Raw genomic sequence first — 57,671 nt, 5'->3', positions numbered from 1 at the left:
AGATTACACCTGTATTGACCTAAAAAGGATAGCTCATAATGATAATAAGAGCATTTTTATGCTTATTTTTGGTTTCCAATGCTTACTCCGAGAATATCGTCATTTGTCCATCAGTAGGGGATATTAAGAATAATGCATTTCATAATTGGCTTCCTTTATATATTGACGGAGAAGAGTTAGCGAGTCAGGAAGACGCAGGACAATTTATCCGTGGAGTGAAGACATTTCTTATGGCGAAATGGGATGTGACTTATTTAGAAACTGGCCATTGTTTTTATGGTGGCGATCCCATCACCAATAAAATCATTCTTGCTCATGATGCTTGGCGACCTCAAGATAACTTTTATTGGCATTGGATAAATCGCGATAAATTAGCGGAATGTAATGCTCCATCTCCTGAAAAATGCTCATTTTTAGAATAAACGTGGCAACGGTGTTGAGGCACATCCAGGGCCTGATAGACCAGTAGATTATCTAATAGGGATAGACATGAAAAAATCTAAGTTCATAAAAGATACAATTTTTATTGCTTTATGCTGTTTTTTAAATAGCTTTGTTTATGCCCAAACGACCACTAGCTGTGATAAAACTTTAGTAGATTATGTTTATTTAGGCGAGCTTTCTAAGGACACTGCTCGTCTGGTGTTAAAAAAAACACCTCCCCTTGATACTCTCGAAATTAATTATGACGTGAACTTTTACAAAATAACCTATAAAACCCCTGCTCCTGATGGGCATATGACTGTTGCTTCTGGGGTGGTTGCTGCACCAATTGTTCTTGAGGGGACAGTGGGCATAGTGAGCTATCAACATGGCACGCGCTTTAATCGCGATGATGTTCCTTCCAAAAAAATTGAGAAAAACTACACTAACCCAGCAGTATTTGCCAGTCATGGTGGGTATTTCACCGTCATGCCTGATTATCTTGGTTTAGGTGATAATGAATTATCTCTTCATCCTTATATGCAATATGAAACCCTAGCTAGTAGCAGTATCGATATGCTGATCGCGGCGAAGGAATTGGCAGAAATGCTGCATTATCCCCTTAATGATAGACTGTTTCTAACAGGATATTCTGAAGGAGGATTTTCGACCTTAGTCATGTTCGAATCATTAGCAACAAAATATGCCGATCTTCCAATCACTGCGGTTGCTTTAGGCTCTGCGCCGTATGATTGGGAGGAAACAATGAAGTTTATTATGACTGAACCAGGGCCTAGGGCTTCAGCTTACCTCGCTTATTTTTTCTATTCGTTACAAGCATATAAAAGCTACTGGACTGATTTAAGTCAGATATTTACCAGTCCATATAATATACTGATTCCTGAGTTGTTTGATGGATATCATTCCAATCAGGAAATACTGGATACATTGCCTCAATATCCTATGCTTATTTTTCAAGCGGAATTTTTTAATGCTATTTTAAATCACAGTGAAAGCAATTCAGGCCTCCTTAAAGAATATTTCAATCATTACCATTTTTCTCCTACTGCGCCGTTACTAATAGTGGGCACAAAAGGAGATAGAGACGTTCCTTATCATGGTGCTGAAATAGCGTATGATAATTTTATTCAATTCAGTGATTCTGTTTTTATCAAGTCAGTTAGCGATGTATTGGATCACTCTGGGGCAGCACCTTATATTCTGAAAGAACAATTAATGTTCTTTAAAAAATATGATCACTAGACGTCCTGGATGGCTATGGGGCTTATACTGGCTTATGCAAGAAGTCTAATGAATAACGTCTGTTATGAGAGTAACTTTTTTGCTTGATAATCTCCTAAAATGACACAGATCAATCCTGTAATGAGCATTGCAAGAGATACCAAGACAGCGGGGCTAGGTTTTTCTCCAAGAAATAAGAGTGAGCAAATGATGCCAATAATTGGCACACCTGTTAATGCTAAAGAAGTGGTGACCGCAGGAAAACGTTTACTTATTTCAACGGCTCCCCAATAAGCTAAACCCGTAGCAATTGTGCCAATATAAAGGTTCAATAATACTGAGAACATAGTCCAATGAATCACTGGATGCGGTTCAAAAACAAGAGCACTAAAAGCCAGTATGATTGTCCCCACTAATAAATGCCAAGGCATAAGTTGCAATATTGATGATTGGGAAGGTGCAAAACGAACATGGAGAATGGCTATTGCTCATAAAATCGCTGATAAGAATAGGGCTGCACTACCCATTAAGGCATGGCGATCAGACCAGTTAAATTCAAATGGATTAAAAAGTGCCAAAATTCCTAAAATACCAATGATTAAACCAATAGCTTTGGCTAAATTCAAAGGTTCTTTGAAGAAAATAATGGCTATAGGGGCCACCCAAAGAGGGGTAGAATAGACTAAGATCACGGCATGTCCCACAGCACTATAAAATAAACCAAAATTAACTAATACAGTGAACAGGCCAATTTGCAAGCCACCAACAGAGAGTAGATGAGGAATATCTTTGCGTTTGGGAATAGTAAATTTTTTCTGAATGATAACTAATATAAAAAGAAATAAGCAGCCTATGAACATTCTTGTAAAACCAAACCACAGAGGCGGGCTATAATTCATTGCTATTTTCATCAAGGGCCAGTTCATTCCCCAAACTAATAAAACAAAGGTCAATAATAAGATATTCATAATGATGCTCTACCCCTCAAAAAAATTTTGAAAAATTAACTCTCTTTGATACAAAATGGAATGTTCTGGTGGGTGGATTACAATTTGTATTTTAACGATTTTCTATAATTCTAAAGTCTTTACTGTCGGTTGAGCAACAAATTGCCCAACTTACGTAGGTTAATGAGTATAATTGCAATAAATATAATTTTTTGGAGCGATTTAGATTAAACTATCTATCTTATTAAAACGTATATCAGTATCAGATTAATGAATATTCTTGAGCCAATAGCATTGGGTTTAGTCTTGAGCGCGGATTCTTTTTCCGCTGCGATTGCAATGGGGCTTAAGCCTCATAAATTTAGAGACGCAATTAAGTTTGCATCGTTGTCGGGTGGTGCAGAATTAATTGCTACATTTATAGGAGCTTGGGCCGGTGAAAAAATTATTTCTCAGTTTAGCTCCATTGATCACTGGATTGCGTTTTTCTTATTGTTTGCTGTTGCGATGCATATGCTCTATGAAGGGTTTATCGAATGGAAGAATAGAGGCGAAACCCTTGATGTAGTGAAATTTCATGGGTTCATCAAACTCTTAATCGTAGCCGTTGCAACCAGTCTAGACTCCTTAGCTGTGGGAGTAAGTTTAGGTATTTCTAATAAACCATTATTCCCTTATTTAATTTCTATAGGCGGTTGTGCTTTTGTCACAACGGTAATAGGTATGGGGATAGCGAAGAGAATACCTAAACGATTGTCAGCAATTTTTAACGTCATAGCGGCATCAATTCTCTTTATTCTTGCGGTAGAAATGATGGCCTTATAATTGGTCGTCTGGGCAACAGATTACTCAACGTTTCCGGATGCTCATAAGTACATTCATTATTTTATTTCTCTAACATTTGTTTAATGGATGTAAATAATATAGATAGATCTTTGTCGCCATAATGTTGACCACAGGCAGCAGTTAATGCCTCATTGGTTATTGCTGTATTATGCAGTGGGACTCCTAATTGCCGTCCTTGTTCAAGTGCTAGCAGTAAATCTTTTTGCATCAGTTTAATGCTAAACAAAGAGTGTTCTGGCGGTGCAAGAATATATGGCGCTCGTTGTTGAATATTAGGCGATGCAATGGCGCTCTGTTGTATAATTTCAATGGCCTTATTCATATCAACACCTGCTTTCTGAAGAAGCAACATTCCTTCAGAAAATGCATGCATTTGTACGGCTAAGCTTATATTTATCGCTAATTTTAAAAAAAGAGCTTGTCCATTTGTTCCCACGTAAAAAATTTTAGGACTAATTGATTCTAAAATGGGTTTGACTCGAGTGAATTCCGCGTGATTGCCGCTGACCATAATAGTGACTAACCCTTTTTCTATCATGATCGGATTTCCTGATACGGGAGCGTCTAATAAATGGGCGTGATGTTCAGCAAGTTCATTGGCGATATTGCAGCTAAAATTGGGAGAAACTGTGCTTAGATCAACAAGCAACTTATCCTTTGTTATTGCTGATAATACACCATTGTCACCCTCTATAATTGCTGATATCGCTTTATCGTCGGTTAAGGACATTAGTGTGATATTACATGCTTTAATGACCTCTCTTGGTGATTCAGCCCATTGCATTCCCAACTCGATGAGAGGCAATGCTTTTTGTTGTGTTCTGTTATAGCCAATGACAGTGTGGCCTGCTTTTAATAGCCGATCCACCATCTTACTACCCATATTCCCAAGGCCAATAAATCCTATTGCTTCCATAGTCATTTCCTTTATTTTGCGTGAGTTCGATATAAAGAATAATGTATTTCTTATATCGAACGGCTTTTATTCGGAGCTAGGCGGAGCCATAAATTCAGGTCCTACTGTTGTTTGCAAATGCTCATCAATAATTTGATCAATTTGATGCATTGCATCAGTATCAATCGTCCATCCCATCACATCATTAATATTTTCTAATTGTGAAGGATGTCTTGCTCCCCAAAGGGCAATGGTATGTCCTTTATCTAATACCCATCGTACTGCTAACGCCAAAACATTTTTCTTATAATTTGTTGTTGCAAATATATCCAATGCAGAAACAGCATCGAGATATTGTTGAAAGAGAGGTTTTTGAAATTTGGGATCGCTTTTTCTTAAATCATCCCCATTAAATTGGGTATTGGCATTCATTTTCCCACTCAATAACCCGCGACATAATGAACCGTAGGCTAAGGTGGTAATATGGTTTTTTTCAGTGAACGACAGAATTTCTTTTTCAACTTCTCGTTCAAAAAGATTGAAAGGGGGTTGAGAGGTATTAATTGAAGCGAATTTTAAAAATTCTTGCATTTGTGTTGTTGAAAAATTACTAACACCAATAGCATGAATTTTACCCGCTTCAATAAGTGATAATAATGCTAGAGCCGTTTCTTCAAAAGAAACGGAGGAGTCTGGCCAGTGGATTTGATAGATGTCTATATAGTCTGTTTGTAATCGCTTAAGTGAATCGTCTATCTCTTGCATTATTCTCTTACGGGATGAGTTTCTGGAAACGTTACCCTCATGCCATTGGAGACCCACTTTAGTAGCGAGAATAATGTCTTCGCGATGACCAAATTGTTTTAATGCTTTCCCAACAATTTCTTCTGATTTCCCAAAACCATACACAGGAGCTGTATCAATCATGTTAATGCCAAGTTCTAACGCTTTATGAATCGTATTAATTGATTCCTGCTCTTCCGTGCCCCCCCACATCCAACCACCAATGGCCCATGTTCCAAGACAAATTCGAGAAGCTAGTTTTTTTAGAGGAGTAATTTGTATTGTTTCCATGATAGCTTTCCTTGCAAGTTAGGTGGATGTATTTCATTAAGGTTAGATAAAATTTTGTACATCGTCAAACTGAATTAGGGGTATGGAATTGGCCATATATGTAGGCCTGGCAACCAATTGCTCGACGTTCCTTTCGCCGGAGGGGTTGGAAGTAAGTGTCTTGAAATCAGAGATATGCGAATCGTTTCTCGATAGGAATTATAGCCGTTATGAACGAGAGTATGGATAACATAATTTTGATTTTATATTAATCAGAATGGGTTCTTTTGTAACCGCTGCGATTTGTGTATAATACGAGCAAAATAAGTAATTTGGAGTCACTATGCCCCGCGATAACAATCTATTCCCGTTTAATCCTTACATCCATGGCACTTCTTCTCAAACGTTAAGTTTAATGAAAAATACCGATTTTCAGCTTATGCCTATTGTAGCTATGCTAAATAATTTTAAAGTGGCTCCTATGGTAGGTGAGTTAACACAAGGTGGGTTTGCTATTATAGGCAATGGTTCTAATGATGATACCATCATAGGGGCTACTTCTTTTGGTCGTATGAAACACGAGCACTACGATTTAGATAAAATCATCGAAAGTTATACTAAACTCCCACATAATGTGGCTCTGAATTCAAATAAGGAAAACTTTAATGAGACTTTAAAGGCTGCTCACAAAGCAGCCTTTAGCCAATTGAACTTATTGATGATTTATCTTGTGCGCTTGCGGCAGCTTGGTGTACAAGTATCAGATATTATGTCTCTAGATGATATAAACATTCTAAAAGAGAGCCTGGATGCCACAGTACAATTTTATTATTTTATTTTATGTATTCAAAAACATATTTTCATTGATGCTGCGGCAATGGAACTGTTTAAAGAAGAAAATAATCTTGAGGGTGGGTATGCGGTAGGTGACTATATAATTCATTTCTTTTCTTTCGGGCGCTTTATAGAAAAGCTTAGAAAAAGTCAGTTGAACATAGAAGAAATTTATAATTCCCCGTCATCAGAAAATATAAATAAGTTGTTAGAGTTCATTAAAATTCCCAATGGGACACAGGAAAAAGTTGAAAGATATTCTTTGGGAGAGGCCAATTTTATAGCTAAACGCGATTATCATTTTTTTACTGCTCATAAACCCGAGCTTAACTGCGAATTGTTTAATGAAAAAATTGGCGGATATCTGTTTTGCAATCGCTCAGGTTATTCATTAACTAACTACCTTGAAAAGTATTATGAGGCCTATAATCTTGTTCAAAAGCATAATAAAACTAGTGTTAGTGTACCCGATTTTGAAAAGTTTCATACAGAAGTCTTGCCTTATATAGAGGCACTAAAAGATAGAATTCAATTATGCAACACATTAATAGATGCCGATGATAAGGCGTTTGTACCTTATGAAGCGGATGATGAATTAATCACTAATCCTTTTCCAGTAGTATTTGTCACAGAAGCGAAAACTTTAGAGGTGCATGAAGAGGAATATAGAAGTCGCGCACCTCTTAAGCTAGGTAAGGAGATTGTATTAGTCGCCACTGATACTGTAGAAAACCAGAAAAGATTGCGTGATTATATACAAGACAATAACGTTGGACCTGTTGAGGTGTGTCTTTTTGCTGACTTGTATGCGCTTCGCTCCCAACCATCTAATTATTTTGATGCATTTGCAAGTGATGATTTGCTTAAAGCATTTGAGATAGCTAAAGAACAAAATTGTGAGGTTCAGTTCTCTAAACTTTATCGCGCTCTTTCTGAACTTAATGAAAAACGTTATCGATTTAAAGGAACAAACGACGTTGTTTATGAAGAACTCGATAAGTTTTTTACTGATTTGCAGCAAAATATTTTAACCGCGGATAAAAATAAAATTAATTTCAAAGGGATACAGGAGATTTGTCAGCGTAATAAGCAAGAAAATTACGCATTATACGCAACTCACCGAGGAATATTGGGTGCCATTGATACGATACTAACCATCCTTGCAAGTTTAGTAGTATTTTATCCGATAACTTATTTAGTTCGAAAAAGCATGGGAGCAACACATACCTTTTTTGCAACTGATACAGAGAAGAGGGTTAATAATACTCTTGTTGTTATGGACGAAGTTATGAACGAAATGACAATCGCTGAAAGCCGATTGTCATAATTGGCACCTTAAGGTAGCACCATTGGGCAACCAATTGCCCAATGGTGCTACCTTAATAAAAGGAAGAAAAAATCGTAGCCCGTATTAGTGCAGCATAATACGGGAATACCCTGGCTCAGTGCACTGAAATCCCAGATTACGCTGCGCTCATCCAGGCTACAAAAACTTAAGGTAGCGCCATTGGGCAATATATTGCCCGACGTTTACCATTTAACCATGAACTGGTTTTGTATTATGATTTTCCCAGGGAGGCAACCCGTAATCGATTACCATCGGGATCTTGAGCGACAAAGGTATAGCCATAAGGTACGATGCTTGGTGGAAGGAGAATATCTATTTCTTTGGCTTGCCATTCTGCAAATAGCTCGTCTACTTTTTTATTATTATCCAGCGTAAACGCTAATTCACCATTACCGCTTTTTTCATCCGGAAGGGGTTCAACGCCATGTTTTGTTTTCAGAGCCAAACTCATTCCATTGGATAATTTGAATGAATAAAACGTCGGCGAAGCTTCTTCTGCGGTTATTCCAAGTAAATTCTGATAAAAGTCGCTGCTTATCGCAATATTATTAACATAAAGCACAATAACACTCGGTTCGAGTAACATATGTTCTCCTTTAAATTGGTAATTGATGTTATCGAAGGTAGTTTACTGGCATATCCTGACAGTTTGTGTCAGTAGTGAATGTTTGTTTAATGTTCGTTTAGCGACATAAAAAACATAAGTATGCTTTTTATGTCGCTAAACGAACGTTATCCTGTAAAATGCTCAGCATTTATATGGAATCTAATTCTAAATAGGAACAGTTCGATATAAAAAACGTCATTTCAGGTACAAGATTGTATTTCTGTGATTAGTAAATTTAATCACCTTGCTTTAAGTATTTTGGCCTCGCAGGGTGTACTTTTAATCCCTTTGAACCTCCAACTCGTTAAATTATGCATAAGAACAATGCCTTGTTGCTTAGCTTAAAAATGAATCAATATAAGAGCGAGCCATAGTCAAGATTTGTTATAGCACCCTTATAATTGAAGTTGTCAATTACACGCCAATATAGCAAAAACCATGAAGTACATACCTTACTTATGTCTGACTTTATTAGCATTTATTGAGATAGTAAAAAAGCATCAGTTATTAGGGGATTTTCCTGGAGCGCAGCGAATGATTTCTTGCTATGCCACATTCAGGATCTTCTTTGCTGGACAGGTTGGGCTAAACGAAGCGTAGCCCAACAAAAAAACTGAAAATATGGCATGGAATAACTGATTGGAACTGTTGTTGTGTTTTATTTTTAGCCATCACATAACTAATAGGCCAGGCTATGTTAAAAGTTGTTCGAGAGGGCTATGACAAACCTATTGTAAAATCTAAAGATTCTTATCTACATAGTTTATCAAAATAAAAAATACGTAGGTTAGGCTTTGGGAGATAGGCTATTCACAACGGTCGCTAGAACTCCTGAGCCGCCTAATTGTTGTGAGAGGATATAAGCTAAAAAGGGTGGAACAATTGAAACAGTCACTTGCACTGCTGTATCCAAGAGTCTTGAATATTTGCAAAATCCTTTAGCTGTCAGTTCTTGCTAAAAAGACATTCTGTGCTCTGAATTTGGACGTGATTGTTAACTGTAAAGGATGATTGATTAAAGTTAACATAGTTGATATTTTGATCACTAAGATGTATTATTTCGCCATTTCATCTCAGGGCTATCTTACCTAATGCCAAAAAATGCCTTATACAATGTAATCACTGCCGCCATTTTTAATCAGTCTACAGCCGTGCTGCCAGATGGAGTCACTTTATCAAAATGTAAGAATAATAAAGGGGCGAATTATTTTCTTTTTGAGTTATCACCAGATAATGGTTTTGCTATTGATAATTTAACCTTAAAAAATCACCACTTGAGTGTTTACGAAAATCCACTAAGCTCAGTGGATAAAAGTCAGTATCATTATACTGCTGTTTTTGAGGATGGAGAGAGTAGAGAGTATAGACTTCATGTCTATTTTAACTACAGAGATTATTGCCTATGGGAACCTAAACTATCTTTAATTCTGCCGGAAAATAAGTTTGTTCCCGTTGAGAGTAAAGAACATAGTGACGCATTTAGGACGTTAGCCCATATAGCCACCAATAAGTTAATTGATTATTTAAGAGCAACTCAAAATACAGTAATAAGCAATTTGCAAAGAGGGAATGAGAGTTTGGAGGCTCAGGCTAGTCTTTTGTCAAAAAAATTAGATGACAATAGAGCAGAATACATCGCTTGTATTAGGAGATTAATAGACGCTCATGAGGAATTAAAAAAATACGTCAATAATGTGCAGCCTGTGTTATCAACTGTAAGGTATTATAAAAATCTTTGTGATCAATTATCTCTGATAACAGAATCCCCCATAATTGCAACGCGCATTGAAGAAAATAAAGCAGAACCATCTGCAACGATACTTCTCTCGGACGCTAAAAGTGACATATCGGATTTAAAATCAGAAGGAACCAATACACGAGTCAAGAAAAGATCAATATTGGATGAGGTGATTAAGAATTTAAAAGAGCGCTTTTTAGCATATAACGAAGCTACTGAGGAGCAAAAGCCGTCCCTCCTAGTTGCGTGTTTCAATGAGTTAATCTTGTATGAAATGGATGTAGAGGATATTGGTGATTTCGCGTTATTAAAGCTTGATATTGAAGAGGAAGGTAAAAAATTATTAGAATTATTTTTAATAAAAAAACAATATGAAAAAGCGGAGAAGCTGGCACCATTTTATTATTTATTAACAGATAATATATTTCATCTGGCTATGAGACGAAGTCCTGAGGATGTGGGCTTATTGAGTTTTCTTTTAAAAAATCAGATTATTCCGTTTGATTATAAAAATTTTGTTATTAAGGAGGTCAGTTATTCTTCTTTAATGGCATATTATTTTGAAGCGGATATTTCAACTCCAGCCAAGATTAATAGCTTGGATGTTCTTATAAAAAATGGAGTGTCCTTAATGACCCTAGATAAGAGCGGTTTGCCTTTTGCAGCTACTCTTCTTTCTCAACCTGGACATCCTTTAAGACCCATACTTGAACGTAATGCGGAGTTAACTTTAGATAATCCAGTTTTTTATAAACAACTTAATAGCGTGTTGCGCGTTCTTGCGTCACAATCTACTTGCAGTAAAGAAAGAAAAGCCCAACTCACAGAATTAATAGTTTCTACCAATGCCGCATTAGAAGCGGTTAGTAGAAAAAGAGAGATTAGCCGATTAAGTCACCTTCCTAAGGCAGAACTCAATGGCGGTATTTTAAAGTCTGATAAAGCCCGTGGATTAATAGATAGGCTTAAACTAGATCCAGATATAGCCGGTTTAGAAAAAACTATCCAACAAAAAGTAATTACTATACTAAAAGCTTCAAAAGCTAATAGACCCAAAACAAAAAAATCTCTGGGATGCATTGCTCAAGTGAATTTGGACAAATATCAAGAACAATTAGTTAATATTGATGAGCACCAATTACCTACTTTCGAGAGACTAAAGGAATTATTTCTTACCCAACAAAGAAATGTAATACATTTTCTTGAGTTGTGGGATAACTTGAAGGATATAACAACGCAGGGTTCTCGGAGGATTTCTGCTAAGGAAAGGAATGCGATTAAGGGTCGACAACAGCAAATTATTAACGAGCTAGGTGCGTTGACTAAAAAATTATATTTGCCGCTGCAAGATTTATTGAAGCAAGATGTATTGAAATCTATTGATGAATTAGAAAAGACTTCGAGCGAATTAGCAAAGACCAGAGAAAGATTAGAAAAGACTAGGAACGAATTAGCAAGGATCAGGGAAGGCATAGAAAAAGCTAGGAATGAATTAGCAAAGACCAAAGAAGGAATAGAAAAGGTTAAGGAAGAAAAGAAAGAATCAGAAAAACAACAAGTTAACGCAGCTAGAGCATCTCAATCTGGTTTGTTTGCTTCTTCTGATAAGCCAGGGAGTGACGCTCAGTCAGCAATTCCTCAAGCTGGTCCTTAGATTAGGTATACTCAGATGAATAACCTGAGTGACGAATATTAGGGGGCGTCCTGTGACTAAAGTTCATATTGTATTTTTATCAATCTAGGTTTGGTGAATAGATAAGTGAATATGCCGGGTTTAACAGCCCAGCATACGCTTGTTACGGTATAGGATTCAGTGCTAATCCAATTGCACTGCTGGAGCTCAAAAACATGATCGCTTAATGTGCATAACACGAGTAAATAAGTGATATTAAATAGAGTATTTTCTAATGCAATTTTCAGAAAATAATTATTCTTGACTATTAAAAATGGTTGTTCTAAATTCTTCTTATGCAGCATTGATACAGAATTATTATTAACAAATAATGTCTCAATGTGGATATTTCCAATAATATTCCGAATATCGAATTGATAATTAAGGCCTTAATTACCATGTCTAATTACGGAAATCCTGTGAGATAAAGCGCGACCTAGAAAAATTTATGGATGAATACAGGGAGTATTATCATGTTTCAATTAGCTAAAGAGCGTGTATTTTTCACACTTTTATTGTCCAATTTGATCGTTGCAACCGGAACAAATGCAGCTTCTGACAATCAAAACACTACTCAGCCTCTATTAGTAAAGGCAACAGATGTTAAATTTCACCCTGCCCCTGGCTTTCCTAAAGGTGCGGAAATAGTATTATTACGTGGTGATTTAAGCCAAGCGGTTCCATATACCATAAGATTTAAATTACCCAGTAATTTTGTAATTCCCTCTCATTGGCACTCAACTGATGAAGAAGTGACCGTTCTTTCAGGGACATTGAATGTAGGTATGGGTGATAAAGTGGATAAAGAGCAATCTACTGCTTTAACGGCTGGTGGTTTTCAACTTGTTCCAGCTAATGCTCATCACTATGTGTGGTCTACAGGTGCTACAGTCTTTCAAGTAGATGGTATGGGGCCTCGTACTACTGTCTTTGTGAATCCTGCTGAATGGACTGCTTTAATCCAAAAAAGCAACAATAAATAAATTTTTCAGGGCATTAGTTCTATGCAAGTAAAAAATTCGAACCACCGTTTTGGTTCAATAGCTATCGTTCTACATTAATAAAGACGATATTTTACGAAGGATGCTCCCATGATTAAAATATACTGGAAAAAATGCTTCATTACATTATTATCTTTAGTACCAGTGATATGTATCGCTGCAGTACCATCATGGCAAATCGTGCCAAATGAAAGCGATCTTACTTTTATTGCCACTCAAAATGATGCTCCTGTAACAGGTAAATTTAAAAAATTTACTGGTGAAATTAATGTGGATCCCAATCAACTTAGTTCCAGTAATATTAAAATTGTCGTAGACATTAGTTCCATGTCAGATGTCTATAATCAACTAGCAGATACACTTAGTGCACCAGAGTGGTTTAATGTTAAGCAGTTTCCTCAAGCAATCTTTCAATCAAAGGAAATTGTTAAAACAGGCGATAAGACATACCAGATAAAAGGAACTCTAACGATTCGAGATAAAACATTACCTGTCACTTTGATGATTAGTCAGGAAGAATATACCCCAACCAAAGGGCGAGTAAAAGGCACGACAACAATACAACGTACCCCCTTCGGTGTGGGACAAGGTGAGTGGGCTGATACGAAAACTGTGAAGGATGATGTAACAATTGATTTTACACTAACAGCAGTAAAAAAATAATCTTGCTTCATTCGGGGGATTTTGCGCAAATCTCCCGAAATAATAGCTAATTTAATGTCTTGCTAAATGAATTGACCTGTAATGCAGTAGGAACTCCAAAATCCGCAATGGACTCAATTTCCATTTCACTTTTAAGTGATCCTTTAGATTGAGAATAGAACAACAAGCGTTAGGGGGCTGAAACCCTAAAGTTGAATGATACATTGCCGATTGTAAAATACTTCAATGTAATCGAATAGAACTGATGGGCCTCATTTCTAGTTTTATAAGGAATACGCTAGCTAAATAAGGGGGCAAGCCTTTTGGTTCTATCCTGAAACACCGGCTATGTTAATTATGATGGATTTCAGTTTTTTGATAAAGATCATTACATAACTAAATGGCTCTCGGAGCTAAATGACAAAATTTATCAAACTCCATCTTTTCTATTCCCTGGATGGGAGGATTAGAGAATGTTAATCAATGGAGCAAAATAAACAAGCTTGATTACGCTATCGCTTAAGCTACCTGAAATTCTTGCTTAGAAAAGAGAGAGTTACATGAGAAAAAAACCTTTACCTTTATCTGAAGTATATTGTCTTCTGGAGCCAGGGCCAGTCGTGTTGCTCACGACCTCCTTATGCGGAAAAGCTAATGTAATGACAATGTCATGGCATACTATGATGGAGTTTGAGCCACCGATAATAGGTTGTGTCATTAGCGACAAGGATTATACTTTCGACATCTTGAAAACAACCAAAGAATGCGTAATCAATATACCAACCGTAGAAATCGCAGAACAAGTGGTGGGGTGTGGAAATACCTCTGGAGAAAAAATAGATAAGTTCAATCTGTTTAATTTAACACCAATTACCGCTTCTCTTGTGAAAGCTCCTCTTATTAGCGAATGTTATGCGAACATCGAATGCAAAGTGATTAACATGGAGATGGTGCCTCAATATGGTTTTTTTATTCTTGAAGCCTTAACGGCATGGATTACTCCATCCAGGAAGAATCCAAGTACAATTCATCATCTTGGGAGAGGTCGTTTCATGGTGGCTGGTAAAACAATCAAGCTTCGATCTAACATGAAGTAGTTTATTGTTTCAGGAAGCAGTTATCCTGGCCTTGGGGCTGCTTAATAATGGAGATAATCCAACATGATCAGGAAAAAAAATAAATCAAAAGAGAGCTCTAGATCAGTTTCAATCTATGCAAGCCGTTATGATCTCCATGATTTCATATTGACAAAATTTAATGAATTCGGAATGCCTTCACGTGTGGCTAAGCAGTTAATTCAAGATGAGTTAAAAGCAGATGGTATACCCATTTTAAATTTGGCTAGTTTTGTTACAACATGGATGGAGCCTGAAGCAGATGAGCTTATTATGCAGTGTATCAACAAGAATTTTATAGATCATGATGAATACCCGCGTATTGAAAAAATTCATGAACGTTGTGTGCATATCCTGGCTGATTTACTCAATGTAAAAAAATCGGACAATTATGCTGGAACCGCAACCGTTGGCTCTTCTGAAGCAATCATGCTTGCCGGCCTTGCCCATAAATTTAGCTGGCGTAATAAGCAAAAAGCGGCTGGTATGGATAGCTCACAGCCTAACATCATAATTGGCGCTGATGTGCAAATATGTTGGGATAAGTTTGCCCGTTATTTTGATGTAGAACCAAGAATTATTCCTCTGCAAGAAGGGAAATATGTGATTACAGCAAAAGATGTCGAGCCTCTTATTGATGAAAATACGATTTGTGTTGCTGCTGTTCTTGGTACTACATTTACGGGAGAATATGACGAAATTGAAGAAATAAATGCTTTACTTGTCCGTATAAAAAAGGAAAAAAGTTTGGATATCCCATTGCATGTGGATGCTGCGAGTGGTGGTTTTATATCGATGTTTATTGATGATGGCATCAATTGGGACTTCCGTCTTGAGCAAGTAAAATCAATTAACCTTTCGGGGCACAAATATGGTTTGGTATATCCAGGTATAGGCTGGCTTATTTTCAGGGATGAGTCTGTAGTGCCCTCGGATTTGATTTTTGATGTTAACTACTTGGGTGGCAATATGCCTACTTATACGCTTAATTTTTCTAATGGTTGTTCCATGATTGTTGCCCAATATTATAATTTTCTTCGTTTGGGAAAAATAGGCTATCAAAAAATTATTAATAACATGATGGAGGTAAGTGACTTTGTACTCGAGGGTTTGCTTAGTACAGGCAAGTTTGTCTTGCTCGGTACCCGCCGCATGGAGCCTGTTGTGAGTGTTTCCCTCAAAGATAATAGTCATTACTCCGTTTTTGATATTTCAAGAGAATTGCGTACTCGAGGATGGATCGTCCCTGCCTATACCCTGCCTGCGAACGCACAAAATGTTGAAGCGTTGCGCATTGTCATTAAGGAAAATATAAGTTTAACTCTGGCACATGATTTTTTGAATGAAGTCAAAACTGTATTGACAGAACTTGAGGGCAAGGAGAGTAAGTTTAGTCAGCCTAGACGAGGAAAAAACATAACTCATTAAATGGTGGGTGCTAACATAGCCTTCAGAGAGCCACCTCAAATTGCTTGGTTTTTCACGTCTTTGATTTCGCTGCGCTGCATCAAGGCTACGTTTACTTTCGTTTCTTGAGTTTAAAAGCCTAAAAAGGTACACGACCTATCAAATATAATATTAAATAAATTATTAAAATAAGCCCTATTATTCCTGTCGGTCCATAACCCCATTCTCTACTATGACCCCATCTTGGTAAGGCACCAATTAAAACTAGTATTAAAACAACAAGTAATATTGTACCAAGCATGATTGTTCTCCTTGAAACTGCATGTATATAGTAACTATAGTATTAATGCCTTAGGTTTGCTCAAAGCATCTTTCAATTTACGAGTATGAATCCCACTTTAGCTAAAACTAAACTATACTTAAATTGTTCAATTAATTTAATTTTTACCCGGAAAACAGAACAAATGTCACACATTATTTGTCTGTTTAAGAATAAACCATAGAGGGGCGTTGGTTTAGGAAAAAGGAGAGCAAAATGCCTATTGGATTGTTGTTTTGGATTATTATGATTATTTGGCTACTTTTTGGCTTTTATTGGCACCGTTCTGATTTTTCACGTGGCAACTACGGCATTGTCGGCGGTAATGTAATGTTATTCCTCTTGTTAGCTATACTTGGCTGGAAAGTATTCGGTCCTATAGTTCACTGAAGACTGAAGTTATCTGATTTCCATGTGTCACTATAATTCATGTGGAGTGACACAAAATCATATTCAAATTGATGTGGTCAAGTAAAACTGACCGCGTCAATGTGGATGTGCCATTGGTTACAATCAAAGAACGCTCGCTATCAAATATACCTGTTTTTACTTCAGGGACGCCCCCTAATAAACACAAGGTCATGAATAGTAAAAGAGTAGTCTAGAATTAATGAAAGATATTTTTTTCAGTGGCATCCGTGCATCAATAATATAGGAGTAATACCATGAGAAAAAGGGAATGTTCGAAAATGAGCACTTGTCTCTGGACACTGCGCTTTGAAGTATTAGGTGTTATTTTATTGGCTATTGCAACCGGATTAACTATCTCTACTGGCAATGGTCTTGGAATAGTCGCTTTATTTGCTGCAGGTGTTATTTTATGTCTGTTTAATAAATTTTGTTGTTATGTTTGCTCATCAAAGCAACCATCCTGTCCTATTTGTGATGAGTCCCATTCTTATCACTCCGAAGAAGCAGTCCAAACACAGGAAAAGGAAGAGAATGAAGCAAAACAAGCTATGGATAATGAAGGTGGAAATCAAACTAATAGGAGAAGATAGTCTATTGGAAGTACCGCTATATTTCGCTATATATTGTTAGTATAAATGCAGCAGAAATTGCAAAACAAGTTGAGGTTGGAAGATCGACGGTGTATAAATTATTACAAGACACTGCTGAGTAACCAGCATAATCAAAAACACATTCTTCTTTGTTGGATTATGCTTTATAAAAGCATATCGAGAGATATTGGGAGTTTACTTTTTAGTTAAGGATGACTGAGTGCCATTAAATCCACAATTACCTAAAGAGCCCATCCATTGGATATCTAAACCATTAGATCGATTTATTCGTATTGAGACAAGTACAGCCGGCTTACTATTATTGTCCACTGTTATCTCACTAATTATGGCCAACTCCTCTTGGTCAGAATCTTTTTTATCCATTTGGGACATATCCTTAGGCATTCGCTTGGGAAATATTGAATTTTCTCGTCCAATCCATGATTGGATAAATGATGGGTTAATGACCTTATTTTTCTTTTTTGTGTCGTTAGAACTAAAGAGAGAATTGGTATTTGGCGAGTTACGTCAGCCTAAAATAGCTGCTCTTCCTATTATCGCGGCTTTGGGTGGAATGCTTGTACCTGCTTTATGTTACCTCTTACTCCAATCAGGTGGACCAGGACAGAATGGGTGGGGTACTGTTATGGCGACAGATACTGCCTTTGTGATTGGATGCTTAGCATTATTTAGTAAACATATTCCTCAAAGTCTTCGGATGTTCATGTTGTCATTGGCTATTATTGATGACATTGGCGCAATCCTGGTTGTTACTATTGGTTATAGTGATGGGATTTCTTGGACGGCACTGGTGACATCAGTAATAGGGTTTGTTCTCGTGTATCTAATGGGAAAATTAGGGATTCGCAGTATAATTGTATTTTTTTTGGGGGGAATCCTCATATGGATTTCAGTTGATGCATCAGGCATTCATCCCACCATTACTGGCGTTATCCTTGGATTAATGACCCCTACTGATACATGGATAAATGATAAACGATTGCACAAAATTTTAAAGCATATGGTTTCTTATCCACCAGGAGAGCATTGGAGTGGAGATACAGAGGATCGCAAGGCATTACACATAGCTGAATTAGCTATTCGTGAAACCCTGTCACCGATTGAGCGACTGGAAATTTTATTACACCCATGGATTGGGTATCTAATATTGCCTTTATTTGCACTAGCTAATGCAGGAGTGCTCATATCTTTTTCTGATTTTACTAATGAAGTTACCTTAGCTATATTTTTAGGATTCATTCTGGGAAAACCTATAGGGGTTTTGGGTTTTAGCTTTATCGCTGAGTTCCTTGGGTTAGCGAAGAGACCCAAAGATCTTAACTGGATATTGTTAACTTGCGGCAGTATATTGACTGGCATCGGATTTACAATGGCTATTTTTATAGCTAATTTAGCGTTCAATGAAAATCTTATTAATTCAGCTCGATTGGGTATACTGCTAGCGAGTATTTTTTGTGCCCTAACGGGTATTTTTACGCTTTTAATATACAAATTGTTTTTTTCAGCGAAGTTAGACTCTAGTCGGTCAGTTCCTTAGGTTCCTCTCAAAAACTACCCCTAGGAGTTTAAACTTTGATGCCCTTGCCCGGTTATCTTGACTTGCTTCCTATGAGTGTTGTAACGTGAACCACTCGTTTTGACGCTTTGATTATTGACTGAGAGGCATGGATGCTTTCAAAAGCTATTCAATCTTTATCTCAAACATGCCTATTCTTCTGCATTTCTGTAATGCTATTCGGGTGTTCATTTGCTCCTAAATATATAAGGCCTTCCATACCTGTCGCAGAAAAATACCCTAGAGGAACATGTCAGCAGAAATGCACGAACATCCAACAGCTTGACTGGCAAAATTTCTTCACTGACCCAGCTCTAAAACAATTGATCGAGTTGTCGTTAAAAAATAATCGGGATTTGAGAACAGCTATAGAACGGATGGGCGAAGCAAGAGCGATGTATGGCTTACAAAAGGCTGATTTGTTTCCCACTCTGAATGCAAATGCTCCAAGCCTTAGAGTCGGGTTGCCAGGTAATTTGGTACCCAATGTAAATCCATTTGTTTTTTCAGCTTATTTGGGTGCTCTTAGTTTGAGTTCGTGGGAGGTCGATTTTTGGGGGCGCCTTAGAAATTTGAAGGATGCGGCGTTAGAAAATTATTTAGCGACGGAAGAAGCAGAACATGCCACGTTCATAAGCCTGATAGAGCAAGTCGCCACCACCTATCTAACAGAGCGTGAGCTGAGCGATTTGATTCGTATCACCCTAAAAACCATTAAGAGTCGTAAAGAATCATATCATCTAATGAAACGACGCTTCGAAGAAGGCTCTTCATCAAAGTTTGAAGTAGTTCAAGCAGAAACACTTTTGCAGCAGGCGAATTCAGATCTCACTGTACTTGAGCGTAAGCGTGAGTTGAATTGGAATGCGATGACCCTTCTTGTGGGGACTCAGATACCTGTCAATCAGGGGAGACTTTCTTTGGTTGAACCCTATTATACAAAAAGGATTTCTTCTGGACTACCTTCAGAATTATTGTACAACCGACCCGATGTGATTGCCGCTGAACATAGATTAAAAGCAGCCAATGCAAACATTGGCGCGGCGAGGGCAGCTTTTTTCCCCAGGATTACGCTGACGGGTGCATACGGTACAGCCAGCAATGAACTGAGCAACTTGTTTAGCCCAGGAACTAAAATATGGGCTTATTTTCCAAATATCACCCTTCCGATATTTGATTGGGGAAGAAACATGTCTGATCTTGGCCTTGCAAAATCACGCCGAAATCTAGCGGTTGCAGAATATGAACATAGAATACAAGTTGCTTTTCGCGAAGTTGCTGATGCACTAGCTAATCGTACATGGCTGATAAAACAAATTATTGTTCAAAATAAAGCATTAGCTTCACAAAGGGAGCGCACGCGTTTGGCATGGTCTAGATACCAAGTGGGTACTTCGCCATATCTTGAAGTTCTTGATGCTGAGCGAGACAAGTTCTCTGCTGAGCAAGCTCTTGTGCAAACACGATACGCCCTTCTTGCCAGCCGAATTAACTTATATGCTGCATTAGGCGGAGGATACCGTAGATAATCAGAACTAGTCTATCAGTTTGTCGCCGGGATGCTTAAATAAGGAAAGATAATGACTATAGAAGAAATAAAGAAACGGTTAATGACTATAGAAAAAAAAACGTGGGTAAAGATACTAGGAATATTGGTTATCGTAATTGTGGGTTTTATTATTTGGTACAACTATCTGACAAGTAAAAATGCAAATATTATCAGCGGAAATGGTCGAATTGAGGCTACTGAAATTAATATTGCTCCGCGAATGCCCGGAAAGGTTAAGGACATTTTTGTGGACGAAGGGGATTATGTAAAAGTCGGACAGGTTTTGGTGCAAATGGAGACCGATGTCCTGGATGCGCGGCTCAAAGAAGCTAAAGGTCAGTTGCTTATGGCGCGAAGTGCTGTCGCAATAAACCAAAGCAAGCTGAATCAATCAAAAAATGAAAAGGTTTCTGCTGATGCTGTTTTAAAACAAAGAGAGGCTGAATTTGAAGTCGCTAAGAAAAGGTTGAGGCGCTCTTCTAAGCTTGTTTTAGAAGGTGCGACTTCAAAGCAGGAAGTTGATGATAATAAGGCCGCTTATGAAAGTGCAATTGCCGCAAAAAATGCTTCTTTTGCTCATGTTGAAGCTGCCCAAGCAGCTATTGTAACGGCAGAACGAGAAGTTATCGGAGCTGAAGCGGCTGTTACAACAGCAAAAGGCTCAGTCGAGCGCGTGCAAGCAGATATAAACGACAGCGCGCTAAAAACTCCACGCGATGGACGAGTACAGTACCGAGTGGCTCAGCCGGGTGAAGTAGTGTCTGCTGGTTCTCCTGTATTGAACCTGGTGGATCTAAGTGATGTCTATATGACTTTCTTTCTTCCTACAGTATATGCAGGACGTGTGGCAATTGGGGAAGAGGCGAGGATTGTGCTCGATGCGGCACCGCAAGATGTCATTCCCGCAAACATATCGTTCATTTCAGATGTTGCTCAATTTACCCCGAAAACAGTTGAAACGACTTCTGAACGAGAAAAACTCATGTTCCGAATAAAAGCCAGGATTCCTAAAGAGCTTCTTCAAAAGCATATCGCCCTAGTCAAAACAGGATTGCCTGGAATGACTTATATTCGTCTTAATCCCCAAAAACCATGGCCAGATTATCTACGCCTTAATCCTAATAAACCATGGCCCGGTTATGTTAAGGTAAATAAATGAGTATTCAAGCCGATGCCTCATCCTCATCAATGCAGTCCGTTGCGCGGATACGCGAAGTTACATTGCGTTATGGAAATGTTACTGCGTTAGACGCTGTTGATCTTGATATTCCATCAGCATGTACCGTTGGAATAATAGGTTCGGATGGCGTCGGAAAGTCAAGCCTCTTATCACTTATTGCCGGTGCACGTAAAATCCAGAAGGGCAAGATCGAGCTTTTTGGAGGGGATATGTCTGATACGCGACATCGTGAGATGGTCTGTCCCAGAATCGCTTATATGCCCCAAGGGCTTGGCAAAAATCTCTATCCGACCCTATCCGTTTTCGAGAATGTCGATTTTTTTGGGCGTCTATTTGGCCTTAACTTAGAAGAGCGAAAGCAGCGTATCAACGACCTTTTGATGGCAACTGGATTGTCTCCTTTTGCAAACCGTCCTGCTGGCAAACTTTCAGGCGGTATGAAGCAAAAGCTAGGAATCTGCTGCGCGTTGATTCATGAACCCGATATATTGATCCTCGATGAACCAACTACGGGAGTGGATCCACTATCTCGTCGTCAATTTTGGGAACTTATAGACAGCATTCGCGCATCGCATTCTGGCATGAGCGTTTTAGTTGCAACTGCATATATGGAAGAGGCTGCGCGTTTTGACTGGCTAATAGCCATGAACGCGGGACGTATTCTTTTTACAGGAAAGGTTGCGGAGTTTTTGGAAAGGAAAGGTTCCTCCTCGATGGAAGATGCCTTTATCGCCATGCTTCCAGACGATGAGCTCAAAGATTATGAGCCGGTTGTTATTGTACCTAGAAAAAAGGAGGGTATTTCCGATATTGCCATAGAGGCCCACAACTTAACAATGAGGTTCGGTGATTTCACTGCCGTCGATCATGTGAGCTTCCGGATAGAACGGGGCGAGATCTTTGGTTTTTTAGGATCTAATGGTTGCGGGAAGACAACCACAATGAAGATGTTGACAGGTCTTTTGCCTCAGAGTGAAGGAGAAGCAAAGCTGTTTGGTCGCACTCTGGATCCAAATGATATAGAAACCCGCAAGCGCGTTGGCTATATGACCCAGTCATTCTCCCTTTACTCAGAGCTCACGGTAAAGCAAAACCTGATCCTGCATGCGCGTCTTTTCGGTATAGCGGAAGAGCACGTTAATGAAAAAGTGGATAAAATCATTCATCGTTTTGGGCTTGATGTAGAGAGAAATAGCCTTCCGGAATCTCTCCCTATGGGGGTTCGCCAAAGGCTGTCTTTAGCGGTGGCCATGATCCATAGTCCGGAGATATTGATTTTAGACGAACCGACTTCGGGCGTGGACCCCATCGCGCGCGATGCGTTTTGGCAAACAATAATCGAACTTTCTCGAGATGATAAAGTCACTATTTTCATTTCTACCCATTTTATGAATGAAGCCGAGCGCTGCGATAGAATTTCCTTGATGCATGAAGGACGGGTATTGGCCAGCGGCCCGCCAGCTGCTTTAGTAGAAGAGTGTAAAGCAAAAACATTGGAGGATACTTTCATCAAATTCCTTGAGGATGCAGGCGCCCTTGACACAGAGATGAATACTCATAAGAGTTTTTCCATATCCACCTCTGTTGATTCCATACAGAAAGGCCCAAGTTTGAAAAAAGGCACCGGTTTTTTCAACCTGCAGAGAATGATAAGCTACCTTCGAAGAGAGGCATTGGAACTTTTTCAGGATCCTATCCGTTTAACACTGTCCATTATAGGAAGCGCTATCTTGATGTTGGCATTGGGTTATGGAATCAGCTTAGATGTGGAAAATCTCTCTTTTGCTGTATTGGATAGAGAGCAGACGGGTATTAGCCGAGACTATATTTACAATATTTCCGGCTCTCGCTACTTCTTTAAACGCTCGCCCATTAAAGACTATGAGGATTTGGACCATCGCATGCGCAGCAGTGATATTAGCTTGGCTATGGAAATCCCTCCCAACTTTGCCCGAGACATACAGCATGGCAAATCGGTCAGCATAGGTACTTGGATTGATGGTGCGATGCCAAGACGTGCAGAAATTATCAGGGGCTATGTACTAGGGATGAACTTGCATTGGTTGGCTAATGCAACAAGGAAGGGATTGGGGATCGATAAGCTCAGGGAGCCAATATCTATTCAAACACATTACCTTTATAATCCAGATATTAAAAGTGTGAAAGCAATCGTGCCAGCAGTATTTGGGATTCTCTTGATGTTGATTCCAGCAATACTCAGCGCGCTTTCAGTTGTGAGAGAAAAGGAGCTTGGTTCTATTGTTAATCTTTATGTCACACCCGTTAGGCGACTAGAGTTTTTAATCGGCAAACAAATTCCTTATGTATTTTTAGGGATAATAAATTTTTTCCTAATGGTTGTATTAGCATATCTTGTTTTTGATGTGCCAATTAAAGGAAACTTCTTTACGCTTTTGGTTGGCACGTTACTATTTGTTATTGTATCAACTTCTATTGGACTTTTGTTTTCATGCTTTACCAAAAGCCAAACCGCGGCTATTTTTGGGACGAGTATTTTGACTATTTTGCCAACTATCCATTTCTCCGGACTGATCGATCCCGTTTCTTCTTTAGAGGGAATTGGAGCGTTCATAGGATATATATTTCCAACATCGTATTATTTGGTTATTACTCGAGGTGTTTTTTCTAAAGGACTTGGTTTTAATAATCTTTATATGTGGTTCATTCCCTTACTTTCTATGATTCCTATATTGTTGGGGTTTAGTGTCGCATTTTTGAGAAAGCAAGAGCGTTGAATATGAGTATTAGAAATATATACTATCTTGGTATTAAGGAGTTAATCAGTCTTCTGCGAGATCCGATTTTGATAGGACTTATTTTATTTGCTTTCACTATCAGTATCTACAGTGCTGCCATGTCTTTACCCGATACTCTTCACAATGCCCCTATTTCAATCGTAGATGAGGATCAATCTCAGCTGTCGAAAAGAATTATTGACGCATTTTATCCTCCTTATTTTACAGCACCTACTCTAACCACCTTTAATAAAATAGATGATAGGATAAACGCTGGCCTTGATACTTTTTCGATCATCATTCCATCTAAATTTGAGCAAGATGTGCGTGCAAGAAAAAAACCGGCTATCCAATTATACATCGATGCAACAAGGATTTCCCAAGCCTTAACCGGCAATGAAGATATCCAACAAATTATTATGGGTGAGGTCAATGCTTTTATGCAAGGTCATCGCTCGAATAAACCGCTAGCAATAGACGTTCCTTTTAGGATAATGTTCAATCCCGAATTGAAGGAAAGTTGGTTCGGTGCGGTGATGGAGCTCATCAATGACATCACCATACTTTCGATTATCCTAACAGGAGCAGCATTGATTCGGGAAAGGGAACATGGGACTGTCGAGCATTTGCTGGTGATGCCGGTCACTCCTTTCGAAATTATGGCAAGTAAAATATGGGCTATGACGCTCGTGGTAATCATCTGCAGCTTTTTTTCAATAGAGTTGATCATTCGACTTCTCATTTCTATGCCTATTGATGGTTCCCTTTTTTTATTCATGGTAAGTTCATTGTTTTTCTTGTTTGTCACTACTTCTTTAGGTATCTTTCTTGGAACTTTTGCGCGGTCCATGCCTCAATTTGCACTACTTGTGATTTTAATTCTTATACCAATGCAGATTCTCTCTGGTGGTTTAACACCGCGTGAAAGTATGCCAGAGTTCATTCAAAATATTATGCTGGCTACGCCTAATACACATTTTGTTATGCTCGCACAAGCAATATTATTTCGAGGTGCCGGTTTAATGATTGTATGGCCACAGTTCCTTGCTTTGACATTGATTGGAACGGTTTTATTTTCAGTATCCATGACGCGTTTCCGTAAAACACTGGCTTTGATGGCATAAGAAGAAAGTTTACCATAAGCTTAGCAATTATTTTTTTCATAGGTTTATGCATGCCAAAGTAGGAGACGGATATGGCAAGACCCAAAATAGGACTAGTATTGGGCAGTGGGTCAGCACGTGGCTGGGCACACATAGGTGTTATTCGCGAATTGGCAAACATGGGCATAAAACCGGATCTGGTTACAGGCTCATCCATAGGTGCTGTGGTCGGGGGCGCTTATGCATCAGGTCACCTCGACGAATTTGAGGAATGGATTTTCACGCTTAGACGTGTTGATATTCTAAAATTATTAGATGTCCGCATGGCTGGTGGCGGTTTTATCCAGGGGAAACCTCTGATGATTGCTATTGAAAAACAAATCGGCAATCCTAATATAGAGGATCTAAACGTTCCCTTTGCGTGTGTTGCAACATCGCTCTTTAATGGGAAAGAGCACTGGTTGCGCGATGGTTCCTTACTCGACGCGGTGCGAGCCTCCATGGCTCTTCCTGGAATTTTTGCACCTTTTGCTTTAAAACACGATATTATGCTGGATGGGGGCCTAGTGAATCCTGTACCTATTTCATTAGCGCGCGCTATGGGGGCCGATTATGTCATTGCCGTTAATCTAAATAGTGATCTTGTTGGCAGACATTTCTCCCGACCTCACAGTGATGCACCAGCTGATAATCACGATGACAAAAAGAAATTGGAATATGTTGAAACGCATGATCCAAACACCGCTATGTGGGCATCCAAGCTAAAGGCTGATTTCAACATTAGGCTGGATTCATTTATTTCCTCCCTTCGTAAAAAGAAAATCTCTGAACCCGGTCTCTTCGATGTGATCGCTGGCTCCATTAATATTATGCAGGATCGCATCACTTATTCGCGCATGGCAGAGGACCCGCCCGACGTTCTCATCACACCGAAGCTTGGCTATATTGGTCTTATGGAGTTCGATCGTTCGCAAGAAACTATACGCGAAGGTCGCCAAGCGACTCGCCGGGTGAAAGATGATCTGGAAAAGCTTAAGCATAAATCATGATTTCTACCGCACAACTTGATTATTCATTCTCTTCTCCCTAAAAAATTTAACAAACATGACATAATTGATTTCTTAAGAAATATTATTTTCTGACGCACACAGGAGTCAATGTCACTCTGGTCGCTTAATGCTTGCTATTTTGATTAATTTATGACTTGAGTGTATAATTTATTATCAGTGGTACTCTACTATATAGTCCGCGGGGTGGATCTCATGTCAAAATATGCTAAATTTTTCAAAAAAGCACCACTGGAGGTATTAGAACACCTGTATACCCATCTTGATACTCCGGAAGATTTTTTTTCCGCATGGTTGAGTAAGAATAGAGGCCAGCAAAGAGCGATAGAGCTTGCTTTATTTAGCAAAAAGGGGAGTGAGTTTTATCCCACTCAAGTCAAAATATTGACCATTCTCATCAGTTCTCAATCTTTATTAATAGGGGATGATCATGAACATTTGGCCTACTTGGGCAGAAAACTTTCGTCTCAATTAGAAAATCCTCAATTAAGCATCAAGCAGCTAATGGAAGGGGTAAAACTGACTGCCGCGATAAATAAGGTTGCGCTGCCTTCATTAGACCTTACCACTATATTAGCTCTACCGAAGTTCGATGATTTGAATTATCTTGAGGACTTTGTGGTTGAAGGTGTGAGTCAAGAAGAACAGGCTACCATTGTCGATACATTGCAAAAAAAACTGAATGACCCAAGTGGGAGAGTTCGTAGTGCAGCATTAGGATTTTTAGCAGCGCTAGCGCAAAAAGCAAATAAAAATACGTTGGCTCCCCTTGTTGATACGGTGAAAAAACAACTGGGTATGAAAAAAGAAAGAGATCTTGATGCGATGGATAAATGTTTATCAGTAGTAGTATCGAAAGCGGACGAAAAAACGTTAGCTCCTCTTGTTGACACGGTGAAAAAACAACTGGATGACCCAAAAAATGAAAAACCCACAACGTCATTAAAATATTTAGCAAGATTAGCCCCTAAAATAGAGAAAGAAATGGTGGCTCCCCTTGTTGACTCAGTAAAAAACATACTGATAGCCTCTGATCAATGGTTATTTAGAGAAAATGCTTGGGATGTAGCGCGAGAGGCATTAAGTTGTTTGGTAGAGCTAGCCCCTCTTATGGATAAAAAAGTACTGGAATCCATTATCGAACCAGTGATAAACAAACTAAATGAGGCTGACTTGAGTGTTTACCCGACAGCAGCAAAATGTTTAGTAGCATTTGCCCCTGGAATGGATAAAGAAAGGCTACTCTCCCTTGTAGAGTCAATGAAAAACAAACTGGATGACCCTAACAGTGATGTTCAACGTGCAGCATTAAACTGTTTAGCAGTGTTAGCTCCTATAGTGGATAAGGAAACGCTGGCTTTCCTTATCGACCCAGTAACAAAGAGACTAAATAGTGACGATATTCATGTTCGTAGTGCAGCATTAGACTGTTTAAAAGAACTGGCATCTGGAATGGAAAAAGATACGCTGGAGTCCCTTATTGACTCAATGAAAGACAGACTGGATGACGAACATGAGAGTGTTCGTTGTACGGCCGTAAACTTTTTAAAAGCGCTTGCGCCCAGAATGGAAAAAGAGAAGCTAGCTCCCCTTATCAAGTTAGTACAAAACAAGCTGGATGATGAGAGTAGAAGAGTTTTTGTCGCGGCATCAGAGTGTATATCAGCGCTTGCGGCAGGAATGGATAAAGAGAGCCTACTACCCCTTATTGACTCAGTGCAAGACAAACTGAATGACAAGTCCTCGGATGTTCGTACGCTTGCATTCATTTTTTTAGCAACGCTAGCCCCTATGATGGAAAAAGATAGGTTGGTATCTCTTATTAACCTAGCTATCAATGGACTGGATCACAAAAAATCTTATGAGCGTACTACGGCATTAAAATTTTTAGCAACTGTAGCCCCGGAAATGGATAAAACAACATTTGAAAATAGTGTCGACTCAGTGAAAAACAAACTAAATGACCAAGATAAATATGTCTGTAGTGAGGCATTGAACTGTTTAGTAGCACTGGCCCACAGAATGGATAAAAAAATGTTGGAAAACACTATTGACGCCGTGAAAAACAAACTGGATGACCCAGATACTTGTAGAGCGGCATTAAACTGCTTAAGAGGACTAGCTCCTTTTATGGATAAAGAAACGCTGGCAAACCTTGCTGATTCAGTGAAAGGCAAACTAAATGACGATTATGGTATTCGCAGTGTTGCCTGTCATCTAATGTGTTATATCTTGGCTAATACCGGTCTGAATGTAGAGTTGGTTTCCTCCATCCCCAAAAACCATGAGGGTTTACTCGTTCAGGGAGTGGCTGGATGGATGACAGCAATTCATTCGGCTACTAACCAACAACAAAAACTTGTAGAAGAGAGTCCCGATAGTGATATCCAGGCACGTCCCTTATAAAGGGACTCTTAGGGATAACTAACACCTTCGACACCTTGTTAGTGGAAAGCATTTGGCCTCGGAACTTCGTGTAAGTTTACGGACTCTTTATCGGACATAACTACCTTACATGTACATGGAGCTTCAATCGAAGGTGAACCTGGTGTTGGTTATGTACTCCGCCCCTGATTTATGTTGCCTCCGTTGATGTTTTCTGAGGAAGAAATTGAAGCATTGATCCTTGGTTCACGGCGGGTAGCACGCAGAACGGATAAAAAATTAGAACCTGCTGCAACAAACGTTTTAGCCAAAATAGCTGCAATCCTTCCAGAGGATCTGCAACAACTTTTTTCTTCGACCTTTATGCCGCAGGGGCTACCTGGTTAATACTTTCTTCGATGCTATTAATTTTTATGGAGCTATCTGTAGAGAAGAAAGTAAATTTACCTCTGTTCAAAGCAATATTAATACCCGCTGCAAGTGCATAACCTATTCCGGCTGATATAACAATTGCTAGAATATTAAGAAGAATTTTTGTAAATCCTTTATGTTGATCAAGTTCAAGTCTTGCTGTTTTAATAAAGCCTTCGCAATTTTCTTTGAATTCTTCATACCTTGCCTTTGATAATTCACCAGAGAAATATTTTTCTCCTTCTGCCTTTAAGGCATCATGAAGTATGTTAGCTGCATTAAGAGCATTTTGACATTCTGGCTTGTCTTTGAAGTCTGAAATCTTTTGCATTAATAAGCCAATGTTCTCATTATAGTTCTTCTCAGCGGGACTAGGAACTCTTAGTTGTTGGGTTGTTAGTTTATCAATGACTGGTTTGGCTACGACCTTAGAAGATTGATTGTATTTATCTGTTTTGAGATACTTATTTCCCCATTGTTCATATAAATAAGGCGCAGCAGCAGGATAACTATCTAAAACATATTGGGTTGCTTCTTCATCAGAACAGTCTCCCATTCTGATTGCAAAACCTTTCCTGCCGTTTAAATACTCTTCTTGGTAAGGTAAAAGTTTAGCTCCATCATGGATAATCATATAATCGAAATCAATAGGAATAAACTCATCAGTAGGCAATTTTAAGAAATTATCCTTGTTAGGATCTAACATAGTAAATAACAGTCCATTCTTAGAGATGGTTCTTAAGGAACTATCATTTTTATTGACTAGTTGATCTTCCTCTTGAGAGGAAAGAGACATACCATAGTAATATTTCATGGCAAATCCTTCTTTGCCTTGAATTTTCCCTTCAATTAGCCAAGCAGAGTCTTCCCCAAAGAAGGCATTAATAGAACGAATATTATGTTGAACGAGATCAGAATTAGCACCATTTGGCATTTTAATTACAATTTTCAAATTACTGTCTTGTTTATGCTCCCATAAAGAGACTTGATTCGTCTTACCAGTGGTGATCTCTTTAACTTTCTTATAATCATCTAAGTTAATTTTACCGTAAGTATTTGTATATTTGGGCATAATAGTTTCTCATAACTGATGAGCTTTATTGTTCGTGAATTATACATAAAAAAGAATTAAGGAAACATTAAGTGTGATTCGGCCTTGAAATGTACGATTTTAATCGCCCCATCAGTGCCCCTCAGAGGTCTTTGATTTTTCTGAACTATTCGTAACTACTTGATTTTATTGGTGGGCCCACTAGGATTTGAACCAAGGGCCAACGGATTATGAGCCCGTCAATTCCAAAATAAGTAATTGATTTTATTATAATTTTAATCGCAGGAAACCACTACAATTGTCGTACGAAGTATAACAGCAAGCGTAGCCCGGGTGAAGTGAAACGAAACCCGGGATGTTCCAAGCCTAATATCCCGGATTACGGCTGCGCCTGCATCCGGGCTACGCTAGCTGAGGGATGAAATGCCTAGAGAATATTGGATAGCCGTTCTACGACAGCCCCTAAGAGAGAGCATTCTCGCGCTGTTAGAATGCGCGATATGGAAACAGGTAAAACAATGTACACAATAGGGCAGAAAACGGTTGCTATTTTTGAGAGAGAAGGATAATAGACGCTTTTCGCTATCACAGTAAAGAAATAGCCATTAAAGCTCTTAAAGCAGCCGTGAGTGGTAGAGCTTCCCAAAAAGTGAATATCAAAAAGCTTCAGCAATATACAAGACAATTTGGACTTAATCTTGATCCTTATATTTTGACGGTGACAACATGAATGAACAAGCATTAAAAGCACGATTAAAGCATATTGGCAAAGAAAAAGGTAGGTGTAACTTAGGGGGCAAGTCTATTTATAATGGCTTTTATTTTCATAGATAATAAGCATTCTCAAACTCTATACTTTGCGGTCTAGAAATGAAAAAAACTCCAAATCGATCCTGCAATAATCAGGATATTAAACGATAAATCTAATGGGATAGCTAGAATTATGTACATAAAAACTGAGTATCCAAATTTAAATAACATTATAAATATAAATAGACTTGCTCCCTAAGCTCTCCAGATTAAAAAACCATATTCGGCTCAACTTGTATAAATTCCTTATCGGAATCATGCTCATCTACACCCACTGTATCATAGCTGTAGCCTTCTTTTTGTTTTTTCATGTTTTTACTGCTAAAGAAGCTACAACTTCTCCCAACTATTGGATTTATATCAGTATTTTTAGGTTTATGCCTCTCTATAGCTCCTGCAAGCTCAAGCATGAGTTTGGCTCCCGTATGGTGAAACCGATATTGTTCTTCTAAAGGCAAATCCTTAGAAACAACTGTATCTTGTTGATTTTCGTCTATCCTTTCTTCAATCTCAGGAGTTTCAATCTTATTGAAAATCATGGAAGTAGAATCACCAATAGGTTTCGCTTTTACCTTCGCACTATTAATTTTCATTAAATTCCAGGATATATCATCAAACAATGCTGGTTTTGTATATGCTCTCTTTATATCATCAATCTCTTCAAGCATTTCCGCTATACTTGTATTTGGTAAAGGAGATGATTCAACAATTGTTTTATTTTCTGATAACGTAACCTCAACAAAAGTTACCAGGGGTTTTGATGTTGCATCATCATGAAATTGCTTCGCAATGGGGCCCCCATGTTCTGAGATAAGTTCCCTATACTCTTTGAAGAGGGTAGTATATTCAGCTATAGATTGAGGAAGATAGACATTCTTCATGTAATCATAATAAGGTTTAGACCAGGAAAAATATTCATTACTCTGCATACCATTAAGCATTATATTATTTTGTCTATCCAATGCATGCAATCGATCCTGGATTTCATTATAGCTATTTACAAATCCATCGTAGTGCTCTTTACTTTGAGTTTGAATACTGAGGAGTAGTGGTAATACAGGAGTAATAGTCTTAAATTTTTTCCTCAAATTATTTTGTTCATTGTATGAAGTTCCCACGTTGAATAATCGATTAAAGGATACTTCACGCTCTTCCCAAATCAAGCGACTCTCACGGCTCAACTGCTTCCGGTCAATAACATTGGAAAGATTATTTGATATTAATCCAGTATATATTGCACCAGCCCCCAATAAGTCCCCTTTAAGGTAACAAAAATTCATTAACTGGATGTACATGTCATAGAAAAACACTCTTTGAGTAGGATTCTCATGCTGCATCACAGAAAAATAAATCAGACTAGACAGATTATTAAAATACTTAGCGGCTTCATCAATATTTTGAAAACTGTCACCTGGCTTCCTGGAGTCTACGGATTTAAAATTAATAATTTCCTTACTTGGAATATTCGTAAATACTAAACGTGATTGGGCTAAGATTGAATTGCTTAACTCATCTAAAAATTGACTAATTTGTGAAGAAATGATGTCCTTTGTCCCTTTCTTTTTATGCCCATATTTTTTATATTTATCATGGATTAGATCAAAAAAATGATTAATTTCATGTTCGATCTTTTGGTACGCAAGGCTCTTCAAAACTTCTGGCATAGCCACCTCTACTTGTGATTATTAGATTAAATTGTCAATTGTAATTATTTTTACAAAAAGCAAATTTATTCTACATAAGAATAAATAAAATACAATCAGTTGTATAAAAAAATAAATTGGCTCTCCCCCAAATGTAGGGGCACTTTAATCGGATTATAGTAATCTAACTCATTGATTCCGCAATCAAAAGAGGATTAAAGTGCCGAAAAAAGATATTATCCTAAATTTGCCTGGCTATTCAATAGTCAAGGTGACAGGAAACAATCCTGTTTACATACAAGTAAATTATAATCGAGTTGTTCGTTGTATTTGCGAAAAGCAGCAAAGTGGGGTGGTTCTCACATTGCTTCGTAATCCAAATAATAGAAAAGAAAAAGATACATCTCAAGGTCGTAAGGTAGTTAGTTTATGGTTTGTGTCTACTGAGCCCCACAAAATCCCCACAATGGTTTTTGAGGGGTTGGGATAGTCGATTGCAACTTATTGATTTTAAAGGTTTTAATTGGTGGGCCCACTAGGATTTGAACCTAGGACCAACGGATTATGAGCCCCCAGCCTTAAAATTAACTCGTTGATTTTAAAGTAATAATATGTCGCGAGATACCACTACAAATGTCGTACAGAGTATAACAGTGTCGTACTCAAACACGCAAATCTCACGCAAGTATATTTTAGCAACTTTATTGGCATTTTACCGGAAAGGCCATTTGGTTTTCATAAAAATGACTATTTGAGACGTAATGAGGGATAAGATGAAATGTAAGTCATTTGATACAAATATTCGTTATTTATTTGTAAGTAACGAAATAATGTATCATAATTTAAATATGAAAACAGAAGACAGCTATAAACAAAAAGTACTCCAGATGGCTAGCAAAACTGGTGTCATTAGAATGTCCGATCTAACCAAAGAGGGGATCACTAGAGCGACCATTTCAAGGCTTGTTAGCGAAAACAAACTTGAAAAACTCGCTTCTGGGCTCTATTGCTTGCCAGAGACTGAGCTTTCAGAAAAAGAAAGCCTGATTATTATAGCAAGCCGAGTACCTCAAGCAGTGTTTTGCCTGCTAACTGCTTTGCAGATTCATGATCTAACAACACAGCTACCTCGAAAAGTATGGATAGCTATGCCAAAAGGGAGTCATGTGCCAAAAATGGATTATCCCCCGCTAAAAATGGTGCAATATTCCGATGAAGCCTTTAGTGAAGGAATTGAAATTATAGAATCAGATAATATTAAACTAAGGGTGTATAACCGTGCTAAGACAATTGCAGATTGTTTCAAACATCGCAATAAAATTGGACTTGATGTGGCCATTGAAGCGCTCAAAGAGGCTTATACAAAAAATCAAGTCACAGTTGATGAACTATGGCATTATGCGAAAATTTGTCGCGTTGCAAACGTAATGCGTCCTTATATTGAGGCAATTCAATGACAAAAAATATTGGTGAGTCTGTACGCTCACGTTTAAAGAATATAGCTGTTAAAGAAGGTTCTGATTTTAATGCGGTATTGACTCGTTATGGTCTAGAGCGTTTGTTATATCGAATTGGAGAATCAGAATATTCTAAACAGTTTTTGTTGAAAGGTGCCTTACTATTTAACCTCTGGTATGACATGCCTCATCGCCCAACTAAAGATATTGATTTATTGGGATTTGGTGATAATGATCTAGCGTATATTAAACAAACGTTCAGTAAAATTTGCAGAATCTCTGCAGATGATGGAATAAGTTTCCTGTCTGAATCAGTGACGGTTGACACTATCAAAAAAGATGGAGGTTATACTGGAGCAAGAGTTGAGTTATTTGGGGAATTGGCGAAAGCAAAGATTAAAATACAAATTGATATAGGCTATGGTGATGCAGTTACCCCTGGGCCAATAGATGCTCATTATCCCGTACTTCTTAGTGATCTTCCTGCCCCTAAAATCCGTACTTATCCAATTTATACGGTAATTGCAGAAAAGCTGCACGCAATTGCATTATTGGGCATGGCGAATAGTCGATTAAAAGACTACTTGGATCTTTATGTATTATTAAATAATGAGCAGATAGATAATCAAATATTAGCCGAAGCTATACAAGCTACATTTACCCGTCGAGGAATGATTCTTCCTGAGGCACTGCCCATTGGTCTGACTGATGAGTTTGCTAACGATCCAAGCAGGGAGTCAATGTGGAAAGCCTTTTTGAGAAAAAATGAACTAGAGCAGAGATCATTAGTAGAAGTTATTTCACGGATTAGTACACTTATTCAGTCATCAATGTCTTTGGCTACAAAAGCTGTCTCCTAGGACAATGAAATATTTTGTATGGCTGTTCCATTTCAAACTAAATTTCTTGCCTGATTGACTATAGAAATGTCTATTTGGAAAGGAAAAAAACAAAGATTTGCTCAGAGACTTATCGAAAATATTAAAGAAATAAGTTTTATTAATAAAGAAGGAAAATTAAGTTATTACGGAGCACCTATTTTTATAGCGATAATCTTAATAATAACTATCGCTTAAATCTACAGCCTTTTCTTTCTACGTTTTAAGATATAATGCTAAATGCTGTCTAAACTCATAAGTTTTGACACGAATTTGGATACTATCTCTGGGTCCATATTTGTTCAATCTTGTTGGCTGAGACACCATTTACAATAGTTCGATTTATCATTGGATGGAACTCGTGAGTTGGACCAAAGTCACTATCTGGATGGTAAGCAATGACAGCCATTTCCGAATTTTTTGTACGGAAGCCGTGTTCACCATCAGTTGGGATAACAAAGACACAACCTGGAAGCAACGGAATAATTCCAGCAGGAGTGATACATTCGCCTTGACCGCGAATTACTATACCAACTCTCATAGAAGGATGAGTATGGATCGTTTGGTCAATGCCAGTAGGGAAATATAGCATGTTTAAGCAGCCATCACCCATTAGAATAGGAGGAATTAACAACGAGTCTGTGCATCCGTCAATATAGTTCAGGCGACCTTGATCTTCGACTGGACCCCCTATATTAAAAAAGCCTTCATAACCCAAACGAGAGATTACAATACCTTCGCCGTCACCATCTATTTCTGTTATTCCTGGAGCCGAAAAATACATCCCCTTTTTTAATTTGAACTCACCTGAATAGTGGTTGATTGTCAAAGTTCCATCGTAAACATACCCGAAATGCGTCGCGTTTTCTGGCAGTTGCAACAAATCGTGCGAGCATCCCCATAGTTGAGTCGGGAAAGTGTCGGATTCCATATTCGATAGCATGCCGTGCGATAATGGGTAAGGTATAAAGCTTTCATTTTTTTTCACAGTTTTTCCTCTTTAAATTGATTAATCACAATTGACGAGTTGAGCATTTTCAGCTTTAGCCGATTCCAATACAGGATCATCACCAAAGAATGCTTTTCTATCGATTTGGAAGCGCTGCGCTAGTAAGCTACGCTTAATTTTACCTGTTGGAGTTGCCGGAATAGGCTCATTTCCAAACATAATTACTCGTGGTCGGTAGCGTGTTGTGCAAGCACGAACTATTTTCAACACCTTTTCTTCATTGGCAAGAGTGCGTTGTGCACATACATACAAGCCAATTTCTTCTCCAGCTAAATCGTTAGGGAATCCCGTGATGCCAAATCGACAAAGACCGCGCAGAGCTTCGAGCTCAGCTTCGATTGCTTGAGGGGATAGATTTTCCCCATAACGTATGATAATTTCTTTTTTGCGGCCAGTTACAAAGAAATATCGATTGCCATCTATCGTAGTGAAAAATCCCAAATCTCCTGTACGTAAGCCACCACCCTCGAGAGCCATTTGTGTAGCAGCTACCTCATCCCAGTAACCTAACATTGTTGTATGACCAGAAATTACTATTTCCCCTTCTTCTTCTTCCGAGGCCAGTGTTCCGTTCCCGCGCAATATATTCATTTCACATCCAAACAATTCTGGGCCGATGCTTGGAACTTTCCAACCCTCAATTGTGCGTTGTAGGTCCGTTCCTGAAACGCTCCAAGGAATAGTTGCTGCAAAATTTACACATTCACTTAAGCCATATCCTTGATGGATATCAATACCTGTGTTAGCCATAAACTCACGTGCTACAGCGTTAGATAGAGGAGCAGCTGCTGATACGGCATATTGGAGTTCGGGTAAAGATTTTCTTGATACTGAAATAGCGGAAAGAACCCGAATCATTTCAGGCACCAGTGAAATAATATTCACGTTCTGTTCATCTAAGATTGACCAGATTGCCGAGCCAGGTAATCCCGCACATAACACCACATGATTGCCGGCATAAAGAGAAGCAATCATTGAAAACCCAAAAGCATTAGCATGGAAAAGTGGGAGGACACACATATGAACTCGAAGCTTAGTCAGTTGATGTGTTCTTGTTAATCCTTCTGCATTTACCAGTAGATTATAGTGACTTAGACAGGCCCCTTTAGGAGTTGATGTCGTGCCTGAAGTGAACAGAATTACCGCAGGATCATCTGGTGACACATATTGATTCGGCCAAATAAATTTATCTTCATCGGTGATCGCTACTAAGGGCAAGCTTGGCAAAGAATGTACAGCTATTTTCTTTGCGTTCAAGAGTTCAGGTGCTACCCCTGAACCTGTCACCAGAATTTGAGGGCGTACTTTATCAATTATTACCTGCAGCACACGAAGTGATTCAGTATTGCTGACAGGCACAGTTATAGCACCGATAGACATTAACGATAAGTGGGTGATGAATGCCTCAGGAGAATTTTTAGAAATGACAACCACACGATCTTCAGAGGTGACTCCATGTCTTACAACAAACCAATGCGCAAGTCGCTTGATCTGTAACAACAGTTCACCGTAGGAATAATGTTGGGATTTTTTATCCCCGTCATACCAAGTTAAGGCGGGCATTGTCTTGCTAGACTTCAGCCCTTCTAGTACCTGGGGTAAACTGACTCGGTCCATCAGTCGATCGGTTAAAATTCTACCTTTATAAATCCGGGCGTCAACGTGCAGAGACACTGACGGGCTTGCGGATTGAAGTTCATTCATTATTAAATCTCCTTAAAAAAGCATTGCCAAAAATTGATTTCTAGCATCTTTTAAATGGGCTAAAGAATCCCCACTTCGTCATCAAACATGCTTTCCCTTTCCGAAGAAAAGATGTTGTTATTCAATTGTTGTGCTTGCATGACAAGCTCAACAAAATCTCTTAGAGTCTTAGATTCAAACAACGTACGAATTGAGAAGTCAACGCCATAGTCTTGGCGAAGACGGGCCATTAACAACATGGCTAAAAGTGAATGCCCCCCTAAATTGAAGAAATTATCTTCCATACTGACTTTTTCAATTCTCAGAAATTCAATCCAAATGGCCGCAATTTCTCTCTCTAGCTGTGTTTCTGGGGCAACATATGTGATGCAGTGACTTTCTGGGGGCGGCAATTCATCCCAGTCAATTTCTCCTCTTGCTAACTTCGGTAGCTGCTCTACACTTATAATCTTACTTGGCAACTTGTGAGCCGGAAGTATTATTGATAACTCTTCATGCCAGTTGATTTCATTGGTGTTTTCAGAAAAGTGAGGATGCAGCGATATATACCCTATTAATTGAATCTGATGCTTAGAATCTTCGTATGCTACCACTAAAGCCTCGCTTACTACTGAATTAGCCTTCAACGCAGATTCAATTTCTCTAAAATCAATATATCGCCCATTGATCAAAGCTTGTTTCGTTCTACCAATGAACTCGATCTGTCCATTAGAACGCCAACGAGCGTGTTCTTTGGTTCGGAATAAACGTTGTCCAGCCATGAAGGGGGACGGAAGAAAATCTTCTGCTGTAAGGTGGGAATGTCCTACATAGCCAAGAATCCACGGGTCTCCACTAATGTAAAGTTCACCAATCACGTTTGGTGGTACTAGCGCTAATCGTTCATCAAGAATATAGGTGAGTACCCCGGGAACTGGACGTCCAAGTGCAGGAGCTTTTGTCGGTAACAGACCTGGTAGAGCTTCTTTGTATCGAGATATACCGTAATGAGTGATTTCTTCTTTCTGAGCGTATTCGGTTCCGGCAAGCATCTGTATGTATCCACCTACCATCAACGGCAGCAGCACATCTCGCGCCGATGGCTCGAAGGGCTGAGCATATCTATGCATTTTATCCTTTACGCAATCAGCCATTTTCATCAATCGATGTGATATGCCTCGGTGTGTTATAGAAATAAATTTGAGTCTGCTACTAGCATCCCATTCTGGAAATAGAAAAGCGATATCATCCATGCTCACCAGCGTATCAATAGATTCAGAGGAGAAGATAGCCACTGTATCTATCTGCTCATCCAATTCAATGATAGAGTAGTTTAAGTTCGCTAAATCCTTTCCAAACCCCTGAATACCAACTACCAAAGATGAACCACTTTCCGATAGCAATTCTAATATACGTGCTTTAGGATAGTCAGCTTCGATCGGCAAACAACTGGCACCAGTTTTTAGGATACCTAACAAGGCCGCAAGAGTTGCTGTAGAAGGGTGCATAACCAAGCTAACAATCACTCCAGGAACACTTCCTTCAGCACTTAGATGAGCTGCCAACCAATCTGACCACTTATCCAGAGTATTATAGTTTATACTTTCATCGCGGAACTCAATTGCTATTCTCATTGGATCACATTCGACTTGAGAGCGAAACATTTGATGCACGCATAGAGACTCGAAAGCCGGAAATTTAGTATTCCATTCCTCCAAAATTAAGTGCCGTTCTTTCTCGCTTAACAATGAAAAATCACACAATGGGCTATCAGGTGATGATACAGCTTGCTCTAGTAATGTACGGTAGTGCTCGGCTAATCTTTCAATGGTGGAAGCATCAAACAAGTCAGTAGCGTACTCTAAAGAGCAGGTAATAGAGTCACTGTCTTCTCTTACTCGCAACATTAGCTCATAACGAGCCTTGACTTCACCAGCTGAAAGTGTCTCGACCTTCAAATTTGGAAGCTGCAATGTTTCTGGTCTATCATTTGCTGGAATTGAATTGATCATCACTTGAAAAATTGGAGGTCGGGAAAGGTCTCGTACGGGATTAATTTCTTCGACCAGTCTTTCAAAAGGTAGATCCTGATGACTGTATGCTTGTAACGCAGTCTCCTTGGTGCGTGCAAGTAACTGTCGCATGCTTGGGGTACCGGATACATCAGTGCGCAACACTAAAATGTTAACAAAGAATCCTATTAACCCTTCGGTTTGGCGTTCTCTGCGTCCTGCTACTGGAGTACCAAGAACAATATCTTTTTGGGCGGTCCAACGAGATAGCAGATGTTGGAAGCAGGTGAGCAGTACCATGAATAATGTCGCATTTTCTGCATGCGCCAAAGTCGCCATTTGCTGAGTCAATAGTTTTGGCAAAGTGAAGTTCACGCTCGCTCCACGGAAGCTTTGTACTGCAGGGCGAGGCCGATCAAGCGGGAGATCTAGGCCAAGAGGGATGCCGTTTAATTTATCCTTCCAGTAACTAATTTGACGTTTAAGTACATCACCTTGTAGCCACTGGCGCTGCCATAAAGCATAATCGGTGTACTGTACTGCCAATTCTTGAAGCGGAGAATCCAATCCTTGGGAGTAAGACGTATATAAAGCGCCGAGTTCACGAGTTAGTACACCTAACGACCAACCATCCGAGACGAGATGGTGCATCACAATGGCTACAATATGTTCTTCAGGTGAAAGTTGTATCACTGTAACTCGAAATAGGGAGCCGGCTGACAGATTAAAAATGTGTGATGCCTCAGCGTTTAATGTGTGATTTGCCTCTTCAGCACGAAATTTGTCCGGTAGGTCTGATAAGTTAATATGATGTATTGTAAATTCACCTGGTGCGGCGATTATTTGTTCGACAGTTTCATCATCCGCGACAAATCTTGTGCGCAGAGAATCGTGACGACGTACAATTTCCGTTATAGTCTGTTCGAATGCATGATAATCGAATAGACCAATAAGGCGTATTGCCCCAGAAATATTGTAGGTCGATCCCATTGCTTCGATTTGCTCTAACAGCCACAAGCGTTCTTGTGCATATGATAAGGGCAAGCGCGGAGGACGAGCCTGCGCAACTAATGATGGAGCATTCGATAAGCAAAGCTCCTGCTGGACTGCATCTATTAACGAGGCTAAATCTGCCAATAGTGGGTGCTCAAAAAAAGAGCGAATCTGTAATTCTACACCAAAAAATTCATTAACACGCGCGGCTACTTGAGTAGTCAATAACGAGTGACCACCAAGCTCGAAGAAGTTATCTTGTCTGCCGATTCCATCGAGTTTCAGGACTTCTGTCCAGATATTTGCTAAGACTGTCTCAGTTTCCGTATATAAATCGGCGTCACTGGACTTATTGAGCAGCATACAAGGATCAGGTAAAGCATTCCTGTCGATTTTATTATTTGGAGTTAATGGTAGGGCAGGCACCGTTAAGAAATACGCCGGCACCATATATTCGGGAAGGAATTGCAGTAATAGATTACGCAGCTTTTTATGATCTGGTAAAACCTTCTCTTGATTCATTACCAAATAACTTACCAAGCGCTTGTCCTCAGGACTATTTTCTCTAACAACAACCACCGCTTCACTTACATCAGGTAAAGTCATCAGCGCAGCTTCAATCTCTCCTAACTCTATGCGGAAGCCACGGATCTTAACTTGAGAGTCATTCCGTCCTAGATATTCTATATTTCCGTCCGGCAGGTAGCGTGCCTCATCACCAGATTTGAACATGCGATCGCCACGCTCGCTGCTGAATGGGTTCGGAATAAATTTTTCTGCACTGAGTTCGGGCCGGCCTAAGTAAGCTCGGGCCAATCCAGCGCCGCCGATGTAGATTTCGCCAGCAACGCCGATAGGAACAGGGTTTAGATCCGTATCAAGAAGATATACTTGTACGTTATCGATCGGATGTCCTAACACAGGAGTATCGCCCGCAGTTTGAATATTGCAAAAGAGGGAATCAACCGTTGTTTCGGTTAGACCGTAGACATTGTAGAAACTTTGCCCGAATCGTTGCTGCATTGTTTTCCATAATTGATGATTGATAGCCTCGCCTCCAACGAGAAAAATCTTGGCCAATCCGACAGGGTGCTCCGATGAAAGCAGAAGCGGGAGCTGCGATGGCGTACAGTCGAGAACATCTAATTGCCAAGCGCTAAGTGTCGAGGTTAACAAATCCGGATCGTTGCGAATATACTCAGGAATCAGATATAGAGAGGCGCCTTGCAGCAACAAGAGCCATTGCTGAACTGAGGCATCGAAAGAGATGGATGCATTTAGGCCAATCCTCAATCCAACTACGTCATCAACATTTTTGTATATTTGATTTACTAAAGCCGTTTTTAAATTTATAGCAGCTTGATGCGTGATGCAGGCTCCCTTTGGTTTGCCTGTAGAACCCGAGGTATAAATGACATACGCCAAATTAGCAGGATCTGTGCTGTGCTTTAGATTTTCTGTGCTGAGCCGCTCGATTTTACTCCAATCTGAATCCAAAAAGAATGTTTCAATCTTAAATTCGCATGCATCAAGTATAGGTTTTAGATGGTGCTGTGAAAGTAATACCATCGGTTTTGAATCATTAATCATAAAAGCAATGCGTTCTGAAGGATAGTTAGGATCAATCGGTACATAGGCACCGCCCGCCTTCAGAATACCCAGTATCCCGATTATCATCTCTATGCTACGTGTTACATAGAGTCCCACCAACATTTCAGGACCTACACCGCAGCACGTCAGATAATATGCCAATTGATTAGCACGTCCATTGAGTTCATCATAACTAAGTTGTTGATCTTTATACACCAAGGCCACGGTGTCTGGTATACAAGCTGCTTGCATCTCGAACAATCTATGAATGGTGCTATGAGAGCGCTGCGTATTAGTGTTATTCCATTCTATCAATAATTTATGACGTTCTGTTTCTGGTAATATGCTTATACCCCGTAACGGGGTAGTTAAATTATTTCCTAATGACTCTAATAAAAATTCTATCCTGTTCGCTAGTAACAGCATTTCTTTTTCAGAAAAGTAGGCTAAATTATAGTCCAGATGAAGCGCTACTTCATTATTATCTCCTTCCCATACGATGATTGAGAGGGGAGTCTGCTGATGATTATGACTCAAGTAAAAGAGGCTTGCTTCATTTTCATCAAACATTAAATCACAATAATCGAATTTCAAGTAATTGAATAAAACATCATACATGGTTTCAGAACTGCCCCTAAAAGGTAGTTCTCGCATGATTTCACCCATGGAAAATCGTTGGTGACGATAATTGATCTTCTGTTGTTTTGTAATATTCGTTATGATTTCTTGAGTTGATTTATTACTATCTATATTTAAAATCATAGGGCTCACACTGGTGAAAACGCCTATCATTTTTTTTTGAATTCGGTTTCTTCGGCCATGTGAAGGAATACCAAAAACCATTTTTTCCTGCTCATAGGCAATCGAAAAATAACTCGCTAATACACCTAAGAAAACATTGGGTACTCCAACCTTTAGGTCATTGGCTAAATTCTCCAAAACACTAAATGTGGCGCTAGAAAGATTGACAGTGTGTCGACGACTAGGAATTGTTTTATTTTCCTTGAAGTATCGTAAATAATTGGCTGAAAGTAATTTGTTAGGCATTTCAGAGCAGTAATCCAACCAATATTTTTTATCATCAGAATATTTTTTATTATTTAAATAGTGTTGCTCATCTAAAAGGATCTGATTCCAACTATCATTATTACAGGTTACTGGAATATTATTGTAAAGCTTAGCCAAACTTTCAGACCAATTTAAAAATCCCCAACCATCAATAGAAATATGATGGGCAATACCTACATACCAAAATGAATTATTGCTAATTTTTACCAAATAGGCATAACAAAGCTGATTATTCATCATAGCAATTGGAGTTTCAAAAAGTTTTTTGGTCCAAGCTTCAGCTGCAGTTAACGGGGTAGAGTCACTAGAGAAATCAATAATAGATAATGAATCCATTCGATCTTCGCATATAAATTGGTTTACTCCCTCCTTACATTCAACAATTCGAATACCAAAAGCATCGTTCGAATTAACAAGCTGTCTATGTGCTTCAATTAATTTTTCAATGTTAATTCGAGGGAGATTAATATATCCACCAACATTATATAAAGGACTTTCAGAGTGATAGAGTTGATCAAAGTAAATGTCTTGTTGTGCAAGGGATAAAGAAAACATCTTGTTCGTCATTACTAATTCCATTACATCTTTAATTTAATGTTTACACTGTATATACTCAGAGAAGTCAAAACAAAAAAATTAGACCTTGTACAGACCGCTTATGGGTTTTGCCAGTATTTTATAATTGGTTAAATTGTATAATAAAATCGATTATTCAATTTTCAGATTCCGATGTTACTGCCATTCTACTCCTGAGAGATAAGGGGCGCATGTCTGTCCATACTTCTTTGATATGCGATAAGCAATCATCTCTCAAACCTTGAACGCCTACTTTTTGCCATCCATTTGGTAGGTCTTTAGTGGTCGGCCATATTGAATATTGCTCTTCTTCATTGATGACCACATTATAAGTTTTTCCATTTTCAGGGGTCTGATCCGGCATAATTGATTGAAATTTATACATATTAAAGACGTGTAGTTTATATGTTTTCTTTTATTGTGTAAATATTTTTTACAACATTAAAAAGTGGATAATTTTGTCTTATTCCAAAAGCTAAATTGGTGTCGTTTATGGCATGGATTGCCATTTCATCGTCTGAACCAGAATATTCGGATGGCTAGCAAGTGGTTTCTCTTCATCAATAAAGAAGAAGCCATGCCTCTTGTAAAGCCGTGAGGCTTTCAAATTATCCGGTGATACATCTAGAAATATCTGTTTGAATCCTATGTTGATTGCATCAGACTTGACAACATCTATTAAACGCTCTGCTACACCCAATTCACGTGACGCTGGTTCAACCCACATCGCGATCAAATTGTACCGATCTGTTTGGTCCACACCAGCACCAATCATTCCTATTGCTTTTTCATCCTTGAAGGCCAACCAAAATTTGGGTTGGGTTTCGGACGATGCACGTTGTTTCCATTGTTCATCACTATTAGTGATAGCTGTTTGGTAACTTACACCGAATGCTGTTGGGCTATCAAGAAGTGCAGCGAGTCGAATTTCTTTTAAGATCGTCCAGTCTCGTTCTTCGGTTGCTCGAATTTTCATAGTCGCCTCAGATGATATCTGCAATTGCAGTTAATTTCAGTAAACATTCCTTAATTATCATGTTTATTTTTCGTAGAACAAGATGTCTTTGACTATCTAAGAAAAAATGATCGCCTGGAATCATGTGAATCGTAGCAGATGAAGTAAAATTAGATTCCCAGCTTTGTAGATCAGCGGGGGTTACTTCAGTGTCTTCAGTTCCTCCTAAAACAGAAATAGGGCAATTAAATGAATTTACTGAAGATGAGCAATATGTATGTGATAATTTAAGTTCGGCTCTTAATGCAGGAAGTAATAGCTTCATTAACTCTTCGTTTTCAAGTATTTCCTTTTGTGTTCCATTCAGTTTTATTAATTCTTTTATAAATTCTTTTTCAGGCAAGTTATAAATACCTGCTCCACGGGCTGGAATATGTGGTCCTCTGCTACCAGAAGCGATGAAATGCATTGGTAAAGGAGCGTCAAGGCTATTTAATTGAGACATTAATTCAAAGGCCACCTTGCTTCCTAAGCTATGGCCAAACAAAATATAAGGTAGGTCGATGATATTTTTTATTGCTGGCAATAGACCATTCACTAGTGCATTCATATCTGAGAAAGCTGGTTCAAATATACGATTACATCGGCCAGGAGGCTGAATAGCGACTAGTTCAACATTATTAGGTAGCAGCTCAACCCAAGATTTATATGTTAACGCGTTTCCACCAGCATAGGGAAAACATATAATTCTCAAACTTGGGAGTGTTATAGGTTTAGGTATAAATAACCAGTCTGAGCGGGACATTAATATATTCCTATAGTAATTTCGAGCAAGGTGCTTTCTATATTAGCATTGTAAATTAGATAAGTCTTTTCAAATTGGCAAACAAGTTGCAACACAACAGATTGAAACTAATATTTTTAATAGTACAATAAGCGCAAGCTGATTTATCATCATTTAGTTCGCATTAAAAACAGGTGAAATGCTTTTTTGTTGATCATTGAGTCACCATCGGTATCAAACCCTTCTGAAGCTTACTAGCTTTTATGTTTGAACTATTGGCACTTAAATTTAACTGTGTCGATTTGGTATAAATCTAAATTAGCACAGGAAGTATTAAGATGATCAATGAAATTATGTCGCTTTTGGCAAAAAATGGAATACAACTCTCGTTGAAAGGTGATGGCCTAGCTTACAGAGCCCCTAAAGGTGCATTAACAGACGATATCAAAAAGCTAATAGCTGATAATAAATCCCGTATCATCAGTTTCTTTCAAGTGCAAAAAAATGCCATACCAACTCCTCAGCAGCGTATTATGAAACGTGAGGTGGCCTTGTCTTCCGCGTTGCAACTTTCATTTGCCCAACAAAGGCTGTGGTTGTTGAACCAGATAGATAATAGCAGCGGCCATTACAATATGCCGAATGCCCTAAAATTGTCCGGCCCATTAAATCTTGGGGTGCTCAACCGAACCTTCAACACGATTTTGGAAAGACACGAAATTCTACGTTCTTGTTTCTTAATTGACACCAATGACCAGCCATACCAAGTGGTTAATCGTTCGCCGGAATTTTCTGTTACTGTACAAGATGTATCTTTTCTCGATGAAGAACTACGAAATGAAAAAATTGCAGAGCTGATGGCGGAGGAAGCTAGTCGTCCATTCGAATTGAGTACGGATTTGATGTTACGTGCCTTCCTAATAAAAGAGGCGGAAAATGAACATATACTACTAGTGACCATACATCACATCGCGTCAGATGCATGGTCGATGTCCATATTGATAAATGAGTTTTCGAGTCTTTACTCGGCATATATGCAAGGTAAAGAAAATCCTTTAAAGCCACTTTTAATTCAATATGCCGATTATGCCCACTGGCAGCGTAACTGGCTTCAAGATGTGGATGTACAACTCGATTATTGGGAAAAACAACTGACGGACTTGCCTCTTGTTCATAGTGTGCCGCTTGACCAAACGCGCCCGAGTGTACCAGATTTTTCTGGCACTATTTTTTATTCCAGGGTTAGTAAAACGGTTAGCTTAAAACTTCAGGACATATGTCAAGCACATGGTGCGACCCTGTTCATGGGTTTGCACGCGGCGTTCTCTGCATTTTTATCACGCTATAGTAATGAGTATGACATAGTTGTAGGAAGCCCAATCGCTAATCGCGAGCAGCCTGAGGTTGCTGGGTTGATCGGTTGCTTTATCAATATTCTTGTATTACGCAGTAATCTCTCAAGTGAGCCATCGTTCGTTGAGTTGCTAAAGCAAAGTAAAGCAACCTTGTTAGATGCATACTCGCATCAACAAATTCCTTTCGAGAAAATAGTAGAGCGCTTGCAGCCGGATCGTAGCCTAAGCCATAGTCCACTCTTTCAGATTATGCTGGTTTTGGAAAATATCAATCAGGCTACACTGAACCTTCTAGACCTCAATCTGAGTGTCATGGAACTGCCTGACAATTTCGCCAAATATGATCTGACACTCACTGTGCGAGAAAACTTGGAAGGACTCCTATTGGGCTGGAGATATAATACTAATCTGTTTGATGCTTCTACCATTGAACGCATGGCAGAGCACTTCAATACATTGCTTTCTTCAATGTTGTTAGCCCCTGATATAAGCGTTTTTAGTGCTAGCATGATAAGTACTTTGGAACAACATCGGTTGCTGGTGGAGTGGAACAACACGGCTACTGATTTTGCACGTAATAAGTGTGTTCATGAGCTATTTGAAGCTGTAGTTCGTCAGCACCCACATAATAAAGCGTTGTTTACCGACAACATTAGTCTTAATTATGAAGTTTTAAACTCTTATGCCAATGGATTGGCACATGAGCTAATCGCTGCAAAAGTTATTCCGGGTGATGTTGTTCCAGTGTTGATGGAAACAGATGTGGAAGTACCTTTAGCTTATTTAGCGATTATGAAAGCAGGTGCTATTTTTGCACCTATCGATTTGCGCTGGCCGGTTGATAGAATCCTAGTCGTATTAAGTAAATTGGCACCCAAGGCTATATTGGTTGATAAATCAGTCTCCTTCGATTTAACGGGTAAGGCAAATGTTTTGGTAGTGGATCTTCTCTATGCAAAATCTAGGCCAGATAACCCTGGGTTGAGTTTAGCAGCCGATGCGCCGATCTATATTTTTCATACTTCGGGTTCAACCGGTGTTCCTAAGGGGGCTATTAATCTGCACAAAGGCATTGTAAATCGATTAGCCTATATGGATCGTGCTTTTTGCAATCCGGAAGATCAGTCTGTTATGTTAATGACTAATCATTGTTTTGACTCGAGCATATGGCAAATATTCTGGCCTTTGCTGAATGGAGGAAGTTGCTATATCCCAGATAAAAATAAGAATCTTGATATTGGCTACGTCATTGACTCTATCTCTCGAAATAAGATAACTATGACGGATTTCACTCCAGTATTTTTTTCTTTATTTGTCGAAGAACTCAATAACAGGAAGTGGCCAACTGGCTCATTGTCAACACTAAAAGCATTGAGTGTTGGTGGAGAGGCTATTATCGTTAACGCAGCCAGAACGTTCAAGTATGCTTACCCTGATATTGATTTGATCAATGGTTACGGTCCAACGGAGACTTCGATTGGTATGATATTTTATCGACTTCCCAAAGTTCCTCCATTGCGGATCCCGATTGGCAAACCTATCGCTAATGTCAGTGTTTATGTTCTCGATCAAAATCTTAAACTGGTTCCGATTGGTGTGCCCGGAGAACTTTATATTTCTGGTGCATGCCTTGGTGCTGGTTATTGGAAGGACCCTATACAAACGGAAAAGGTATTTATCGATAATCCATTTCACATTCAAGGGAACTCTGCAAGTAATGAGCGCATGTACAAGACTGGAGATTTAGTTCGCTGGTTACCAGACGGAAATTTGGAGTTCATGGGGAGAATCGATCATCAAGTAAAAATTCGTGGATTCCGAATTGAGTTAGGCGAAATCGAAAAGATCCTTCTTACTCACAATAAAGTGAAAGAGGTTATTGTGCTGTCCAGAGAAACCCAGGATGGTGATAAATATTTAGTTGCTTACGTAGTGCTTAAGGAGCGTGATGATTCAGACAGCATGAAGGAGTTCAATGAGCTTCGTATGTATCTTGGTAAGATATTGCCAGACTATATGGTACCTTCTGTTTTTATGTTATTAGAACATATACCTCTTACATCTAACGGCAAGATAGATCGCAAAGCACTACCTGAACCAGAATTAACTACCCAAAAACAATATTACGTTGCACCAACTTCCATAACAGAAACAAAAATATGTGAGATTTGGCAGGATATACTTGGTGTTAATCCTATCGGGGTTAACGATAACTTTTTTGAGTTAGGTGGGCACTCCCTGACAGCCATGCGAGTGGTAGGGTGCATCTCGAAAACATTCAATGTTTCATTACCGATTAAAGCCATGTTTACTTCCCAGACTCCAAGAGCTTTGGGGCAAGTGGTCTTAGAGTTGGATATCGGTATCGATCAGCCTCCCTTGCTTTGCGTCGAGCGTGAGCAGTTGATGATACCGTCCTTTGCCCAACAGCGTTTGTGGTTATTGGATATTATTGACGGTGGTAGTTCGCACTACAATATACCTGGTGTGTTCAAGCTTTCAGGACAAATTAATTTGACTGCTTTAAAAAGCGCTTTTAGTACCATTGTGGAACGCCATGAGAGCTTGCGAACTTATTTCACAACTAATAACGATGGGCAACTTTTTCAGGTTATTCAGCATGATGTAGAGTTTGGCATCCAGCAGACAGACCTTAGTAATCTTGGTGAACAAGCACAGCAAAGCAAGCTTAAACAAATTATGTGGGATGAAGCAAATGGGAGTTTTTCGCTAGACTCTGAATTGATGTTGCGTGTGCAATTAATAAAATTGGCTGAAGATGAACATATTTTGCTGGCCACGATGCATCATATTGCATCCGATGGTTGGTCGGTAACAATATTGTTCAACGAATTTTGTGTGTTGTATTCTGCTTTTGTAAGAGGAGAGGCAAATCCTTTACCAGCGTTGAAAATTCAGTATGCCGATTACGCTCATTGGCAACGCAACTGGCTCAAAGGCGATCTGTTGGAGAAACAAATCAGTTGGTGGGAAAGGCAATTGGCTAACTTACCAGTAGCTCACGGTTTGCCATTTGATTACCCTCGCCCGCGTATACAGAGCTTCGCAGGTGCAAAAGTGTACTCACAAGTTGATAGGCATACCAGCAAAGCATTAAACATCCTCTGCCAAGAACACGGAGCTACGCTGTTCATGGGATTGCATGCCGCTTTTTCCGCTTTCTTGTCACGTTACAGCAATGAACAAGATATTGTTGTGGGGACACCAATCGCAAACCGCGAGCAGGAAGAAGTTTCTGACTTGATTGGTTTTTTTGTCAACACTTTAGTTTTGCGCCTTGCTCTCTCTGGAAACCCTTCCTTTAGTGAATTGATAGCGCGCAGTAAAGGCGTACTTATTGATGCTTATATGTACCAGCAAACACCTTTTGAACAAATTGTTGAGCACTTGCAACCCGAACGTCACACGAATCATGCTGCTTTATTCCAGATCATGTTGGTGTTTCAGAACAATAATTTTGACACGTTGGAGTTGCCAGGACTGAGTATTACTCACCTAGCTAAAGCTAATGAGATTGCAAAATACGATTTGACATTATTTGTTACTGAGAGGGAGGATGGTCTGTCTTTAACATGGGAATATAATACAAATCTATTTGATGCGGTAACAATTGAAGAGATGTCACGACATTTCGGTGTTCTTTTAGAGTCGCTGACGAGTGCGCCCCATGCAAATGTGTTTAGCGTTGCTATGTTAAGCGACCAAGAAAGTGAGAGACTGTTAAACTTGGGTAAGATTGGAGATGAGCTCGAGCTTCACATTGAACCTCGATTGCTGCAATCCCACTTTTTGCAACAGGTGGAGATGCGAAGTAGTAAAGTTGCTGTAAAAACCTCAAAGAAATCATTAACCTATGAAGAGTTGTGGAAGTTAAGTGGAGTGTTAGGGCGTAGGCTGATCCAAGATGGTTGTGCAACCAATAAATTGGTGGCTATAGTCATGGAAAAAGGCTGGGAGCAAGTAGTGGCTGTTCTTGGGATTGTGCGTTCGGGTGCAGCCTACTTGCCGATTGATGCACATTTGCCAGCAGATAGAATTAAGTTATTGTTAGAGTTGGGAGAAATAACCCAGGTGGTTACTACCTCCGAATTTGAGAAAACGCTATTGGTTGGTATGTCCTTATCTATTATTTCGATTGATAGCGAATTTGAATCTAGTTCAAAGATTAATTTTTCTATGGAAGGGCTGGACTCATTTAATAGTCCGAATGATCTGGCATACGTTATATTCACGTCGGGTTCGTCAGGAATACCAAAAGGAGTAATGATTTCGCATGAAGGCGCTACCAACACCATTGATGATTTATGCGCGAGATTCAATTTAAAAGACACTGACAGCGTCTTAGCTCTGTCTAACTTGAATTTTGATCTCTCGGTATTCGATATTTTTGGGTTATTGTCTGTTGGTGGTACTATTGTTATTCCGCAGGAGAGTGAAGCCAAGGATGTTAACGCCTGGAACCGTTATCTGGAAATGGAATCAATCACGATTTGGAATACCGTTCCAGCTTATATGCAAATTCTAACGAAGTTGGATACTAAGCGTGTGAATCATTCGCTGAGGTTGATTATGATGGCAGGAGACTGGATTCCAACGGATTTGCCAGCTCAAATAGCAGTTCAGTTCCCAAATGCAAGACAAATTAACCTAGGGGGCAATACTGAAGCATCAATATTTTCATGTATTTATTATATCGATAATATATCAAAGATTGGTAAAAGCATTCCATATGGTAAGGCTTTAACTAATCAACATATGTTTGTGTTTGGTAGTGATTTGCGCCCAGCTCCTTATGGCGTTATTGGTGAAATTTACATAGGTGGCGCTGGGGTTTCACTCGGGTATTGGCGCGACGATGTACAAACGAAGAGTAGCTTTATTGTTCATCCATATACTGGTGCTCGACTGTTCAAGACAGGCGACCTTGGGCGCCTTTTGCGAGACGAAAACATCGAGTTTATAGGCCGGAAAGACTTCCAGGTCAAGCTCCGAGGATTTCGCATTGAGTTGGGAGAAATTGACCGCGCACTCCTCTCGCATGCAATGATCAAAGATGTGGTTACGTCGGTGATACACTCCAATGGTTCCAGTGGACTTCTGGTCGCACACGTAGTGCTCCATGAGCATGCTTCTCACGATACGCAGTCGACTATCATTAAATCGTTACGCCAACATCTTGGAAAAATACTGCCAGAATACATGGTTCCCACTGCTTTCGTCTTGCTGGGCAACATGCCTTTGACACCGAATGGGAAAGTCGACCGCAAGGCACTGCCTGCACCCGATATAGCCGTATTGCAGAAAGAGTATGCGGGGCCCCGCAACCGAGTAGAGGAAATTTTGTGTAAGGCATGGCAGGAAGTATTGGACATTGAGCGCGTAGGGATTACTGATAACTTTTTTGAGCTTGGTGGCCACTCGCTGCTTGTCATGCAAGTAGTTGAAAGTTTGCAGCGCCAACACATCACAATGACGGCACATCAGTTGTTCGTCGCACCCATCCTGGTTGATCTAGCTGCATTAATTGAAAGCTCTTTAGAGCGACATACTTTACCTTTAACAGCAACAGAGAATCTTATTCCGGCTGATTGTAAGTATATTACTCCGGCAATGTTGCCATTGGTATCGCTGAGCCCCGAAGAAATTGAAGTCATTGTTAACCAAATTCCTGGTGGTGTGAGCAATATACATGATATTTATCCACTTGGACCATTACAAGAAGGTGTTTTATTTCATCATCGATTGAAGCCAAAAGGTGATGCATATGTTCTTTGTGATTTATTCAGAATTAAGAATAAACAAGAAGTTCATAAGTTTTTGGAAGCATTACAGTTTGTAATTAATCGGCATGATGTGCTTCGTACAGCCATTTTATGGAACAAATTATCAATACCGGTTCAGGTTATTTGTCGTCAAGTAGAGTTACCGGTCAGTTGGATTGAATTGGAAGCTGGGATTGATTGTTTAAGCTATATGGAGGGTCTTTCTGCACCTGAAATTCAGCAAATGGATTTGGGCCAAGCTCCATTATTGAGGGCATTAATTGCACGTGAACATGGCTCGGAAGAGTTTATTATATTGTTGCAATATCATCACATTATTTTTGACCATATTGGTATAGAGATTATTCGAAGAGAAGTTTTATATTATCAAGCAGGGAAGGGGGATAATCTGCCAGCTGTAGCGCCTTATCGTAAGTTTATAGCCCATGTTTTGAATCAAGCTGCACATAATGATGCTGAAGCATATTTTCAAAAACATCTAGCTGATATTGATGAGTCTTCAATACCATTTAATTTAGTTGATACACAAACCGACAGCAGCCAAATAGTTGAAGTTCAAAAAATTGTTCCATTAGAATCTTGTCATCAAATTCGTCGGATTGCAAAAAAGCTCAAAGTAAGTCCAGCTGTGATCTTTCATGCCGTTTGGGGGATGGTTGTTGCGCGCTGTAGCGGTAGTAATGATGTCGTTTTTGGTACTTTGCTATCTGGCCGCTTACAAGGAGTGAGTGGTGTTGAACGTATGTTGGGTCTATTTATCAATACATTGCCACTTAGAGTGAAGCTGGGTAATTGCAGTGCTGTTGAATTAGTAAATCAAGTTCAAAATTCTCTTCAAGAGTTGTTGTCTTATGAGCAAACACCATTAGTTCAAGCTCAAAGCTATGCAAATCTCCCAAGTGGCTCGCCTTTATTTAGTGCTATTTTAAACTATCGACACTCTGCAACAATTGAACTAGGGGAAATTTTACATAATGATGATGATCTCTTTGTTCAAAACAATATAGAACATCTTAGTAGTAAAGAATACACCCATTATCCATTTGACTTATCGGTCACTGACTACGGCTTAGGATTTAAACTTACTTTATGTGTCGATTGTTCAGTGAGTGCGGAACGTATATTGGGTTATGTACAAACAAGCCTTGAAGGCCTGGTTAGTGCTTTGTTAGAAGTTTCGGAAAAAACAATTAAAGAAATTCCTATGCTGCCTGAAACTGAGCTTCAGCAACTCCTCTTTGATTGGAATGATGATCAGATATATTATCCCAAAACTCGATGCATCCACCAGTTATTTGAGGATCAGGTAGTGGCCAACCCAGAAGGGATCGCTTTAGTTTTTGAAGGACAACAACTGACTTATCATGAACTGAATATCAAAGCGAATCAATTAGCGCATTATTTAGTGATTGAGCATCAGATTACGGCAGACACCTTAGTTGGTATTTGTGTTGAACGCTCCATCGATATGGTTGTGGGTATTATGGGGATCTTAAAAGCTGGTGGTGCTTATGTTCCGTTAGACCCAGACTATCCTAACGAGCGCTTAGCTTATATTCTAAAGGATACAAAGCTAACTATAGTGTTGACGCAAAGTCATTTCTTATCGGATATACCCATCATCAGCGAGCAAGCAATCTGTTTGGATAATGAGGCAGTTAAACAACAGTTGGCGAAACAGCCGTCGACAAATCTTGATGTGAAACGATTAGGCTTAACTTCGAGTCATTTGGCCTATGTAATTTACACCTCAGGTTCAACTGGCCAGCCTAAAGGGGTGATGATAGAACATGAGAATGTTGTCTCATTAGTGTGCAACTCAAATTACTTATCTTTAGAGCCTGGCAATATTGTTGCCCAAGCTTCGAATATGTCTTTCGATGCGATAACTTTTGAATTGTGGGGGGCTCTCCTTAATGGTGCCAAACTCGTTTTCATCAGTAAAGAATCACTAATTAATGCCAGTAGATTAGAAATGATTATTAACGAGCATAAAGTGGATACATTATTTATCACTACAGCACTGCTCAATCTATTCTCGTTAAATAAACCTGATGCAGTAAAGAACTTAAAGCATCTGTTATTTGGTGGAGAAGACTGTTCGTTACAGGCAGTAAATAAAATAATGAAACATAGTGCCCCAGAACGATTATTGCATGTTTATGGACCAACAGAAAATACAACATTTAGTTTATGGAAACAGCTAACTTCTGATTATTTAAATACTACCCCAAAAGTATCATTAGGTAATGGATTAAGTGGTCGGACGTCTTATGTATTGGACAACGATAAGAATTTAGTACCTATTGGTGTTAAAGGTGAGTTGTATCTTAGTGGTAGTGGACTTGCCCGAGGTTATTTAAATCAACCTGATTTAACAGCTGAGAAGTTTATAACGAATCCCTTCTACGATGCTACGAACCCCGATTGTAACAAACGTCTTTATAAAACTGGCGATTTAGTTCGCCGGTTACCCAATGGCGATATAGAATTTTTAGGTCGAATTGATCAACAGGTTAAGATTCGTGGTTTTAGAGTAGAGCTGAGTGAAATTAAGTCTGTTTTATTGGCCGAAGCTTTGATCAACGATGCGGTGGTTTTGGCTACAGAAACCAATAGTGGTGATAAACGTTTAGTGGCTTATGTGGTCTGTGATAATGCGATTGATATGGTAGGAGATAATGATGAGAGTCAAGCTCTACGTCAAGACTTTATAGACTCATTGTGCCATAACCTTAAACAAGTCTTGCCTGATTATATGTTACCGTCAGTGTTTGTAATTTTAGAGAGATTACCATTAACTGCCAATGGAAAAGTGGATCTGAAAAAGTTACCTGGGCCTGAAATATTGAAACCGCACTCGAGGTATATGGCTCCCACAACGGAAACCGAAATCATCTTATGTAAAATTTGGCAAGAAATATTTGAACTGGAACATATTGGTATTACTGATAACTTTTTTGATCTAGGTGGTCATTCTTTGCTCGCCGTGAAATTACATGCGCTGATTGAGATTAAATTCAATGTTTCCTTACCTTTAAAGGCAATATTTGAGTTTGAAGACTTGAAAGGGTTAGCATCATATTTGGATGTGATTGGCTGACTTGCTAATTCTTGAGGAATTTATTATGGCAAGACTTTTGTCAAACAAGATAACAGGGATATGGTTGTTGTTGCTATTCACTGCATCCCATGCCTCTCATTTATTGAATTATCAATTACTCGGTGGCATCACTAAGCTGCAAGCACAGCAGAGGCTCAAGCAACTACCTCCTTTTTCTAATCAAGAACCACACTTTGACAGTCAGCTATATAAAATTACTTATCAAACCAAAGACCCAGATGGCGAGTCAACTCAAGCTTCGGGTTTAGTGACTTTTCCCACGCACTCAAAACCATTGACGGTTGTCATGTATTTTCATGGTACTCGAGTACTACATAATGATGTACCTAGTCAGGGCTTTTCGCCAGGTTATGATTTTTATTCTGCCATTTTTAGTAATGTCAATGGCTGGATGTTAGTTATGCCAGATTATTTGGGTTATGGTGATAGTCCTTTAAATTTGCACCCTTATGTCGACGCACCAACAATTTCATCAGCCAGTATAGATGCATTAGTAGCAGCTAAAGAATTGGCGCAACAATTATCCGTGCCCATTACCAACCAATTACTCTTAGTAGGCTATTCAGAGGGCGGATTCTCCACCATGGCGGTTTAGAAGCTCTTGAAAAGGATTTTCCTGAGTTACCAGTTACAGCTGCTGCTCCTGGCGCAGGGCCTTATGATGTGGATGAAACGTTGGCTTATGTTTTATTTGATGCACAAGGTAACGGAGCTTTTTATTCAGCATTTTATTTTTATTCATTATATCATTACCAACAGTATTGGCATGACTTAAGTGATGTTTTTCAGCACCCTTATGATAAAATGATTCCAGGGTTATTTGATGGCCAGCATGATGTTGATACCATTCGATCGGCATTACCTGCAAATTCACAAGCTTTATTACACCCGGCTTTATTTAAAGCTTTTGAGCAAGGAACAGAACCACATTTAGATCAATTGCGTCGAGAGTTTAACCGATATCAATTTGTACCAAAAGCCAGCCTACTGTTAGTAGGTAGTCGAGGCGATACTGATGTGCCATTCAGTAACTCAGCTTTAGCTTACCGTATATTTAGTACTATGGGCTGCGATGTGGCACTGAAAAGTGTGAGCGATGAACAGGATCATCGGCAAGCCTTTTTGTCTGTTATTTTTGAACAAGTTGAATTCTTCAAGACTAAGCTAGCTAGTTGATGGTCGATCGATTTTCTAGTCAAAAAAATTAAGAATAGTAGTGCCTCACGGAAGGGATTTGTTTTTTCAGCGCCAAAGATAAAACTTTTACCTGAACCAGATTTAAGGAAACCTTATCCATTAAGTTGGGATGAACAGCATAAACTGTTTCAGCAGTTACCGGAACATCTGAAAAATATGGCTTTGTTTGCCGTAAATACCGGATGTCGGGATCGCGAAATATGTGAACTGCGCTGGGATTGGGAAATACAAATTCCAGAATTGCCACACATCATCGTTTTTATTGTACCAGGGGAACTGGTCAAAAACGGAGAAGAACGGCTGATTGTTTGTAACGAAACAGTTTGGGAAGTGATAGAAGGGGAGAGAGGTAAACATCCTACTCATGTCTTTAGTTATAAAGGTCGACCATTAAGTCGTATGTTATCGACTGGTTGGCGACAGGCTAGAGAAAAGGCGAAATTGGCTGAAGTAAGAGTGCATGATTTAAAGCATACCTTTGGCAGACGATTGAGAGCTGCGGGGGTAAGTTTTGAAGACAGGCAAGATTTACTTGGGCATCGTTCAGGTAGGATTACAACTCACT

Annotated in this window: 40 protein-coding genes and 1 pseudogene (1 of these 41 running past the window's edge); 27 read left to right on the top strand and 14 right to left on the bottom strand. The window is 39.2% G+C overall.

The genetic code is table 11. From position 1 onward, the window contains the following. Nucleotides 1–38 precede the first annotated feature (38 nt). The gene (locus LFA_RS15130; RefSeq protein ID WP_045096914.1) at nucleotides 39–422 is read left to right on the top strand and encodes a hypothetical protein; all 384 of its coding nucleotides are present in this window, start codon (nucleotides 39–41) and stop codon (nucleotides 420–422) included. A gap of 67 nt (nucleotides 423–489) precedes the next feature. Continuing rightward, on the top strand, nucleotides 490–1,686 hold the full coding sequence (locus LFA_RS15125; protein ID WP_045096913.1) for an alpha/beta hydrolase family protein: 1,197 nt from the start codon (nucleotides 490–492) through the stop codon (nucleotides 1,684–1,686). 62 nt (nucleotides 1,687–1,748) lie between these two features. Here LFA_RS15125 and LFA_RS15120 read toward each other — a convergent pair whose 3' ends face one another. Together LFA_RS15120 and LFA_RS15115 are read right to left on the bottom strand one after the other, a co-directional pair. Then, the gene (locus LFA_RS15120; RefSeq protein WP_269447756.1) at nucleotides 1,749–2,144 is read right to left on the bottom strand and encodes an EamA family transporter; all 396 of its coding nucleotides are present in this window, start codon (nucleotides 2,142–2,144) and stop codon (nucleotides 1,749–1,751) included. A gap of 9 nt (nucleotides 2,145–2,153) precedes the next feature. Continuing rightward, nucleotides 2,154–2,633 carry a DMT family transporter gene (locus LFA_RS15115; RefSeq protein WP_045096911.1) on the bottom strand — a complete coding sequence of 160 codons (480 nt, stop codon included), beginning with the start codon at nucleotides 2,631–2,633 and terminating at the stop codon, nucleotides 2,154–2,156. A 249-nt stretch (nucleotides 2,634–2,882) separates the two neighbouring features. On the opposite strand from LFA_RS15115, the gene LFA_RS15110 reads away from it, so the two are divergent. Then, nucleotides 2,883–3,437, top strand: coding sequence for a manganese efflux pump MntP (locus LFA_RS15110; protein ID WP_045096910.1), 555 nt, complete (start codon nucleotides 2,883–2,885; stop codon nucleotides 3,435–3,437). A 61-nt stretch (nucleotides 3,438–3,498) separates the two neighbouring features. On the opposite strand, the gene LFA_RS15105 is transcribed toward LFA_RS15110, so the two are convergent. Together LFA_RS15105 and LFA_RS15100 are read right to left on the bottom strand one after the other, a co-directional pair. Then, a complete protein-coding gene (locus LFA_RS15105) occupies nucleotides 3,499–4,389 on the bottom strand; it encodes an NAD(P)-dependent oxidoreductase (RefSeq protein ID WP_269447755.1) in 891 nt (296 codons plus the stop codon). A 51-nt stretch (nucleotides 4,390–4,440) separates the two neighbouring features. Beyond that, nucleotides 4,441–5,427, bottom strand: coding sequence for an aldo/keto reductase (locus LFA_RS15100; protein ID WP_045096908.1), 987 nt, complete (start codon nucleotides 5,425–5,427; stop codon nucleotides 4,441–4,443). A 394-nt stretch (nucleotides 5,428–5,821) separates the two neighbouring features. Here LFA_RS15100 and LFA_RS15095 point away from each other — a divergent pair, with 394 nt between their 5' ends. Continuing rightward, complete coding sequence (locus LFA_RS15095) at nucleotides 5,822–7,567, top strand: hypothetical protein (RefSeq protein ID WP_157010388.1); 1,746 nt, start codon at nucleotides 5,822–5,824, stop codon at nucleotides 7,565–7,567. Between the two features lie 232 nt (nucleotides 7,568–7,799). On the opposite strand, the gene LFA_RS15090 is transcribed toward LFA_RS15095, so the two are convergent. Beyond that, entirely contained in the window at nucleotides 7,800–8,174 is a 375-nt protein-coding gene (locus LFA_RS15090) for a VOC family protein (protein WP_045096906.1), read from the bottom strand. Nucleotides 8,175–9,286: 1,112 nt separating this feature from the next. Between LFA_RS15090 and LFA_RS15085 the strand changes: the two genes are divergently transcribed. The 5 genes from LFA_RS15085 to LFA_RS15060 all read left to right on the top strand — a co-directional run bounded on the left by LFA_RS15085 (nucleotide 9,287) and on the right by LFA_RS15060 (nucleotide 15,791). Next, entirely contained in the window at nucleotides 9,287–11,587 is a 2,301-nt protein-coding gene (locus LFA_RS15085; RefSeq protein ID WP_045096905.1) for a coiled-coil domain-containing protein, read from the top strand. A gap of 491 nt (nucleotides 11,588–12,078) precedes the next feature. Then, nucleotides 12,079–12,588 (top strand): cupin domain-containing protein, encoded by a 510-nt coding sequence (locus tag LFA_RS15075; protein ID WP_052673998.1) that lies wholly within the window; start codon nucleotides 12,079–12,081, stop codon nucleotides 12,586–12,588. Between the two features lie 108 nt (nucleotides 12,589–12,696). Continuing rightward, on the top strand, nucleotides 12,697–13,269 hold the full coding sequence (locus LFA_RS15070; RefSeq protein ID WP_045096903.1) for a YceI family protein: 573 nt from the start codon (nucleotides 12,697–12,699) through the stop codon (nucleotides 13,267–13,269). Between the two features lie 539 nt (nucleotides 13,270–13,808). Next, complete coding sequence (locus LFA_RS15065) at nucleotides 13,809–14,345, top strand: flavin reductase family protein (protein ID WP_045096902.1); 537 nt, start codon at nucleotides 13,809–13,811, stop codon at nucleotides 14,343–14,345. A gap of 63 nt (nucleotides 14,346–14,408) precedes the next feature. Then, a complete protein-coding gene (locus LFA_RS15060; RefSeq protein WP_045096901.1) occupies nucleotides 14,409–15,791 on the top strand; it encodes a glutamate decarboxylase in 1,383 nt (460 codons plus the stop codon). A 118-nt stretch (nucleotides 15,792–15,909) separates the two neighbouring features. On the opposite strand, the gene LFA_RS19255 is transcribed toward LFA_RS15060, so the two are convergent. Next, nucleotides 15,910–16,071 (bottom strand): DUF3309 family protein, encoded by a 162-nt coding sequence (locus tag LFA_RS19255; RefSeq protein ID WP_065814377.1) that lies wholly within the window; start codon nucleotides 16,069–16,071, stop codon nucleotides 15,910–15,912. A gap of 234 nt (nucleotides 16,072–16,305) precedes the next feature. Here LFA_RS19255 and LFA_RS19935 point away from each other — a divergent pair, with 234 nt between their 5' ends. The 11 genes from LFA_RS19935 to LFA_RS20195 all read left to right on the top strand — a co-directional run bounded on the left by LFA_RS19935 (nucleotide 16,306) and on the right by LFA_RS20195 (nucleotide 29,093). Continuing rightward, entirely contained in the window at nucleotides 16,306–16,479 is a 174-nt protein-coding gene (locus LFA_RS19935) for a hypothetical protein (protein WP_157010386.1), read from the top strand. 299 nt (nucleotides 16,480–16,778) lie between these two features. Further along, nucleotides 16,779–17,090, top strand: a complete 312-nt coding sequence (locus tag LFA_RS15055) for a hypothetical protein (RefSeq protein WP_231865860.1) — start codon at nucleotides 16,779–16,781, stop codon at nucleotides 17,088–17,090. After that, the gene (locus LFA_RS20660; protein WP_157010441.1) at nucleotides 17,087–17,212 is read left to right on the top strand and encodes a helix-turn-helix domain-containing protein; all 126 of its coding nucleotides are present in this window, start codon (nucleotides 17,087–17,089) and stop codon (nucleotides 17,210–17,212) included. Before LFA_RS15055 ends, LFA_RS20660 begins: the two co-directional genes overlap by 4 nt. A gap of 98 nt (nucleotides 17,213–17,310) precedes the next feature. Continuing rightward, complete coding sequence (nhaA, locus tag LFA_RS15050; protein WP_045096899.1) at nucleotides 17,311–18,648, top strand: Na+/H+ antiporter NhaA; 1,338 nt, start codon at nucleotides 17,311–17,313, stop codon at nucleotides 18,646–18,648. Nucleotides 18,649–18,779: 131 nt separating this feature from the next. Further along, complete coding sequence (locus LFA_RS15045) at nucleotides 18,780–20,195, top strand: efflux transporter outer membrane subunit (protein WP_084602206.1); 1,416 nt, start codon at nucleotides 18,780–18,782, stop codon at nucleotides 20,193–20,195. A 51-nt stretch (nucleotides 20,196–20,246) separates the two neighbouring features. After that, on the top strand, nucleotides 20,247–21,374 hold the full coding sequence (locus tag LFA_RS15040) for an HlyD family secretion protein (protein WP_157010385.1): 1,128 nt from the start codon (nucleotides 20,247–20,249) through the stop codon (nucleotides 21,372–21,374). After that, entirely contained in the window at nucleotides 21,371–24,151 is a 2,781-nt protein-coding gene (gene rbbA, locus LFA_RS15035; RefSeq protein WP_045096898.1) for a ribosome-associated ATPase/putative transporter RbbA, read from the top strand. Before LFA_RS15040 ends, rbbA begins: the two co-directional genes overlap by 4 nt. Nucleotides 24,152–24,153: 2 nt before the next feature. Beyond that, nucleotides 24,154–25,275 (top strand): ABC transporter permease, encoded by a 1,122-nt coding sequence (locus LFA_RS15030; protein WP_045096897.1) that lies wholly within the window; start codon nucleotides 24,154–24,156, stop codon nucleotides 25,273–25,275. 71 nt (nucleotides 25,276–25,346) lie between these two features. Continuing rightward, nucleotides 25,347–26,303, top strand: a complete 957-nt coding sequence (locus LFA_RS15025) for a patatin-like phospholipase family protein (RefSeq protein ID WP_045096896.1) — start codon at nucleotides 25,347–25,349, stop codon at nucleotides 26,301–26,303. Nucleotides 26,304–26,516: 213 nt separating this feature from the next. After that, nucleotides 26,517–28,727, top strand: coding sequence for a HEAT repeat domain-containing protein (locus LFA_RS15020; RefSeq protein WP_045096895.1), 2,211 nt, complete (start codon nucleotides 26,517–26,519; stop codon nucleotides 28,725–28,727). A 183-nt stretch (nucleotides 28,728–28,910) separates the two neighbouring features. Further along, nucleotides 28,911–29,093 (top strand): hypothetical protein, encoded by a 183-nt coding sequence (locus tag LFA_RS20195; protein ID WP_197541194.1) that lies wholly within the window; start codon nucleotides 28,911–28,913, stop codon nucleotides 29,091–29,093. Here the strand turns inward: LFA_RS20195 and LFA_RS15010 are convergent. Together LFA_RS15010 and LFA_RS15005 are read right to left on the bottom strand one after the other, a co-directional pair. Then, a complete protein-coding gene (locus LFA_RS15010; RefSeq protein WP_045096894.1) occupies nucleotides 29,068–30,189 on the bottom strand; it encodes a hypothetical protein in 1,122 nt (373 codons plus the stop codon). The two genes, LFA_RS20195 and LFA_RS15010, sit on opposite strands and share 26 nt — an antisense overlap. Nucleotides 30,190–31,187: 998 nt before the next feature. Further along, a complete protein-coding gene (locus LFA_RS15005; protein WP_052673996.1) occupies nucleotides 31,188–32,642 on the bottom strand; it encodes a RasGEF domain-containing protein in 1,455 nt (484 codons plus the stop codon). 199 nt (nucleotides 32,643–32,841) lie between these two features. On the opposite strand from LFA_RS15005, the gene LFA_RS15000 reads away from it, so the two are divergent. The 3 genes from LFA_RS15000 to LFA_RS14990 all read left to right on the top strand — a co-directional run bounded on the left by LFA_RS15000 (nucleotide 32,842) and on the right by LFA_RS14990 (nucleotide 34,938). Continuing rightward, the gene (locus LFA_RS15000) at nucleotides 32,842–33,111 is read left to right on the top strand and encodes a hypothetical protein (protein WP_045096893.1); all 270 of its coding nucleotides are present in this window, start codon (nucleotides 32,842–32,844) and stop codon (nucleotides 33,109–33,111) included. A gap of 283 nt (nucleotides 33,112–33,394) precedes the next feature. Continuing rightward, nucleotides 33,395–34,078: a type IV toxin-antitoxin system AbiEi family antitoxin domain-containing protein gene (locus tag LFA_RS14995; RefSeq protein ID WP_231865859.1), complete on the top strand. Its 684-nt coding sequence runs from the start codon at nucleotides 33,395–33,397 to the stop codon at nucleotides 34,076–34,078. Next, a complete protein-coding gene (locus LFA_RS14990; protein WP_045096892.1) occupies nucleotides 34,075–34,938 on the top strand; it encodes a nucleotidyl transferase AbiEii/AbiGii toxin family protein in 864 nt (287 codons plus the stop codon). The genes LFA_RS14995 and LFA_RS14990 overlap by 4 nt, the downstream gene beginning before the upstream one ends. 298 nt (nucleotides 34,939–35,236) lie before the next feature. Here the strand turns inward: LFA_RS14990 and LFA_RS14985 are convergent, their stop codons facing one another. From LFA_RS14985 to LFA_RS14960, 6 genes are all read right to left on the bottom strand, one after another. Next, nucleotides 35,237–35,944, bottom strand: coding sequence for a cupin domain-containing protein (locus LFA_RS14985; RefSeq protein WP_197541193.1), 708 nt, complete (start codon nucleotides 35,942–35,944; stop codon nucleotides 35,237–35,239). Nucleotides 35,945–35,965: 21 nt separating this feature from the next. Then, the gene (locus LFA_RS14980; protein ID WP_045096891.1) at nucleotides 35,966–37,669 is read right to left on the bottom strand and encodes a class I adenylate-forming enzyme family protein; all 1,704 of its coding nucleotides are present in this window, start codon (nucleotides 37,667–37,669) and stop codon (nucleotides 35,966–35,968) included. Nucleotides 37,670–37,728: 59 nt separating this feature from the next. Then, on the bottom strand, nucleotides 37,729–43,878 hold the full coding sequence (locus LFA_RS14975) for a non-ribosomal peptide synthetase (protein ID WP_045096890.1): 6,150 nt from the start codon (nucleotides 43,876–43,878) through the stop codon (nucleotides 37,729–37,731). Nucleotides 43,879–44,023: 145 nt separating this feature from the next. After that, on the bottom strand, nucleotides 44,024–44,251 hold the full coding sequence (locus tag LFA_RS14970; RefSeq protein WP_045097663.1) for an MbtH family protein: 228 nt from the start codon (nucleotides 44,249–44,251) through the stop codon (nucleotides 44,024–44,026). A 126-nt stretch (nucleotides 44,252–44,377) separates the two neighbouring features. After that, nucleotides 44,378–44,863, bottom strand: a complete 486-nt coding sequence (locus LFA_RS14965; protein ID WP_045096889.1) for a GNAT family N-acetyltransferase — start codon at nucleotides 44,861–44,863, stop codon at nucleotides 44,378–44,380. A gap of 7 nt (nucleotides 44,864–44,870) precedes the next feature. Further along, the gene (locus LFA_RS14960; RefSeq protein WP_045096888.1) at nucleotides 44,871–45,647 is read right to left on the bottom strand and encodes a thioesterase II family protein; all 777 of its coding nucleotides are present in this window, start codon (nucleotides 45,645–45,647) and stop codon (nucleotides 44,871–44,873) included. A gap of 317 nt (nucleotides 45,648–45,964) precedes the next feature. On the opposite strand from LFA_RS14960, the gene LFA_RS14955 reads away from it, so the two are divergent. The 4 genes and pseudogenes from LFA_RS14955 to LFA_RS14945 all read left to right on the top strand — a co-directional run. Then, nucleotides 45,965–55,888: a non-ribosomal peptide synthetase gene (locus tag LFA_RS14955; RefSeq protein ID WP_045096887.1), complete on the top strand. Its 9,924-nt coding sequence runs from the start codon at nucleotides 45,965–45,967 to the stop codon at nucleotides 55,886–55,888. 25 nt (nucleotides 55,889–55,913) lie between these two features. After that, the gene (locus LFA_RS19610) at nucleotides 55,914–56,504 is read left to right on the top strand and encodes an alpha/beta hydrolase family protein (protein ID WP_052673995.1); all 591 of its coding nucleotides are present in this window, start codon (nucleotides 55,914–55,916) and stop codon (nucleotides 56,502–56,504) included. A 68-nt stretch (nucleotides 56,505–56,572) separates the two neighbouring features. Next, the gene (locus LFA_RS19605; RefSeq protein WP_052673994.1) at nucleotides 56,573–57,085 is read left to right on the top strand and encodes a hypothetical protein; all 513 of its coding nucleotides are present in this window, start codon (nucleotides 56,573–56,575) and stop codon (nucleotides 57,083–57,085) included. A gap of 15 nt (nucleotides 57,086–57,100) precedes the next feature. After that, a pseudogene (locus tag LFA_RS14945) lies at nucleotides 57,101–57,671 on the top strand (site-specific integrase); its annotated part runs 11 nt beyond the window's last position; the annotation flags it as partial.

It is taken from the genome of Legionella fallonii LLAP-10, from assembly GCF_000953135.1.
GTDB classification, from domain to species: domain Bacteria; phylum Pseudomonadota; class Gammaproteobacteria; order Legionellales; family Legionellaceae; genus Legionella; species Legionella fallonii.
Note: the sequence above shows the minus strand (reverse complement) of the source record. Positions and strands in the feature narration are given on the sequence as shown.

Excerpts from the sequence above, each read along its gene's own strand:
- LFA_RS14965 (WP_045096889.1), bottom strand. The coding sequence starts at position 44,863 with ATGAAAATTCGAGCAACCGAAGAACGAGACTGGACGATCTTAAAAGAA.
- LFA_RS14995 (WP_231865859.1), top strand. The coding sequence starts at position 33,395 with ATGAAATGTAAGTCATTTGATACAAATATTCGTTATTTATTTGTAAGT.
- LFA_RS15060 (WP_045096901.1), top strand. The coding sequence starts at position 14,409 with ATGATCAGGAAAAAAAATAAATCAAAAGAGAGCTCTAGATCAGTTTCA.
- LFA_RS14990 (WP_045096892.1), top strand. The coding sequence starts at position 34,075 with ATGACAAAAAATATTGGTGAGTCTGTACGCTCACGTTTAAAGAATATA.
- LFA_RS14975 (WP_045096890.1), bottom strand. The coding sequence starts at position 43,878 with ATGACGAACAAGATGTTTTCTTTATCCCTTGCACAACAAGACATTTAC.
- LFA_RS15110 (WP_045096910.1), top strand. The coding sequence starts at position 2,883 with ATGAATATTCTTGAGCCAATAGCATTGGGTTTAGTCTTGAGCGCGGAT.
- rbbA (WP_045096898.1), top strand. The coding sequence starts at position 21,371 with ATGAGTATTCAAGCCGATGCCTCATCCTCATCAATGCAGTCCGTTGCG.
- LFA_RS19610 (WP_052673995.1), top strand. The coding sequence starts at position 55,914 with ATGGCAAGACTTTTGTCAAACAAGATAACAGGGATATGGTTGTTGTTG.
- LFA_RS15045 (WP_084602206.1), top strand. The coding sequence starts at position 18,780 with ATGCTTTCAAAAGCTATTCAATCTTTATCTCAAACATGCCTATTCTTC.
- LFA_RS15085 (WP_045096905.1), top strand. The coding sequence starts at position 9,287 with ATGCCAAAAAATGCCTTATACAATGTAATCACTGCCGCCATTTTTAAT.
- LFA_RS14970 (WP_045097663.1), bottom strand. The coding sequence starts at position 44,251 with ATGCCGGATCAGACCCCTGAAAATGGAAAAACTTATAATGTGGTCATC.
- LFA_RS15065 (WP_045096902.1), top strand. The coding sequence starts at position 13,809 with ATGAGAAAAAAACCTTTACCTTTATCTGAAGTATATTGTCTTCTGGAG.
- LFA_RS14955 (WP_045096887.1), top strand. The coding sequence starts at position 45,965 with ATGATCAATGAAATTATGTCGCTTTTGGCAAAAAATGGAATACAACTC.
- LFA_RS14960 (WP_045096888.1), bottom strand. The coding sequence starts at position 45,647 with ATGTCCCGCTCAGACTGGTTATTTATACCTAAACCTATAACACTCCCA.
- LFA_RS15115 (WP_045096911.1), bottom strand. The coding sequence starts at position 2,633 with ATGAATATCTTATTATTGACCTTTGTTTTATTAGTTTGGGGAATGAAC.
- LFA_RS15010 (WP_045096894.1), bottom strand. The coding sequence starts at position 30,189 with ATGCCCAAATATACAAATACTTACGGTAAAATTAACTTAGATGATTAT.
- LFA_RS15030 (WP_045096897.1), top strand. The coding sequence starts at position 24,154 with ATGAGTATTAGAAATATATACTATCTTGGTATTAAGGAGTTAATCAGT.
- LFA_RS15070 (WP_045096903.1), top strand. The coding sequence starts at position 12,697 with ATGATTAAAATATACTGGAAAAAATGCTTCATTACATTATTATCTTTA.
- LFA_RS15100 (WP_045096908.1), bottom strand. The coding sequence starts at position 5,427 with ATGGAAACAATACAAATTACTCCTCTAAAAAAACTAGCTTCTCGAATT.
- LFA_RS15040 (WP_157010385.1), top strand. The coding sequence starts at position 20,247 with ATGACTATAGAAGAAATAAAGAAACGGTTAATGACTATAGAAAAAAAA.
- LFA_RS15075 (WP_052673998.1), top strand. The coding sequence starts at position 12,079 with ATGTTTCAATTAGCTAAAGAGCGTGTATTTTTCACACTTTTATTGTCC.
- LFA_RS15025 (WP_045096896.1), top strand. The coding sequence starts at position 25,347 with ATGGCAAGACCCAAAATAGGACTAGTATTGGGCAGTGGGTCAGCACGT.
- LFA_RS15055 (WP_231865860.1), top strand. The coding sequence starts at position 16,779 with ATGAGCACTTGTCTCTGGACACTGCGCTTTGAAGTATTAGGTGTTATT.
- LFA_RS15020 (WP_045096895.1), top strand. The coding sequence starts at position 26,517 with ATGTCAAAATATGCTAAATTTTTCAAAAAAGCACCACTGGAGGTATTA.
- LFA_RS19255 (WP_065814377.1), bottom strand. The coding sequence starts at position 16,071 with ATGCTTGGTACAATATTACTTGTTGTTTTAATACTAGTTTTAATTGGT.
- LFA_RS15005 (WP_052673996.1), bottom strand. The coding sequence starts at position 32,642 with ATGCCAGAAGTTTTGAAGAGCCTTGCGTACCAAAAGATCGAACATGAA.
- LFA_RS15090 (WP_045096906.1), bottom strand. The coding sequence starts at position 8,174 with ATGTTACTCGAACCGAGTGTTATTGTGCTTTATGTTAATAATATTGCG.
- LFA_RS14980 (WP_045096891.1), bottom strand. The coding sequence starts at position 37,669 with ATGAATGAACTTCAATCCGCAAGCCCGTCAGTGTCTCTGCACGTTGAC.
- LFA_RS15095 (WP_157010388.1), top strand. The coding sequence starts at position 5,822 with ATGAAAAATACCGATTTTCAGCTTATGCCTATTGTAGCTATGCTAAAT.
- LFA_RS15125 (WP_045096913.1), top strand. The coding sequence starts at position 490 with ATGAAAAAATCTAAGTTCATAAAAGATACAATTTTTATTGCTTTATGC.
- LFA_RS19935 (WP_157010386.1), top strand. The coding sequence starts at position 16,306 with ATGCCTATTGGATTGTTGTTTTGGATTATTATGATTATTTGGCTACTT.
- LFA_RS15130 (WP_045096914.1), top strand. The coding sequence starts at position 39 with ATGATAATAAGAGCATTTTTATGCTTATTTTTGGTTTCCAATGCTTAC.